Consider the following 57671-nt stretch of genomic DNA (forward strand, 5'->3'; position numbering starts at 1 on the left):
AGGTACAACTCGTCAAAAGCCACGCGGTCGTCGTGAACTTTCAAGCGGTCGAGTAGCGCTATGTCCGAAAGCTGTTTCAAAGAAGTATCGTGCTGGTATGCGGGCCCGTTGGGATACGCTAACTTAGAGAAGACTACGTGTATTTGCAAACAAAAGTGGCAACATCCCGAAAATATACGACATAATTCCTATGCTCATTTCGACAAAAACCTAATAAAAAACTGAAAAACAGCCGTTTTCCCGACTGTTTTTCGTTTTTAAAAAATGCAGAAAGTTGCAAAAACCGGCTATTTCTTGCTGGAAAGGTCCATGATCTCCACTTTGCGGAAATCGATGGGCTGTCCTTCGCTTTGAAGCGCGATAAAACCTTCTTTCAGGATCTTGCCGTCGATCTTCTGAGCGGGATCAAAGCGGTTGGCCACGCCTCCGCCGATCTGCGGCTTGGCGTATTCCAGTACCTTTTCTCCGTTGATGATGTGCGTCACGAGGGAGTCGCCCAGCACGATCAGCTCCGCCCGGACCCACTCATCCTTTCCATATGTTTTGGATTTGGAATCGATGCAATGGCGGGTATCCAGCTTGCCTTCGTATACGATGTTGGTACCCGGGGAGCACATATTGCCGGTGGGTCGGGGTTTCCCGTCGCCCAGACCGGCCAGGAACTGCATCTCCACCGAGATCGGCCAGTCCTGCTCCTTCGGCATTGTCCGCGGATCCTGGGAATGGAACATAAGGCCGCTGTTCAGAATCGTGTACGACGGAGCATCCTTCCGCCATTCCCCCGTAAACCGGTATTCGACTACCAGGTGATAGTGCGAAAACGGCGTTTTGTAATACAGGTGTCCATAGCGTTCGTTGAATTTATCATACTGATCGTAGCGTACTTTGATCATACCGTCTTCCACCCGGAAGGTCTGCCCGTAGTTGTCGTTTACGTCGTGGTGGTGAATTTTGACGATCCAGTCATTGATATCCTTTCCGTTGAAAAGCGATACCCATTTCCCCTTCGGGATTTGTGCGGAAACAGACTGAAAACCAAGGCAAAAGGCAAGCAAAACGCCAATCCGGCGAGAAGAGAGCGACATAGGAGTTAGCGAGGTTTGGAAACGAAAGCGGAAAGGTAAGACCTCGCTGCCAATTTTCCAGCCTTTCGCCGGCGCCCCTCCGAACGAAACGCTCATTTCCCGAAAGACTTGGCACAGATCGAACATTCCCTTTATTTTTGAGCAGAAACCACTGGTGGTTTCGCGTCACCGATATCAATCTGTCTCATGCAAAAGGTATATTTAAGTGATTCCGGTCCGAAGGTGTCGGAAGCGATTTACGGATTCTGGCGTTGGGAAGACAAGGGAACAGACACCCTGAAGACAATGGACCGCGTCGTCAGCCTTTGCCTTGAGCTGGGAGTCAACACGTTCGACCACGCCGACAGCTACGGCAATTTTACAATCGAAGAATCCTTCGGGAAAGTCATTCAGCAGAAATCCATCCGGCGGGAAGACCTTGTGCTGTTCAGCAAATGCGGCATCCGCCGGTCACCCTCCGGTGTGACCTATTTTGACAATTCCCGCGAGCATATCCTCCAAAGCGTCGAAAGCTCGCTGCGGAAGCTGAAGACCGATTACCTTGATATTTTCCTCCTCCATCACCTCGATATGCTGAGTAATCCGGAAGAAACCTCCCGGACGCTCTCCGAACTCGTCAGTTCCGGCAAAGTCAAGCACCTGGGGGTCTGTAACTTCTCGGTATTCCAGCACCAGCTGCTCGAATCGCACCTGCGCCGGCCGATCGTTACAAACCACATCGAACTCAGCCTCGACAATACCTCCGCGATTGAAGACGGCCGTCTGGATTTTATCAAGCAGCGTTTCAGCAAACCGCTGGTCTGGGCGCCGCTGGCCGGTGGAAAAATCCTCAACGGTACCGACCCGAAGTCGGCCATTCTCCGGGCCCGCCTCGAAGAAATCGGCCGGAAACACGACGCAAATGTTGAGCAGGTGGCCGTTGCCTGGCTCTTCCAGCTGGGAGCGCTGCCGCTGATCGGCTCACTTTCCGAAGACCGCATCCGCAACGCCGTCACCGCCGCCACGATCCGCCTCTCGCAGGAAGACTGGTATGAGTTGTATGAGTTGGCGCTTTTGAAGTAGCAGGGGGCAAGGGTTTTGGGGGCTATAAGCTTTATGCCGTAAGCTATAAGCTGTGTAATCCCGACCTTCTCTCGCGTTGCCTGAAGCTTAGAGCATATAGCCTAAAAATGCCCGCCTCGTAAGGAGGCGGGCATTTTTAGTATGGAACTACAGCGCCGGATGGTTTCGATGGGGTTCTACCACCGCTTGGGAGACGCTTGTTCATATGACGCGCTACCCCATGCCCCATGCCCCATGCCCCATGCTCACTCATACCCCTTCCCCACCAGCTCCACTTCTTCCCCGATGGTATCGAGGAAGGCGGTGTGGGTCATGGGCTGGCTGAACATCGGGAAGTCTTTCGCCAGGGCATTGTCGTGCTCTTCCTGGCTGAGCGTGGCGCAGCAGTCAGTCAGGGTGATGACGTTATAGCCTTTTTCGTAGGCCGTCCGCATCGTCGACTCCACGCAGCAGTTAGTCAGAAAGCCACCGAGCGCGATATTCTGAAAACCACGGCTCCGGAGTACAAAATCAAGGTTGGTACTGGCGAACCCGCACAAACCGCGCTTGCCCTCGATGATGAGGTCATCCGCATGCGGTTTGAGGTCGCTGACGATTTCCGCACCCCAGGTGTTTTTCTTGAAGGCGCCGTTGTCCTTCACTCCCTTGAGAATACCGTAGGGATTGGGCGTCAGTTCGTGGTAGTCCGACGTAAATGAGATCGGCACGTGGACGATCGTCACGCCCGCCTCCCGGGCTTTCCTGACCGTTTCCACGGTGTTGGCGAGCATGTTGGTCGCATCCATTACTCCCTTCACGCCGCCATGAAATACGCCGCCTTCGGTGGTGAAATCATTCTGGAATTCAATGAGGACGAGGGCCGTCCGTTCCGGTGCTAACTTCATTGTTGTTCAGGGTTAAAAATGGTCAGATAAAAGGCCCGGGATCCGTCGCTTACGCAAAGAGGAGCGCCGCGCCGAAGACTCCGGCACTGTCGCCCAGTACGTTGCGAACCACGAGAATATCGGGTTTGGGTGTAAAAACGTGTTTCTGTGCCCGCTCCAGTCCTTCTGTATACAGGAAATCGACATTGGAAACGCCCCCGCCGAGAACAATCAGGTCCGGATCGAGCAGGTTGGTGATAATGGAAATGGCTTTGCCGAACTGATCGAGGAGGCGCTCGATCGTGGCCGCGGCATGTGGGTCCGTATTCCGGCGTTCGATGATTTCGGCCAGTGACCGCTTCTCGCCCGACAGCTTTTCATACCAGGCCTGCAGGGCCGGGCCGGCGATGACTTTTTCAACGCAGCCGGTATTGCCGCAGTAGCAGGGTCCTCCGGTTTCATCCAGGAAGATATGTCCCCACTCGCCGCCAATCCCCTGGCGACCGCCCCATACTTTCCCGTTGATGACAACGCCTCCACCGACGCCCGTGCCGAGTATGACGCCGAATATCACCTGAGCATCCGGTGCTACGGCCGGTCCGGCGCCCATCAGCGCTTCTGCCAGAGCGAAGCAATTGGCATCGTTGGCCAGTTCGCAGCGAACGCCCAAACGCGCTTCGAGGTCCTTTTTCATCGGCTGGCCGTTCATCGCGACTGTGTTGCACCCGCGCATCGTCTGCGTGACGGGGTCGAGTGTGCCGGGCGTGGCGAAACCGATTTTTTCCGGTTTGTCGCCGAGTTCTTCGATTACCTGGCCGACGAGCTTTTCGATCTGACTGAGAATGTGTTCATAGCCCCGGTCGGCTTCGGTCGGGATCCGGCGGCGGATCAGTACTTTCTTGATATCAGCGGCATCCAGGACGGCGCATTCGATTTTCGTGCCGCCCAGGTCAATTCCCCAAAGAGTATTCACCCAATTACAGTTTAGTATTTCGGGGCGAATAAAGGAGCTAAATACCTTGCCAGCAAGTTTCTTTTCATTTTCCGGACGGGCACAAAAAAACCTCCGCGGAAACGGAGGTATATCGTATCGGTAAGGTATTTCCTGCTAGTGAATCTGGCTGAACGAAACAACCGTCAGCAGCAAACCGAGAATCAGTATAGCGACGATCAGGTAATCCGTAGCGGCAATAGATTGTGAGGGTGTACGAGTTTTCATGTTCACTTGGCTTCTAAAAGGTTGAAGTATATTCTGAAGGTTGATCAAATATAAAAACAAAATTGTTACGATATCCAAAGGGAAACGCCTTGCCAGGGCGAAGGGCTACCCTATATCAACGGCTGCCGGAACGTTTCGGTTTTGCCGGCGGCCCAAAATTAGTTGACAATTCGCAAAGATGGCAATCAAAAAACGCATAACTGCCCTCGAAACAACTACCAAATACCTATTAACCTGCTGGTTTTCAGTGGGTTTATTTTAAATATTTTATTAATGTTATTTTTTGTTAACGGTCAAAAAAAGTTAGCCGGCCTGCATTTTCCTGAATAAAAAAAGAAGTACAGCGCGGAATTCTGCCGGAATGAACTGACAGATTGACATCCGGGCGGGCAGAGGAATGGAGTTTTTCGGTAAACTCTCCAGACGATTCTTACTGCATCACCCATGGAAAGCACCACTTTCAACGAAAAAGGCAACATCTCGATTCACACCGAGAACATTTTCCCGATCATCAAGAAATTTCTCTATTCCGACCATGAGATTTTTCTCCGGGAGCTCGTTTCCAATGCCGTTGACGCCACCCAGAAAATCAAGCGCCTCGCCTCCATCGGCGAATACACCGGCGAACTCGGCGACCTGAAAATCAAGGTTTCGGTCGACAAAGACGCCAAAACCATTACCATCAGCGACCGGGGCCTGGGGCTCACCGCTGAGGAGATCAAAAAGTACATCAACCAGATCGCCTTCTCCGGCGCGCTGGAATTTGTCGAGAAATACAAGGACCAGGGCGTCGAACGCGGGGCCATCATCGGCCAGTTCGGGCTCGGGTTTTACTCGGCCTTTATGGTCGCCGAATCGGTCGAAATCATCTCCCGCTCCTACCAGGACGCGCCGGCAGCCCGCTGGGTATGCGACGGCTCGACCGAATTTGAAATCACCGGCGCGGAGAAAGAAGACCGCGGCACGGATATCATCCTGCACGTCGCTCCCGACTCCGAAGAATTCCTCGACTCCTTCCGTCTCAAAAGCATCCTCGAAAAATACGGACGCTTCCTGCCGGTAGAAGTGGAATTCGAAGGCGAAGTGATCAACGAAACCGAGCCGATCTGGACGAAAAACCCGACCGATCTCACCGACGAAGACTACCTCAGCTTCTACGAAAAGCTGTATCCCTTCTCGGAAAAGCCGCTTTTCTGGATTCACCTCAACGTCGACTACCCCTTCAACCTGACGGGTATTCTGTACTTCCCCAAAATCAAGAACGAACTGCAGCTCAGCCGGGAGAAGATTCAGCTCTACAGCCGTCAGGTATTTATTACGGACGAAGTAAAGGATGTCGTTCCCGACTTCCTCATGCTTCTGCACGGAGTGATCGATTCACCGGATATTCCGCTGAACGTGAGCCGCAGCTTCCTCCAGGCCGACGCCAACGTCAAGAAAATCAACGGGTACATCACCCGGAAAGTCGGCGATAAACTCGTCGAACTCTTCAAGGCAGATCGTGCCGCCTACGAAGAGAAATTCGGAGATATCGGCCTGTTTGTGAAATACGGGATGATTTCCGATGAGAAATTCTACGACAAAACCAAAGATATTGTCCTCCTGAAAAGTGCCGGAGACGCCCCCTACGCTACCCTGGACGAGTACCGGGAGAAAACCCAGGCGACGCAACTGGACAAGGATGACAACCTCGTCTGGCTGTATACCACCGATGCCGCCAAACAGGATGCCTATATTCAGTCGGCCGTTTCCCGCGGATACGACGTGCTGGTACTCGACACAATTATCGATCCGCACTTCATCGGTAAGCTGGAACAAAAACTCGAGAAGACTTCCTTCAAGCGCGTAGACGCCGACAGCCTCGACAAGCTGATCGACAAGGGCGTTACGGTAGAAAGTATCCTGACGGACGACGAGAAAAAAACGCTCAAAGAACTGTTCGAAAGTGTAGCCGGACAAGCCTATACGGTTGACGTACAGCCGCTCAGCGCAGATGAACTGCCCGTGGTACTGACCCAAAACGAATTCATGCGCCGGATGAACGACATGTCGAAAGCCGGCGGGCAACCGTCTTTCTTCGGTAACATGCCGATGTCTTACAACCTGATTGTCAACGCCAACCACCCCTCTATTCTCCGCGTGAAAAACGCCGGCGACCAGGGGCTGGCGAAACAACTGGTAGACCTCGCCCTCCTTTCGCAGGGACTGCTGTCAGGCGCAGGTCTGACGGAGTTTATCAAGCGGACGGTAGCGGGATTGTAAGTTTCAAGGGAATGAAAAGCCTCCGCTGACGAATCAGCGGAGGCTTTTTTTGTCAGGGCTTCGTTGCTTTTTTCGGTTCCGGTTTTCGTACTTCTTTGACGGTTACCTTCTCAACGGCCGGGCCGTCCTTCGGTTTCGCCTTGAATTCGATCACTTCGACTTTCGGCTGTTCCTTCACGATCACCTTTTCAACAACCGTCCCGTCTTTGGGTTTGGCCCTGAATTCTACCACGTCGACTTTGGGCCTTTCTTCTACGACTACCTTTTCGACAACTGTGGCCTTCCGGGGCTTCGCCTTAAAGTGGGAAATATCCACTTTGGGAGGATCGAGGGGCCCAGACTTATCCAACTCTGGTGGCGGAGGCGGCGGCTCCGACGGATCCCGAATGGAAGGCGGCGCTGGCGGAGGAGGCGGTGGCGGGAATTTTCCACGGACACACCAGACGTCCGGGTACCGGTTTTTCTCGACATCATCGTTGAGAAGCAGCCGGTAGACCATTCCGCTCTTCCGGTTGCGACGGTTTTTCCACCCGATGTAAGCATTGGATTGTTCAATACTTACAAACCTGACTGAAACTTCCGGCTTGTCCGCATACCGGGCAAAATAGGTGTCCCAGCCATCCGGAACGAGGGATTTCCAGTTTCCGCCCGATGCCTTGACAGACTTTACAAACTTATCGTACTCCCGGTAATTGACGGTATAAGGCATCCACTCGCCTGATTTGACCTCTTCGACCACCGGGGCCAGCGGCGCGGGTGGTGGTGGCGGAGGGACTTTCCCCGGAGGAGCCGGCGGTGGCGGGGGAGCTACCGGCGCCTGAGGAGGCGCGGGCGGAGCCGGTACCTGCTGCGCAAAGAGCATCACGGACGCTGCCGTAAGCGGCAGTACCAGCAAAAACAGCGCTTTTTTCATTGTTTGAGAGGGTTTAGTGAGCAAAAACTGAATCCGGCTTTTCAACGGTTCTTTCGCAAAGCGGTTCGACAGGGCCGGGCCGGCCGGAACGGCGAGTTTCAGCAGCAGGTGAGCGTACTCTCTGGTTTCGTATTCGGCAGACATCCGCTCGTCGACTTCGTATTCGTGCAGGTCGGTCAGCGACCGCCCCCACCAGTAGACCACCGGATTCGCCCAGCCAAACGCCTTGGCGCATTCAATCAGCAGGCGGTCGGCCGAATGCCTGAGGTGGTAATGCAATTGCTCATGGCGCAGTACCTGCTCCTGCTCCCGGGCCGAAAGCAAATGATCGTTCAGAAATACGCGGTTGAAAAAGGAAGCCGAGGGAACCGTTTCGCTCCGGAAGACCGTCAGGTCATTCCATTTCGTCCGCTCCCCTTTCCTCATCAGGCGGGATACCAGCGCCAGCCGGGTACCGATGCGGAGCAGGAGGATAATCGCCACTGCACCGTAGAGGCGTTCGCCCCATAGCATCCAGTCGATGGGTTCTTCGGTCACCGACGCAGCGGCGACCGTTACCACCTGAACCTCCTGGGGTTCCTGGTCAAAGGCAACGATCTCCTCCGTCCGCGGCAGTACCGGCAAAACGGGAATAACCAGACTCAGCGCCAGCGCAAGCAGCAGGTAGTACCGGTTCCAGGTATGAAAGGATAGCTTTCGCAGCAGCAGCCAGTAAACGGCGTAGAATCCGGCGAGAATCAGGGAAGATGTCAGCAGGTAGTGCATGGCGCGTCAGTTTCCGTCGATGAGCTTGCGGAGCGCATCGAGCTGTTCGGGAGAAATCTGTTCTTCCTTGGCCATGAACGACAGCAGGCTGACGGCCGAACTGTCGAAGTACCCGTCGAGCAGGCGTCGCAGCCCGTTTTTCCGGTACTCCTCCTTCGAAATGCTGGCGAAGTACTCGTACGTCCGGCCATACGCCTTATACCCCAGGAATCCCTTGTTTTCAAGAATACGTACCACCGACGACACAGTATTGTACGGCGGCTTTTCCGGCATGCGCTCCACCAGGTCTTTCACGAAAAAAGGCGCATCCAACTCCCAGACGGCCAGCATGATACGCTCTTCGGTTTTGGTTAGTTCTTCCATGTTTTCCGATTGATGAATCAAAGGAATAACGGATTTTTCAATTAAACAACTGAAAGTTCAGTTAATTAACTAAAAAATTAATTTTAAAGCTTTAAGCGGTAGGCTTTAGGCTATGGGCAACACAACCGGATCGGTTCGGCGTGCCTACGGCTTAAAGAAAAAACCCGACCGCCTCCGGACGGAGACGGTCGGGTTTTAAGAGACAGGTACGGCCCCGCTTACAGCCTATAGCTTAAAGCTTACAGCCTAAAGCTTACAACTCCCTAAGCTACTTCTCCTGCGCGCCCGGTTCCCAGGTATTGTCCTTGCGGTTGACGTCGGGAATCGTGATGCCGCTGAGGGTGATTTTTTTGATGGGCTTATCGAATTTTTTCTCGACATCGAAGCTCGTAGCGCCGGTTTTCCAGATACGGGCGGTTTCGTTGATTTCTTCGCTGGTATCGTCGTTGAAGAGGACAATCAGGCGGAGGGGTACCGGCAGGGAGCCTTTGCGGTCGACGCGGATTTTGGTTTTGCCTTTCTTCACTGATACTTCGCCGATACCCAGGTCCGGATAGCCCCGCTCAAAGAACCAGGGTTTCCAGTACCACGACAGGTCTTCCTTCAGGTAATCGTTGAAAGAGAAAAAGAAGTCGTACGGCATCGGGTGCTTGCCATTCCAGCGGGCCATGTACTCCTGGAGAGTAGCTTTGAACTTCTCCTGTCCGAGCATGTCGCGAAGGAACGTGTATGCCTGCGACGGGCGCATGTACGTAGCAATGGTATAAGCGTTTCCGGTAAGGAGGTTCGTCGGTACCATCATGGGCTGTTCCTGTTCCTTGCCGGCAAACATGTCGAAATACTGGGCGTTACCCTGTTGCGGGATAAACTTCTTGGCTGCTCCCGGGGTATCGAATTCCATCCAGTTGGGCAGCGTCTGTGCCCAGCCTTCGTCCATCCAGGCGTACTTCCGCTCGTTGATCCCCATGTAGAAGGGGAAGTAGGTATGCGCGATTTCGTGGGCAGTTACCTCTGCCGCGAAGGTATGCGGGTAAGAGCCATCGTTCACGAACATCGGGAATTCCATCCCGCCGGAGCCGTTGAATACCGTTTCGTTGGGATACGGGAAAGGTACTCCCGGCAGGTACGTCGAGAAATACTCCACACATTGCTTGGCATACCGCGCCACTTCCGGAAAATCCCGGCTGGTGGGGTGGTACACGGCGGCAACACCGGTACGGCGGCCGGTTTTCGCATCCGCCAGCGCACTGGCAGCGTCCCAGAGGTACGTATCCGAGGCAGCAAATACGAAATCGGGTACGTGCTCCGCTTTGAAAGAATAGGTATGCTTGCCGTCTTTGGCAACGGTAAGGCCGCCTTTTTCACGGTCCTGCTGAGTAACGATACGGATGACCTCGTCAGACGTCCGCGAACGCTTGTACCGGTCGAGGTACTCCGCTGCCAGGATTTTCTCCGGGTTCTGCCATTCGCCGGTAGCCCAGACGAGGTGCGTGGCAGGTACGGTGATCTCTACTTCGTAATTGTTGAAATCGTTGTAAAACTCCTTCTGACCGGTGTAATCGAGGCGGTCCCAGCCCTGGAGGTCGTCGAATACGGCGATCTGCGGATACCAATAGGCCACCATGAAGGACGACTTGAAGTAGGTACCTTCCCGGATGTGGGATTTAGCCGGAATGAGGTAGGTCCATTTGACATCGAGGGTAAGTTCGTTGCCGGTGGCCAGCCCGCCCTGAATCGGGACAAACATATTGGTGCCGTTCCGTTGGGCACGGGCCCTGGTTCCGTTGACGAGTACTTCAACGATCTCGACGCCGTCGTCGTTGATATCAGCGGGGTCGATTTCCCGGTCGTCCCGGTTGGCGTCTTTCTTGAAAATATCCGGATAAAGGCGGATAACCAGGTTTTGCAGGCGTTCGGGGCTGTTGTTGGTATAAACTACTTTCTCCGAACCGGTGATCCGCCGCGTAGCCGGATCCAGTTCTACCTGAATCTTATAGTTTGAATGATTCTGCCAGTATTTGGCTCCCGGTTTTCCGTCGGTACTGCGGGTACCGCTTGCATAGGCTTTCTGAATTTCCAGGGGCACCGGCAGGTTTTGCACATCCTGGCTGAAGGCAGGTCCGAAGATAAGTGCGGCCGCTGCCATCATTCCGGCTTTTCGAAACGAAAATGGCATGATGAAGTTACTGTTTGGGTGAAAAACGGACGTAATGTACGGAAGAAAGCGTGTTTGTCCCGATTCGTCGACGGAAATGCCCTTTTGCAAGCCTAAAAACAGATCAGCGGGACGCTTACGAAAATTCCAGTATTTCTTCCTTTTCAGCGGGAAGTTTGTCCCACCAGGTTTTCTTCAATATCAGGCTGCAGGCAAACAGTATTCCGCCCACGACGGCCAGGTGCCGGTACATACCCGTGATGGCGTACATCGGAAGGAGTGTCAGGCAGCATTGGGCCGCGACGCCGATCGCGACGTTTAATGTATCCCGCCAGGCGCCCCGGTTGGGCCGGAACCCCGGATCGTCGGCCTGTACCCGCTCACGAACCGGCTTCCAAAAGCCCCAGGGGCGTACGGTCCGGTAAAATTCGTTCAATGTCCGCTCGTCCGTCGGCGGTGTCAGGAGCGATCCGGCCACGCATCCGATCAGCGACAGCCCGAACAACACCGGAAAAAAATACAGCTCCAGCGTATCCGGAAATACCACCGGCAGAATCAGGGCGGGCACGATTCCGGCGAGCATTCCCCAGAAAAAGCCGCCTGCGTTGAAACGCCACCAGTGCCATTTCAGCACGTTGGCGGCAACATACCCGCCATATAGGGCTGAGACGATCCATTGCAGGATACTGTTGACATCACGGGCGTAGAAACCCATCCATATTCCGAGTCCCGCCACCAGTATGCCGGCTCCGTAATTCATCCAGGCAACCTGCCGGTTGCCGGCGTCCGGCTTCAGGTATTTCAGAAAAATATCGTTTACCAGGTATGCCTGGGCCGCATTGAGCGTCCCGGCGAAGGTTCCCATAAACGCTGCCAGCAATCCGGCCAGGAGCAGCCCCAGCAACCCCGCCGGTACAAACTGCAGTATGGCGGCAGGGAGTATCTTCTCAAAATCAATGCTGTCGCCGGTTTTCAGCCCCAGCTGATCAAAATACAGCAGAGCCAGCACGGCAAAACCCGTTACCATCGCATAGCGGACAGGCAGCAGCACCACCGACACGAAGCCGCTCATCTTCGCGGCGTCCCGCGGGGAGCGCGCGGAGAGTACCTTCTGCATGTCATAGTTTGGCGCCGGACCGGCCAGGCTCGCCAGAATGCCCTTGAACGTCATCAGGGCAAAAAATATCCCGAACAGTGAAAAGCCATCGGAGCTGATCTTTTCGTTGACTTCGTCGAAAATATCTGTCCAGTCGAGGTCGTGGAGCGTCCACCCGAAAAACGGATCAAACCAGCCATGCGGTACCGGCAGGTAGTGACCCTGCATGTGTACGATGGCAATTCCGGCGATTACAAACGCGGAAACCGTCATGATCGCATACTTCAGCACATCTCCGACCACGATACTGGTCATGCCCCCCAGAATCGCATAAAACACGGCTACCGCAGTGAATACGCTTCCGTAGAAGTGCGGAACGTAGGCTGGTTTAACGTCGAACGGCAGGTATTCCGCCACGCTATCATACGGCAGGAAAATCTCCACGAATTTCCCCAGTCCGACAAACCCGTACGCCAGAAATCCCAGGCAGCTCAGCAAGGCAAATACCACGACGATCGTATGCGAAGCCGTAACACCCGGACCGGTTCCGAACCGCGTTCCGATCCACTCCGCGCCGGTCGTAACATTCGAGCGCCGCAGCCAGACCGACAGGTACATCATCATGAAAACCTGGTTGAACACCGGCCACAGCCACGGTATCCACAGGCTTTTGAAGCCGTAGACAAACGCCAGGGATACCATCCACATTGTACCCGAGATGTCGAACATATCCGAAGCGTTCGACAGCCCGAGCAGGTACCAGGGCAGTTTCTTCCCACCCAGCAGGTAGGCTTCCTTGTCCTGCGAGGCACGTTTTTTCAGTACCAGACCCAGTACTATAACCGCCAGCAAGTAGGTAACGACGATACCAACGTCGAGGGCAGACAGCTTCATTTTTGCTTCGTTGATCCCGTTGACGGCCAGGGCCGTCCAACGAAACGCGAAGTTCCGCAAAAATTACGTGTCTATCCTACACTTATCGACATCAACGGTTATAAAGCCGGGCTGCGGCGGCCTTCTTTCCGAACCAGACGTCGGGACGTTGCGCAAATCGCCGGAAATCTTCCGCGCTGGTCTGACCGGGGTACGGTGCATAGAAATGCGTCGGATTGCCGTTCCGCCAGACCAGTACATAAGCCAGTCCGGCATCCTGAATTACCGGCGTCAATACTTCCGTCCACCAGTTGGCAACGGGCAGTTTTTCGAGGCCGGTTTCGGTAATCGCCCATATTTTCTTTTTCTCCTGCCCGATGGTCCGGAGGGTTTCGACCATCCGGCGGGTATCGGCGACGAACGTATCAGGCGTTTTCGGGCGGTGGTAGATATCAAATCCGACGATATCCACGTAATCGTCTCCCGGATAGCGCTCCAGGTAGTCTTCTTTTGACGTAAACCGGTCTGTCGAATAGGCGATCAGCAGGTTATGCAACCCTTTTTCTTTCCGGAGATAATCGACCGTATGCCGCCACAGCCGGATGTACTCTTCCGGCGTACAATGCCCCCTGCCCCACCAGAACCAGCTCCCGGTGTGTTCGTGAAACGGGCGGAAAATCAAGGGAATCGGCTCTCCTTTCGGGCCGGTCAGGGTCCGGAAATACACCGCGATTTTGTCCAGCCAGCTGTCGTACCGTTGCAGGGCAGCCGGATCGGCGAAGAGGTGACGGATGGTGGAGTCGGCCTTGTCCCAGCTCGTTTTTTCCGGGAAAAGCGGGTTGTTGAGGTGCCAGCTGAAGGTATTGATTCCGCCGCGGGCGTACACGTCTTTTACGTACTGCCGTTGTTTTTCAAAAGGGATTCCGTCGATTTCGTTCGGACTATCGGCTTCGATCCGACCCAGGTCCCACCCGAAAACGGCGGGGTATTCTCCCGTCACATCCCTGACGTCGGAGCGTCCCGGCACGTCGCGCCAGTCTACGCCATAGGCCAGGTCATCCTGATGGCCGAACAGCGTCGCTTTCGCAGCCGCCTTCCGCAAATTGCGCAGCAGGTTGCGGGTCTCGGGAGTGGCAGCGGGATCGACGGGCGACGTCTGAGCAAAGGCAGCCGATGCCAGCAGCGTCAGTATCCAGGCAATTTTTTTCATGTTGTGTTCGGAAATAGAAGAGCGACCAATTTCCGCCATTCCTTCCTTTTAAAAAAGCCGGGCTTTTACTCTTTCGAATAAAAGCCCGGTTATGGCGGCCGGATAACCGGCGTTTTCAACAGGAAAGAAAACCCTGCCGGCGTACCGGCAGGGAATGCGTTGGGTCAGTACCCGGGGTTTTGCTGCAGACCCCAGGACTGTACTTCGTTGACCGGAATCGGCAGCACCGGAATCGGGTTCACGACGTTTTGAGTGACGGCGTGCGTCATCGCTGCCGTGCGGATCGTGGCCGACAGGCTGCTGAAATAGGTACCGGTACGCACCTGATCCCAGAAATGCAGCGCTTCCATACCCAGCTCCACGCGGCGCTCGTGCCAGATGGCTTCGAGCAGGGCCTGGCCGGTGACGGTGGCAGCAATCGCGGGCAGGGCCGTTGCCGGGGTACCCGCAGCTTCATAGGTCAGGGTACCGAGCTTTGATCCCTTCGGGCGGGTAGCTTTGCGGGCGCGGTCGCGGATCAGGTTGAGGATGTCGCGGGCTTCCTGCTCCTTGCTGAGTTTGGCAGCCGATTCGGCTTTCATCAGAAGGACGTCGGCGTAGCGCATCTTGCGGATATTCTGAGGCGACTGCGACGGGGTTGTCGGTTTGACAATCGCCGCCTTGCGGTTCAGGTAGCCGGTCGCATTTTCTTCCGGGTACTTGATAATCTGTTCGATACCTACCGCGATATCGCCGTTGCCATATACGGTACACGCTTTGCGCGGATCGTTGGCTTCGAAGGCATTGACCAGGCTGGTCGTCGGGTTGTTGAAGCCCCAGCCCCAGGTACTGCGGTTGTTCTGGATGATGTTGTTTTCCGTTCCGACCCGCTGAATACCCCAGCTCACGTTTGATTCGGCAAACTGAACTTCGAAGAGTGATTCGGTATTGTTTTCGCCTTCCTCTTCGAAAATCTCCGCATAGTTGGCCGTCAGCCCGTACTGACCGGATTTCACAATCGCATCCGTCAGGTCATATACTTCCTGCCAGGTATGGCTCCGGGTATTATCGGTACCGATCTGGTACATAATGGCCCGGGCGAGGTATCCGCGGGCAGCGCCTTTCGTCGCCCGGCCCATATCTACTGCATCGTATCCGTTCTTTTCAGGAAGCAGTTCAATGGCTTTCTTGAAATCTTCTTCGATGAATGCGTAGGTCTCGCTGATCGTTGCACGCTTTGCATTGCTGTATTCCGACGGCTTCACGGGCGCAGAAAACAGCGGCAGGCCGCCGTACAGGCGCAGCATGTAGAAGTAGCAATACCCGCGAAGGAAGCGCGCCTCGCCGGTCAGGCGGTTTTTAATGGCTTCGTCGATGGGCGAGTTTTGAATATTCTGGAGAATCAGGTTCGTCCGGTACACGCCCTGGAACATGTTCTGCCATACCGCCCTGGCGATGTCATTGTTGGAATTGGCACGCCATTCCTTCAACTCGAGCATCGTCGGAAAATCACCCGGCATACTGCCTTTTTCTGCGTCTTCGGAGAGCATATCGCCGAAAATCCATTCGTAGTTGTGGGCGACGTAGTTGCCGAGGCCGTCGTTTCCTTCGTCCCACGAAATGACATCATAGGCAGCGTTGACAGCCAGAATGGCGTTGTTGGCGTCGGTGAAGTAGGTCACGTCCGTGTCCTTCCCGAGCGGATTTTTATCGAGGAAATCGCTGCAGCTCTGCAACAGGCTACCTGTCAGAACCAGCATGGCGACGTATTTCAGTTTCATAGACTTGTCTCGTTATGCTTTCGGCCGTGGAGTGCCGTCTTCCTTAAAAATTAACCGTCAGACCGGCACGCCAGGTGCGCGGTTGAGGGTAGGTACCTACGTCTACGCCGACTGCGAGCGGGTTGTAAGACCGGTTGTATCCGTATTCGCCGACTTCCGGATCAAGACCCTTGTACTTCGTGAAAGTCAGGAGGTTATCTACCGATACATAGGCCCGGAGGTTGGCCATTTTCCAGCTTTGCACGAGCGCCTTCGGCAGGGTATAGCCGAGGGTCACGTTGCGGAGGCGGAGGTAGCTGCCATCCTGTACATAGCGATCAGAGAAGCGGTAGTTCTGGTTGGCATCCTTCAGCGTCATCCGGAACTCGTTGGTATTGGTATTCGTCGGCGTCCAGCGGTTCATGCGGTCGGCTACGGAGTTCCACTGTCCCTGTGCGTTTTTCGTGAAGTAATCCAGCGCATTCACCAGCTCCACGCCCTGGGCTCCCTGGAAGAAGACCTTCAGATCGAAGTTCTTGTACCCGAGCGTCGTATTGAAGCCGTAGGTGAAGCCCGGCGTGGCGCTGCCGAGGTAGGTACGGTCCTTGTCGTCGATGACGCCGTCGCCGTTGAGGTCTACAAACTTGACGTCGCCAACCTGCGCGTTTGGCTGGATCGCCGCTCCGCTGCTGTTTTTATGTGCTTCGAGTTCGGCGGCGTTGTGGAAAATACCATCGGTTTTGAGGCCGTAGAAATAGGCGATCTCACGTCCGACCGACGTGCGGGTGATGTTTCCGACCCGGCTTACGTCTGCCGATTCGATCGGAGAACCGCCGCCAAGGCTGGTCACTTCGTTCTTGATCTTCGTGAAGTTTGCCCCGATTTCGTAGGTCAGTCCACCGACTTCGTTGCGGTACGTCGCCGCAAGCTCAATCCCGTTGTTTTTCATGCTGCCTGCGTTGACATACGGAGGTCCGACACCGGCAAATACCGGGATGGGCACGCGTACAATCATGTCGGTGGTCTTCTTGACGAAGTAGTCGGCGGTAAGCGTCAGGGCATTGTTGAAAAACGCCGCGTCGATACCGATGTTGGAACTGGTCGTCGTTTCCCATTTCAGCTCGGGGTTGCTGGCAGTAGTCGGTGCGAAACCTTCTACAATCTGCCCGCCGAGGATGTAACGGTTGCCACCCGAGAGCGTCGTCACATAGCCGTAGTTGGCGGCCGAGTTCTGGTTCCCCACCTGGCCCCAGCCGGCACGGAGTTTCAGGTTGCTAAGCTGGCGGATATTGGCCATGAAAGGCTCGTCCGTGATATTCCAGCCGGCGGCAAACGACGGGAAAGTACCCCAGCGGTTGTTTTTCATAAACCGGGAAGAGCCGTCCTGACGCAGCGTGGCGGTCAGCATGTACTTGTCGCGGTAGCTGTAGTTGGCCCGTCCGAAGAAGGAAAGAATCGATTCGTCTGACTGGCTGCTGGTTACGTTGTAGCTCGTCGCCCGGCTGGATGAAATGTAGCGCAGGTCGGCATCTGCCGGAACGTCATACGCAGTGACGCCAAAGTCGGCATACTGCACACGCTGGGCTTCCGTACCGGCCATGAAACCGATGTGGTGCTTGCCGAAGGTATTGTCATACGTGATGTAATTCGAAGCTACCCACTGGGTTTGCTCGCCGCGCAGCTCGGTCAGCTGGCTGTTGGCGCGCTGTTCCACCACGTCGATGAAGAACTTGGGCAGGTACTGCTTGTTGTGGAGGTTCTTGTAGTTCACCCCAAACTGCGACCGGAACTTGAAGTGCTTCAGGAACGACGCTTCCGCATAGGCGTTGGCATTGAGCAGGCTTTCATACCCCTTATTGCCGGCCATTTCACTCACGGCACGTGCCGGGTTGTTTTCATAGGAGATATCGGCGCGGCCCCAGTTGTTGGTCGCAGCATCCCAGGCCGGCGTGAGGGGATCTACGCGGAGGGCAGTTGTCAGTACACCGGCGTAGAGGTCGTTGTTGGTGTACGTTTTATTTGTCCGGGAGAAAGCGCCGGAAACGCCGCCCGTCAGCCATTTGGTGAGGGTATAGTCGTTATTGAACCGGATGAAATACTTCTTCATACCCGAGTTCTTCACGATACCATCCTGGCTGAAATAGGTACCGGTAATGCTGTAGCGGGAATTCTCCGAGCCGCCGAGAATATTCAGGCTATAGTTCTGAATAGCACCGGTTTGCATGACTTCTTTCTGCCAGTCGGTCCCTTTGGCGTTGCTCTGGATGGCGGCATTGAGGCGTTTGTACTGGCTGCCGGCCGGGTCGAGAACGGTGCCGTCGTTCTGGTAAGCCTCCAGGCGCAGAGTTGCGTATTCGGAGGCGGTCAGCATTTTCTGGGTTCTCCAGGCTTGCTGTACCCCGGCGTAGCCGTCAAACGAAATGCGCGCGGCTCCGGACTTCCCGCGTTTGGTGGTGATCAGGACGACCCCGTTGGCTCCTCGCGAACCATAAATAGCTGTGGCAGAGGCATCTTTCAGAATTTCCATCGAGGAGATATCTCCCGGTGCGAGGAAGCTGATGTCGGCCGTCTGAAATCCATCGACGACATAGAGCGGATCGGCGTTGTTGATCGTCCCGACGCCGCGGATGCGGATACGGCTGGCGCCGCCCGGCTCTCCGGAGTTGGACGTCACATCCACTCCGGCTACCCGGCCCTGAATGGCCTGGGTGACGTTGGGCGTGGCGATCTGTGTCAGCTGATCAGACTTGATGGAGGCGACGGAACCCGTCAGGTCACTTTTCTTGGAAGATCCGTACCCGATGACGACGACCTCGTCAAGCGATTTGGTGTCGGATTGAAGAACGATGTCGAGGGTCGACTGGCTGCCGAGCTCTATTTCTTTCGTTTGCATCCCGACAAACGAAACCACCAGGGTTTTGCCCCCGGCGGGAATGCGGAGGGTATACCGGCCCTCGGCGTTGGTGTTGGTACCGACCGTCGTGCCCTTGACGGAAATACTCACTCCGGGGAGAAGCTCCCCTTTCTCATCGGCGACCGATCCGCTGAGGGTCCGGTCCTGGGCAGACGCGATCCCGACACCCAGCAGGCTGGCGAAGAGGAAAAGATAAAGTTTTATGACGTTCATTTACAGACAATTTTTTCGGGACAAAATTATGTTTCAATCTTATCCAGCTTGTAATATTATTTTATCGTTTTTTTGAACTTATTACCTGTGTATTTTTACTATTTTACCATAAATTATTGTTATTTTCCTATTTTAACGAAATAATGCTGTCTTTTTCTTAGTTTTGTCAAACTTACGAAACGCTGATTTTCGCCCCTTAACTAATACTATGTTAGCAGCTTCGTTGGCATTCCTTTAAAACCTATTATACCTTTGCCGTATGAGTAATCTGTACAGGGAGATCACTCCGCTTACTCCGCATGACTGTTTTACGTTGTTTTCCCGTGTGAAATCGGAGTTTGACTTCCCCTTGCATTACCACGAAGAGTTCGAGCTGAACTTCATCGCCAATGCGCCGGGAACGAAACGCATTGTCGGCGATCATTCCGAAGCCATCGACGATCTGGAGCTGGTCCTGGTAGGCAGCAACCTGCCGCACGGCTGGTTCAATCACCACAATCAGAGCAAGGAAATCCGGGAGATCACGATTCAGTTTCACCGGGATTTATTCGACGAGAAGTTTCTCCGCCGGAATCAGCTGAGTTTCATCCGTACCTTACTGGAGCGCGCGTCGAAAGGTGTATTATTTTCGCGGGAGACGGTCGAACAGCTTCAGCCCCGGCTTGAAGCCCTCACCCGGAAGAGCGGATTTGACTCCGTGCTGGAATTGATGTCTATCCTGCATGACTTGTCGATTTCGCGCAACATGCGGACCTTGTCGAACGTGTCGTTTACCAATGACACGATTCATTATAACAGCCGCCGCATCGAAAAGGCTTTCGAACACATGCGGATGCATTACGATAAGAAGATTACGCTGGAAGAAGTAGCCAAAGTCGTCAACATGCCCGAAGTGTCGTTCAGTCGTTTCATTAAAAAACGAACGGGTAAGACCTTCATCGACAGCCTCAATGAGATCCGCCTAGGGCACGCGTCCCGGATGCTGATCGATACGACGCATACGATTGCTGAAATTTCCTATAAATGCGGGTTTAACAACCTGTCGTATTTCAACCGGACGTTTCTGAAGAAAAACGGCTGTACCCCCCGCGAGTTCCGAAACAACTATTCAGGTTCACGGGTCTTTGTCTAGCCCCGTTCACGCTTAACCAGACCGCATTTCCGTGCAAAGAAGAAAAGCCTTACAAAACATGGCAGCCGCCGTCGGCGGGCTGCTCGCCCTGCCCGCCTGGGCGAACGGCTGGACGCAGGAGTCGCTGAAAACCAGCGGATTCCTTACTGCGCCACAGGAAGAAATCCTCGCCGAAATCGTCGAAACCATCCTGCCGGCCACCACTACTCCCGGTGCGAAGGCCCTCGGCGTTCATACGTTCATTGAGAAAATCGTGGCCGACTGCCTCGACCCGAAAGCCCAGGAAACCTTCAAAAAAGGCCTCGCTGCAACCGACGCCTCCGCGAAACAGCTCCACGGAAAGGCCTTTACGGCCTGCGACGCGACACAACGGACGGACGTTATCAGTCGCCTGTCCGACAGCGACAAATCCTTCTTCAGCCAGATCAAGGGACTGACCGTCAGAGGATATACGTCGTCCGAATACTACATGACCAACATCGCGCACTACAAGCTGATTCCCGGACATTATTACGGTTGTGTCCCTCTCAACAAATAAGCACATGCATTACCTCGATACGAAGGCCAATACGTTCGACGCCATCGTCGTCGGTTCCGGGATCAGCGGAGGCTGGGCCGCCAAAGAACTGACCAAGCACGGGCTCCGCACCCTTGTGCTCGAACGCGGGCGGGACGTCAAACACGTCACCGACTACCCCACCACCAACATGAACCCGTGGGAGTTCGAACACCGCGGGCAGCTCCCCCGGGAAATCCGGGAGCAAAACCCCATCGTAAGCAAGTGCTATGCTTTTTACGAAGGATCGAGCCACTTTTTTGTGAAGGACGCCGAGCATCCCTACGTCCAGGAAAAGCCTTTCGACTGGATCCGCGGGTACCAGGTAGGCGGCAAATCCCTGCTTTGGGCGCGTCAGACGCAGCGGTGGAGCGACTTCGATTTTGATGGCCCGGCCCGGGACGGGTTTGCGGTCGACTGGCCCATCCGCTACGCCGATCTGGCTCCCTGGTATAGTTACGTGGAAAAATTCGCCGGTATCTCCGGAAACAAGGACGGCCTGCCGAACCTCCCCGACGGCGAGTTCCAGCCCCCGCACCAGATGAACTGCGTGGAAGATTTCTTCCAAAAACAGATAGCGGCAAAATACAAGGACCGCCACGTCATTCAGGGTCGCTGCGCGCACCTGACCGACCCCAAGCCGATTCACTTCCAGCAGGGCCGGGCACAATGCCAGCACCGGACGATCTGCGAACGCGGCTGTCCGTTCGGCGGCTACTTCAGCAGCAACGCATCGACGATTCCCTGGGCGGCCAAAACGGGAAAGATGACCCTACGCCCCGACTCCGTCGTGCATTCCATTATCTATGACGAGAAAAAAGGAAAGGCGAAGGGCGTACGTGTCATCGACGCACACACAAAGCAAATGACCGAGTATTATGCCCGGATCATCTTCGTCAATGCGGCAGCGCTGAATACCAACCTGATTCTGCTCAATTCGACGTCGTCCCGCTTTCAGAACGGCCTCGGCAACGACAATGGCCTGCTGGGCAAGTACATCGCGTTTCACAATTACCGGGCGACGGTCTCCGGTGAGTACGACGGCTTCCTCGATAAAACGACGGATGGTCGCCGCCCGAACTCGCCCTATATTCCCCGCTTCCGGAATGTTTACAAGCAGGAAACGGACTTCCTTCGCGGCTACGCAGCCGGTTTCAGCGCCGGACGCAGCTCTTATAACAAGCAAGACGGTATCGGTACCGAACTGAAAGACAACCTCTTCCGGACGGAATACGGCGGCTGGCACGTCGGTTCCCACATGATGGGCGAGACAATTCCGAAGCTGACCAATTTTGTGGCGCTGGATGCGAACCTGAAAGATCCGTTCGGTATTCCGCAGTTGCGCGTGTCTGTCGATTACGACGACAACGACGAAAAAATGACGAAGGACTACATGGAACAGCTGACGGAAATGTTCACGGCAGCCGGTTTCAAAAATGTACGTTCGTACGACAACAGTAAAAAAGCGCCGGGGCTGGACATCCACGAAATGGGCGGCGTCCGGATGGGTAAGGATCCGAAAACGTCGTTGCTCAATAAGTGGAATCAGTTCCATAACTGTAAAAACGTATTCGTGACGGACGGCGCGTCGATGACGTCTACGTCTACCCAAAACCCGTCGTTGACCTATATGGCGCTGACGGCGCGGGCGGTGGACTATGCGGTGAAGGAGATGAAGAAGCAGAATCTGTAAACACCCCTTTTTTCTGTGAAGTCTGTGTAGTCTGTGAGAAAAATAAAACCTCTCACAGACTACACAGACTTCACAGATTTTTTTCGCGGGAATGGTGGCAACCGGCTGATATTAAATTCCTACGCAATTGACTTTCCCCCATTTGTTTCCTCCGAAATTCTTCCAAACTTGGTGGTCCACAAGAAAACCACCAAGACCATGTCTACCGAATCAACCGAAAGCCAATTTGACAAACTGAAGAACCAGGCCGGCGAAAAAATCGACGCCCTTAAGAATGCTGCCTCCGAAAAAATCGACAGCCTCGCCAACGAAGGCATCGACAATCTGAAAGATCAGGCCGGAGAGAAACTGGACGCCCTCAAGGACGCGGCGGAAGAGAAATTCGATTCGCTCAAAGACGCAGCGGTAGAAAAGATTGAAAGCCTGACCGGGCAAAAGCTCGGCTCCATCGGAGACGCGGCTGAAGATAAAATCGACGAGCTGAAAGACGCCGCCGAAGAAAAATTCGAAGACCTCAAAGACGCCGCCGGCGACGCCATCGACAAGGCCAAAGGCTTCTTCTCGAATTTGTTTAGCGGAGATGAGGGTGAGGAAGAGAAGAAATAGGTATTCGTTTTCAGTTTACGGTTGCGGTCCGTTAACGGCTAACTGAAAACTGCAGACCGAAAACTGAAAACAGAAAGGGGGCTCAATAAGCCCCTTTTTCATTTTCGCCTCATCAAAAACACATTACTCACCGGTCTCTCGCCCAGGTGGTCCCAGAGTTTGTTGTCGGAGGGCATGTTGACGACGCCCTGGTCGGGCTGACCCTCGATATACATCGTCGTCGAGCCGCCTCCGTCGAGGTTCACCGCCCGGTCGCACCCGAACTGCCGCAGCAGGTAGGCCAGTTCGTGCAGGGAAAGCCCCTGTGCCTGGGCGTTCCGGCCGTCGGCAGTCACGAGCAGCAGGTGCTTGTCTTTCGTGACACAGGCGGCGGTACGCGGGTGGCGGTTATCGTTGAATGCATTCTTCTTCAGGGGAACCTCGTGGCCGTCCCAGATCAGGAGGGGTCCGGTAACCATGACATCCGGCGCGTTGAGGCGCTGATCCCAGCCGTAAGCTATATCCGGATTCTGCTCCGGGGCCCGTTCAATCCGTACCTTGCGGCCGCGGATGGTAATGGCAGCCTGTTTGTGTTCCTGGATGGGTTTCCCCGGAACATAAAGGGTGGTATCCAGCAGGCGACCACCGATCCGGACCAGGTCTTCCGAACCTCCGCCCTTTACGTGAAAGAAGGTACCGTTGACTGCAGCGAACGCGCCCGCCTTCCGGGCTATTTCCGACGTACGGACGAGGTGGCGGGTACTGTCCCCCGGCGTATCTGCCGAAGCAAATCCAAATCGTATCTTTCTGTTTTTCAGCTTGGTATCCAAAACATGAATGTTCTGATTGGAGCCAAACAGCTGACCGGCACTGCAATGCGCATGTTTCCACGTGACCCCCGGCGCGATGTCCTGAAAGGTCCATTTCGTTTTGAGCAGCGCCACGGAATCGGCGGGCGCCTGACCGAAGGCCGTACCGGCCAGCAACGTGAGGAAACAGGTAAGTCGGTTCATGAGCGTATGTTGGCGAAAATACAGGTACCCGGTCATTTCCCCGGTACCTGAACCGCAAAAAAACGATACCCGGCCCAGCGATACCATTTTAGCTCCCTTTTTTAAAAAAATAACACAGGATGAACTTTAATTAATGATATTTGAGTACCTCTTTACCCGTAATGGCCGTTTGAAACGTTGGAAACCACCGCAGCAAGGAAGAACCAGGTATTGCTTGAACTCTGGCATCGATCGCGTGCCGGAGACAAAGCGGCCTTTTGCCAGCTGACGGAGTCGCAGCGGCCTATACTGCTTAACTACGCCGGGAATTTCACCCGGGATCGCGAGCTGGCCAAGGACGTCGTCCAGGATCTTTTTCTCGGTATCTGGGAAAGCCGGCACTCCCTTGATTTACAGGTAGTCACCATCTATTTGCTCCGCGCGCTGCGCAACCGTCTGTTGGACCACCTCCGGATCGAGAGCCGCTTCACAGATGTAGGCGAAGAGGAAGGTATTCCCGATGATTTTCTGATCGAAAACCACCTGATTCTGACTGAAGATCAGTCGGATACGCGTACCCGTCTGCGGGAGGCCATTGCCCGCCTGCCCCGCCGGCAGCAGGAAGTACTGTTTCTGCGCTTTTACCAGGGGATGGACAATGACCGCATCGCTGAGGTAATGGAGATCAACCGGCAATCGGTCGCCAATCATCTTTACAAAGCATTGCAGGCGCTGAAGGCGGTATTTGTCCGCTATGCTTTTCTGTTGCTGCCGCTGCTCGGCACTTTTCTTCCCTTGCTGACTATCAGGCACTTTGCATTATTAAATTATTTTATTTAAATTTTTTCTCAGAAAAAGAGTATTTCTTTCTCTTCGCTTCGTCCTTGCTTCGGATTTATCCTAAACCCTTCATCCGAAACAAGATATGTTCCGAGACATATCCCCTGAGCAACTTGCCGCCGACGAGTCCTTCCGCCGGTGGGTATTGGAAAATAACCCGCAGGACGCGCTGTACTGGACCGGCTGGCTCAATCGCTATCCCGACCAGACGGATGCTCTTAACCAGGCACGTCGGCTCCTGCTGGCAATGCATGATACCTTTGAACAAACCACGCCGGAAGAACTGCGGGAAGAGGCCGACCGGTTTGCGGCGCTTCTGGACGTACATCCGCCGGTCCGCCGTATGCAGCCCTGGAAATGGGCGGCGGCCGCATCGGTCGTACTGCTGACAGGTCTGGGTGCATACTGGTATACCCGGCAGGAAGCAGCGCCCGCAGTGATATCCTACCGTCAGTTGCTCGAGCAAACACCTGATCCGATGGTGGAGAAAGCCAATACTACGCCTAAACCCTTACTGGTGATGCTTTCAGACGGAAGTTCGGTTATTCTCCAGCCGGAAAGCCGGATCAGCTATCCGCGGAAGTTCCGATCTGACAAGCGGGAGATTTTCCTCTCTGGTGAGGCCTTCTTCGAAATCGCGAAAGATCCCGCTCACCCCTTCTTCGTGTATGCCAATAACCTGGTGACGCGGGTCGTGGGAACGAGCTTTACGATCCGGGCTTTCGAGCAGGACAAGGATGTAAAAGTAATTGTGAAAACCGGACGCGTGTCCGTGTTTGCACGGGCGGAAGAAAAAGCCCGTGCGGTCAGTACTGCTCCCGGCGGCCTGATCCTAATTCCGAACCAGCAGGTGGTGTTTAACAAGGAAAACAGCCGGATGGTCCGCTCGCTGATCCAGCTGCCGGCTTTTGTGGAAATACCGCAGCAGGCTGATTTTCATTTCCGGCGGACGCCGGTCGCCGATGTGTTTACGACCCTGGAAAAAGCTTATGGAATCCGGATTGTTTATGACAGGGAAGTACTGCGCCGCTGTTTTCTGACGGCCAACCTGAGCGACGAACCGCTGCTGGAAAAGCTGAACCTGATCTGCCAGACCATCGATGCCCGATACGAACAACTGGACGGTGAAATCCTGATCACCGGGCCCGGATGTCAATAATCTTATTCTGCTTACCTCTGAATCTATTTCCGTTTCACTGCCATTCTCAGGAATGGCCTCACCCTAATGAATACTGCATGACCAAAGGCCCTACATCATTCTTCCATCCGGAAAAGTAAAGTCGATGGTGCCGCGAACACCATCGACTTGAAAATCATCCCCTTTTTCCTTTCGAGCGTGTCCGAAAAACGGATACAGGGAATCTTTTTGCCGAATCGAAAAACCGACAAAACACTCTAAACTATGAAAAAAAATGACGCAGTTTCACAAACTGTTTTAAAAATTATGAGGCTGAGCCTATATCAGGTCTTTTTGTCATGCACGCTGGCGGCAGTTGCACAGGCACACGGGCTGAAAGCTCAGGACGTCCTTTCCCGGAAAGTTTCCGTAGAGGTGACGAGCCTTCCGGCGGAGCAGGCCCTGGAGCGCCTGGAGAAGCTTTCCGACGTAAAGTTCCTGTACAACTATCAGATTTTCGACGATAACGTCAAGACGTCCCTTCACTTTACCAACGAGTCGCTCGCTACTATTCTCGACGCGCTCCTGAAGCCATATCAGGTGAAATACAAGGTGTCGGGAAAGAAGATCATCCTCAAGCGCGATAGCCCGAAGGCGCCGGAGCTGCTGACCGACGCCACGGGCGCGGTGACGCGTTCGGAAGTAGTGCGTCCGCTGTTTATCCTGACCGGGGAAATAGTCGATGAAAAGGGCGTCGGTCTCCCCGGCGTCAATATCCGGCTTAAAAACAGCCCGACAACCGGCACTACCTCCCAAAACGACGGACGTTTCCGCATCACCCTTCCCGATGAACCGGCCGTGCTGGTATTCTCTTCGGTCGGATACGTGACACAGGAACTGGCCGTGAATCCCTCACAGACGACGATCCGGGTTATGCTGTCGTCGGACGTGAAAGCGCTGGGAGAAGTAGTCGTAGTCGGATATGGTACCCAGAAACGCTCCGACCTGACCGGCGCGGTGTCGTCCGTCAGCGCGGATGCGGTGAAGAACCTGCCGGTACGAAGCGTAAACGAAGCATTGCAGGGCCGCGCGGCCGGGGTACAGGTAACCCGGAACGACGGTTCGCCGGGCGCCAGCTCGGATATTGTGATCCGGGGCGTCGGGTCGATCGGGGGTATGTCGCCGCTTTATATCGTCGACGGCATCCGGATGGGCACCGGCAATAACTTCAACCTTCAGGACGTCGAATCCATCGAAATCCTGAAAGACGCCAGCGCCGCCGCCATCTATGGCGCGCAGGCTGCCGGCGGGGTCGTCCTCGTGACTACCAAACGTGGAACCAACCTCGACAAGCTCTCGATCAATTTCAATTCGTACTATGGCGTCCGGCAGCCACGTAACCTGTACAAACTGCTCGACACGCCGAACTACATCAAAGCCAAGCAGGCCTCCGGCGTAAACACGGGCGGCTGGGGCGACCCGAATACCCTGCCCAATACCGACTGGGTGGATCAGGTATACACCAATGGCCGGGAACAGAGCTACTCCCTCTCCCTCTCCGGCGCTACCGCCAAAACGAACTACTACATTTCGGCCAACTACCAGCGCGAAGACGGAACGATCATCGACAACTGGTTTGACCGCATGGGCCTCCGCTCCAACGCCGACTACAAGATCAACAAGCGTCTGAAGATCGGGGAAACCCTCTACGCCTGGAAGACCGGCAATAACCCGGTGCAGACGAGTACCTTCCCCTTCCGGTCGGCCCCGCTGGTGCCGGTATACGATCCGAGCAACCCGTACGGCGGCTGGGCAAAAACGGGGACGTTTTTCGGCGGACCGAACCTCGTGGGCAACGAGTACGTCAACCACGCGAAAAACGAAACGTATGCCCTGGAAGGTAATGTCTATGCCGACTGGGAGATCATCAACGGCCTGAACTTCCGGACAACGTTCGGCGCTTCCGTCTTCAACGTCAAGAACTACAAGTTTACCGAAGCGTATGACTTCGGTACGGTGAAGAATACCATCGCCTTTCTCGGCCGGGATATCAACAACCAGCGGAACCTGACGGCCAACTTCGTACTGACGTACGGGAAGACCATCGGCAAGCATGACTTTAAGGTCATGGCGGGTTATGAAGCGTACCAATCGGACCTCAGCTCCCTCCACGGAGAAGCGCAGGGTTTTCAGGTTGTGACCTATAACCTTGCCATGACCACCAACCCGAGTACCTACAAGGCCAGCGGCGGTGAATTCCCGCAGACGCGCCTGCTCTCCCAGTTCGGGCGGATCAATTATACCTTTGATAACAAGTACCTGTTTACGGCCAACGTCCGCCGTGACGGTTCCGACCGCTTTGGCCCGACGAACAAATGGGGCGTGTTTCCGTCCTTCTCCGTCGGCTGGAAACTCAGCGAGGAAGCCTTCATCCGGGATAACCTGAGCTATGTTTCCAACCTGAAAATCCGCGCCAGCTACGGGAAACTCGGCAGTACGAGCAACATTCCGCAGTATACCTATCAGGCGTCCTACGGCGGTAACGGCGGTACCAATATCCTCGGTTTGCCGGATGGCTCCCGGTCGAAAGGCTATGCCCTCACTGCACAGCTGACCAACCAGAATATCAAGTGGGAGCAGGTCAATCAGGCCGATATCGGGCTTGATCTCGGGCTGTTCAACAACCGCCTGAACTTCACCGCCGACTGGTACAGCCGCCAGACGCAGGACATGATTTACCAGGTCCCGGTGCCGCTGTCGGCCGGGTTCTCAAACTCCAGCGTCTATACCAACATCGGGCAGATGAGTAACAAGGGGCTCGAACTGGCTATTGACTACCGGGGTAAAAAAGGCGACTTCACCTATTCCGTCAGCGCCAACGCCGCCTTCAACCGCAACCTCGTCAAGCAGCTCAGCGGCACCAATAACAACCCGATCAACGACGGCGCCGCCGGAGACTACCTCGAAAGTACCGTCGCCCGTACCCAGGCCGGCCTCCCGATGAGCCAGTTTTACGGATACATCGTGGATGGTCTCTTCAAAAACGACGCGGAAGTCGCCGCGCTGAACAAAACCGCGCAGGAAAAAGCCGGATCTTCTTCCGTCTTCTACCAGGCCGCGGGTACCGGCGCCGGGGATTTGCGCTTCCGGGATACGAACGGCGACGGCCGTATCACGATCGACGACAAAACGTTCATCGGTAATCCCTGGCCGAAGGTCACCTACGGCCTCACGCTGAACCTGGCCTGGAAAGGCATCGAGCTTTCGGCGCTGTTTCAGGGAATTGCCGGGGTGGATGTCTTCAACGGCAACAAATACTATACACAGTTTTTTGTCGGAGACTATAACACGACGAACGACATTTTCAAAACGTCCTTCTTCAATGGCGGCGGGCTGACGGACCGCCCGCGTGTGGGCTTTACCGATGCTTCGGGCAACTATGTCCGGGATCCGAACTCGAACTACACCCGGATTTCAAGCTTCGTCGTCGAAAACGGTTCCTTCCTCAAACTCCGGAACCTGCAGATCGGCTATAACCTGCCGGCCCACCTGATGAAGAGCTGGAAAATGTCCGGTCTCCGGGTATACGTCCAGGGACAAAACCTGATGACCCTCACCGGGTATTCCGGGCTTGATCCGGAAGTACTCGGCCGGAACGGTACCACCGGACGCGGCGTCGATACGATTTACTCGTACCCGCGTACCAGCCTGATTTCCATGGGACTCGACGTAAGCTTCTGATCCAAGAAACCGACATTTACTATGAAACTGATTATCCGACTTTCTCTGTTCCTTGCCCTTCTGACCGGACTGGGATCCTGCAAGGAAGATTTTGTTTCGGTCGACAACCCCGGAGCGCTGTCGCCCGCCAACTATCCCAATTCTGTTACCGACCTCGAACAATTGTTGACAGGTCTGTACGCCACGATGGACGCGCCCGGACTTTTCGGCCACGACATGCTTGGCAAAAACACCTACCTCTGGGATCATACCACCGACCTCAGCTGGCAGGGTACGCCGACGTGGATACAGCTCGCGCAGAATAACTCCCAGCCCAACGACAGCTTCCTCGCCGAAACCTGGCGGGATCTGTACCGGGGCGTGCAGCGCAGCAATACCCTCCTGACGGCGATTGAAGCCTACCGAAAAAAAGCGCCTCAGGATCAGGCAGCTATCGACCTTATCAAAGGGCAGGCGCTCTTTCTGCGGGCGTGGTACTATTTCTACCTCGTGAGCCTGTGGGGCGAAGGGTTTATCGTCAACGGGCAGGGCGGTGACAAGATGGGCGTCGCCCTCATCACCGAAACCTCCAACAGCCTGGATCAGACCCAGGTAGCCCGCGGAACCGTCCGCGAAGGCTGGGACCTGATCCTCAAAGACCTGAAAGGCGCCGAATCCCTCCTGGCGGGCAAAACGTGGACCGCCGCCACCGAAAAACACAAGGTGAGCATCTGGGCCGTGAAAGGCTTTCTCGGGAAAGTGTATGCGTTCACGCAGGACTGGACGAACGCCAAGACGTACCTCGGGGACGTTGTGACCAACAGCGGGAAATCCCTGGTTTCGTTCGACGTATTCAAGACGATGTTCAACGGGAAGAACGAATTCAATTCCGAATCCCTGTTTGAGCTCAACATGAACGTCGACCTGACCGCCCGCGGCAATACAGAGCAGTCCATGGGATCGAGCATCGGGATGGTCATTGCGCCGACGTACGTGGCGGACAACGGCGGGCAGGCGCCTTCTGCCTGGTCGAACGTATTCCCGCATACGAAGAATATTGCCCGTTTCGGGTTCAACGAGGGGCATTATTTCAAGGCCGGTACGACGTCGGCCAACGCCGCCAATGTCGACATGGCCTACGTCACCCGGTCTGTCGCCGCGAAAAAGAACAAGACCGTAGATCCCCGCCTGTGGGTAGGTTGCCTACAGCCGTATGTTGATTCGATGATTGTCAGCGGCCAGAAAAAAGCCATTTCCCACTACCTGGATATCAGCGAACTGGATATGGAAGCGTGGAGCTTCCGGAAGTACGTCAACCTTGACGGAACGGAAGGGGAAGTCAACATGGCCAACGGTTCCAATTTCCTCTGGCTCCGCCTCGCCGATGTATACCTGCTCTACGCCGAAACGCTGACGCATACCGGAGACAACGCCGGCGCGCTGGAGTATGTCAATAAAGTCAAGCGGCGTGCGTACGGGTATCCTGTCGGGACGGCCTCGCCGGTCGACTACAAGAGCCTGAGCGATGCCACGATGGCGACCGACGCCGTCCTCAAAAACGACCCGCTCAAATACGAACGATGGGCCGAGCTATTCGGGGAAGGACACTGGTGGTTTGATGTTTGCCGATGGAAAATCGGGGACAAGGAAGCCGCCTATTACCAGCGGATCCGCGGAGGTACCATTCAGTTTGACGCGACGGACTATGCGCAGCCCATTCCGATCAATGAGCTGACATCCAACGTAAAAATGAAACAAAACCCCGGCTACTAATTCCGCCTGACCGGAGCCGGGCACATACCCGGCTCCGGATTTTCCGACAACCGCTATGTGGAAATCGCTGGTCCTTTTCGGCGGAATGGCCGCCTCCTGCCTGAGCGCGTCGGCTCAGGATTCTTTTCCGGAAACCACACTCGACAACGGGCAGATCAAGGCCCGTTTCTACCTGCCCGATACAGAAAAAGGATACTACCGGGCGGCGCGCTTCGACTGGTCGGGCGTGATCGCTGAACTGACCTGCGGCGGGCATACCTATTTCGGGAAATGGTTTGAAAAGTATGATCCGCACCTGCACGACGCCATCAGCGGGCCGGTGGAAGAATTTACGCCGATTGGCTACGAGACTGCTCAGCCGGGGGAGGCTTTTCTGAAAATCGGAGTAGGTATGCTCCGGAAAAAAGACCAGTCGACCTACCGGTTTTTTGCTCCGTTTGAAAATACCAACGGCGGGACATGGACGACGAAAGTTTACCGGAACCGTATCGTCTTTGTCCACGAACTGTCAGATAGTCAGGGATATGGATACCGGTATGAGAAGACGGTCCGTCTCCGGAAAAACAAACTCATTCTCTCCCACCGGTTGAAAAACACCGGAACGAAGCCCCTGGAGACAACCGTTTACGATCACAATTTCCTGGTATTGGACGGACAAATTACCGGACCCGATACCCGTGTCACGTTTCCGTTCCGACTCGAACCGGAGGCCTCCACCACGCCCCGCGGCCTGGGTACGCTGGCGCAACTGGATGGTAATCAGTGGACCTATCTACGTCCGCTCGTAAAGGGAGAAAGTACCCATTCCTACCTGTCCGGGTTTGGAAAGTCGGCCGCCGACTACCAAATCCGGGCAGAAAACAGGCAGATCGGCGTGGAAATCCGGGGAAACAAGCCCCTGGTGCGCCTCGTTTACTGGTCTATTCCCACTGTATTTTCACCGGAACCCTATATCGCTGTCCGGGCCGACCCCGGCAAAACCGATACCTGGACCATTGAATACACGTTTTTCACCCGTTGAGTACCCGTTAACCTCTGAACCATGAAGTATATCTTTTTACTGGCCGGCGCCTGCGCGCTGAGCCTGATCCGTCCGTCGGGCGGTGCGCCGCCGGGTATGCCGCAGGATGGTGGCACAACCGACTGGCCGGCGTATGGCGGCAATAATGCGGGCAACCGCTACTCCCCCCTTGCAGAAATCCATACCGGTAATGTTTCCCAGCTGAAGCTCGCCTGGAAGTACTTCGCGGCAGAAGGAGAGCGCCCGCTGGAGATTCAGTGTCAGCCGATTATCCTCGACGGCATCCTCTACGGCACAACACCGATGCTGAAACTCTTCGCCGTCAGAGCCGATACCGGCGAGCCGCTCTGGAAGTTCGATCCGTTTGTGAGCAAGCCGCCGAGGTACCATGCCAACCGGGGGCTCATGTACTGGAAAGAAGGTAAACGTATATTTTACACGGCAGGGATGTGGCTGTACTGCATTGACCCGGCGACGGGGCTGCCGAATACCTCATTTGGCGACAACGGAGCGGTAGACCTGCGGATCGGGCTGGAAGACCTGCCGGGCCGGGAAATCAGCCGGCTCGCCGTAGACGCCACCAGTCCCGGCGTGATTTACCGGAATACCCTTGTCATCGGTTCACGCGTCGGGGAGTTTGGCGACGCGGCGCCGGGGTACATCCGCGGCATCGATACCCGCACCGGCAAGCTGAAGTGGGTGTTTCATACCATTCCCCACCCCGGCGAATTCGGCTACGAAACCTGGCCGAAGGACGCCTGGAAGTTCATCGGCGGGGCGAATAACTGGTCAGGAATGGTACTGGACGAGAAACGGGGTATGGTTTACTTCGGGACCGGGTCGCCATCGGTGGATTTTTACGGCGGCGCACGGGCCGGAATCAACCTGTTTTCAGATTGCATCATGGCGCTCGACGCCGAAACAGGAAAGCGAAAGTGGCATTACCAGACTGTACACCATGATTTGTGGGACCGGGACCTCCCCTGTCCGCCCAACCTTACTACGGTTACGCACAAAGGCAAAAAGGTCGATGTTGTCGTCCAGACCACGAAAGACGGCCTCGTTTACGTCCTCAACCGGGATACAGGCGTTTCTCTTTTTCCGGTGGAAGAGCGCGCGGTACCAACAGAGGGCCTTCCCGGAGAAAAACCCTGGCCGAAACAGCGCGTACCGCTGAAACCGGCTCCCTTTTCCCGGCAGGTATTCACCGAGGCGGATATCACCGACCTCTCGCCCGAGGCGCATACCTTTGTCAAAAACCGCTTTGATCAGACCCGGTCCGGCAACAAGTTTATGCCACCGAGCAAAGAAGGCACGCTCGTCCTCGGCCTGGGCGGAGGCGCCGAATGGGGCGGCAACGCCATCGATCCGTCGGGAATCCTGTACCAGAACGCCAACGAAATGGTCTGGGACCTGAAAATGAGTGACTTCAAAGGTCGCGGCGATCAGGCGTCTGCGGGTCGGTCGCTCTACATGAGCAATTGCGCCGTCTGCCACGGAGCCGACCGCAAAGGCAGCGGGCAGGAGTATCCTTCGCTGCTGGCGATCGGCGAAAAACGCACGCGGGACGAACTCCTCACCCTCCTCAAAAGCGGTAAGGGCCGGATGCCGGCTTTCGGTCATCTGACGGAAGACAACCGGAGAGCCATCGTCTCCTTCCTCCTCAACCTGGAGCAAAAACCAGCTGGCGACGCACAGCACTCGACCGCTTCCGCGCCGGCTGCCCCCGCAAAGGGACAGTTTCCCTACATTCCACCGTATATCAACAACGGCTGGACGCGTTTCCACGATCCGCAGGGCTATCCGGCGATCAAGCCGCCCTGGGGTACCCTCAACGCTATCGATCTAAATACCGGCGAATACCTCTGGAAAGTACCTCTCGGCGAGTTTCCGGAACTGACAAAAAAGGGCGTTCCGGTCACCGGAACCGAAAACTACGGCGGCCCGATTGTTACCGCCGGTAACCTGGTTTTCATCGCTGCAACAAAAGACGAACGCTTCCGGGCCTTCGACCGGCGGACGGGGAAAGTAGTCTGGGAATACCAGCTTCCTGCCGGAGGATTCGCCACTCCGGCAACCTACCAGGTCAACGGCAAACAGTACATCGTCCTGGCTGTCGGCGGCGCCAAAAACGGCCATAAGCCCGGCGGCTACTACATGGCCTTTTCCCTGTAAATCAGCTATCTTATCGCACTAAACCTCTGCATACCTATGTCTACTGCTCGTCGCGACACCCTCAAACTACTGGGCCTTGGCGCTGCTGCCGGCCTCCTCGGCAGCACCTCCGCCGAAGCCCGGGACCGTACCACTCCCACCTGGCAGAAAGGCCTGCCTTCCCTCAAAATCAAAAGCGTGAAAGCCATTGCCACGGCGCCGCAGGGGTCCAACCTCATTGTCGTGAAAGTGGAGACGACGGAGCCCGGCCTGTACGGACTGGGTTGTGCGACCTTCACGCAGCGGGCGGCGACGGTAGTGGTCGCCATCAATACTTACCTCAACGAACTGTGCGTCGGCCGGGATGTCGACAACATCGAAGACATGTGGCAGGCCGCCTATGTGAGTTCCTACTGGCGGAACGGCCCCGTTCTCAACAATGCATTGAGCGGGCTCGACCAGGCGCTCTGGGATATCAAGGGCAAACGGGCGAACATGCCTGTCTACCAACTACTTGGCGGAAAAGTACGGTTTGCGATTCCCTGCTATACCCACGCCGGGGCGAATACGCCGGAGGGTACTGCCGAGCACGTCCAGAAGATCATGGAACAGGGCTACAAGTACGTCCGGATTCAGCAGGGCGGGTATGGCGCAGTCGGCTCTACGGCCGATAAACCGGATTTCAAGGAAGCCGGTTTCGGGATGGATTCGGATAACTACATGAACGTCCGGACGTATCTGAAATCAGTACCCAATCTCTTCAATGTAGTCCGAAAGCGTTGCGGAGACGAAGTGGAACTCCTTCACGACATCCACGAGCGGGTGCAGCCGATGGAGGCCATCAACCTCATCAAATCGGTGGAAGAGTACCGGCCGTTCTTCATCGAAGATCCATTTTCTCCGGAAAACATGGGTTGGTTCAAGCAATTACGCGCCTCCACCTCGGTACCCATTGCAATGGGCGAGCTGTTCAACAACATCAACGAATTCCGGGAGCCGATGGCCAACCAGTGGTTTGATTTCATCCGGATTCACGTGTCGCAGATCGGCGGCATCACCCCCGCGATGAAAGTCGCCCGCCTCGGCGAGTTTTTCAATATCCGTACGGCGTGGCACGGACCGGGCGACGTCTCTCCCGTCGGCCACTCCGCCCATGCCCATATCGACCTGGCCGTGTGGAACTTCGGTATTCAGGAGGCGGTATCTTTCAACGAAAAAACACAGGCAGTATTCAGCGGCTGCCCGACCATGAAAAACGGGTATATGTCGGTCAACGAAGCCCCCGGCCTCGGTGTGGATATCGATGAAAAAGAAGCGGCGAAGTACCCGATTTCCACCAAATCAAACTGGCAGGTACGGAAAGTCGACGGTACGCTCATCCGTCCCTGACGCGCCGCCGGCCGGAGGGTGATCTGTATCTCTCCGGCCGGCGATACGGGAAATAGTGGTAGTATTGCCTCTAAAAACCTCTGCTTTTCATGTCATTTCCCACTTCCTCCCGCCGGGGATTTCTCAAAACGGCCGTCGCGACCGGCGTATCGTTTTCTCCGCTGTCGCTGCCGGACGAAACCGCCCACGTTTTCCTCGCCGGACCGTACCTTCAGCCGCCTGCCTCCAACGCCATGACCGTTCGGTGGATCACAGCAAAACCGACGTACTCCTGGGTTGAATTCGGCCCGACCGAAGCACTCGGCCAAAAGGCACAAAGCGTGAAGGCCGGTATCGTCGATGCCAACAACCGCGTGCATGCCATTACGCTTACGGGCCTGGAACCGGGCAAAAAGTACTTCTACCGTATTTTTTCGAAAGAAGTCGTCGAATTCAAACCATACAAAGTGACATATGGAGAAACGATCCAGAGCGATATCCTGTCGTTTATCGTTCGGGAAGCCGCCGGCAAGCAGGTTTCTGCCCTGATTTTCAATGACCTGCATGACCGCCCCGAGTCCATCAGGCATTTGTGCGGACTGGCGGGCGTAAACGACCGTGACTTCGTTTTTCTGAACGGAGACATCTTCGATCACCAGAACAATGAGCAGCAGCTCATCGATCATCTGTTGGCGCCGGCAACGAAGACGTTCGCGTCCCGTACGCCGTTTTTGTATGTCCGGGGAAACCATGAAACCCGGGGCGCCTTCCGTTCCGACTGGGCGGATTATTTCACCTTCCCGGATCAGCGGTTGTACTTTGATTTTACGTGGGGACCGGTACACTTCCTCGTGCTCGATACCGGTGAAGACAAGCCGGATGCCGAGCCGGTATATGCCGGACTCGTCGACTTTGACGCCTACCGTCAGGAGCAGGCCCGCTGGGCCGAGCAGGTAATGCAGAGCAAAGCCTTCAAAAAAGCGGCATTCCGGGTAGTACTGATGCATATTCCGCCGCAGTACTCGGGCGACTGGCACGGCGCTACCCATTGCAAGCAGTTGTTTTCTCCGCTGTTCGACAAATACAAAGTAGACCTCTGCGTCAGCGGACATACCCATAAGTATGGCGTTCACCCGCCGGTAGCCGGGCAGCATCATTACCCGGTCGTGATCGGCGGCGGACCGAAAGACGGCAACCGGACGGTCATCCGGCTTACCGCCGATACCCGAAACCTGCAGCTTTCCATGCTTCGTGACGACGGTTCCGAGGTAGGAAAGTATGCGATCTCCTCCCGCAGTTAACCTATGCAAAAAGTCCTCCCGCGGCGTCGCCTCCTGCTTTTCCGGCTGATTGCGTTGTCGCTCCCGTTTGTGGCGCTTCTGGTTTTGGAAGGAATACTCCGGCTTACCGGCTACGGACACGACCTGTCGCTCTTCATGCCGTCCGGAACCGACTACCTGGTCATGAATCCGCATGCGTCGGAGCGCTACTTCCGGAATCAGCAAAACGCTACCACCGGAAATCAGGAGCCTTTTCTCCGAAAGAAGCCCGAGGGGACTTTCCGGATTTTTGTATTGGGGGAATCGACGACGATCGGGTATCCCTACTTCCACAACGGATCGTTTCACCGGTGGTTGCAATACCGGCTGATGCGGAGCGCGCCGGATACGCCGTTTGAAGTCATCAACGTCTCCCTGACCGCCGTGAATTCGTATACCATGCTGGGTTTCGCACGGGAAGTAGCGGAGCAGGAGCCGGATGCCGTACTCGTTTACGGCGGTCACAATGAGTACTACGGCGCATCGGGCGTAGGTTCGGCTTTTTTCCAGAATCCGGCGCTCAACCGGTTCGTGCTGCGCCTGCGGGATTTTCGCGTGGTACAGTTGATCGAGAATACCGCTTCGCGGCTTACTTCCCGGCCGGCAGACCTCCGCGAAAACCTCATGAAACGCATGGCCGAAGGGCAGCAGATACCCTACGACTCGGAAGCGTATCACGACGGCATCCGTCAGTTTGAGGCGAATATGACCGCTATGTGCCGACTTTTCTCAGAGAAGAAAATTCCGGTTTTCCTGAGTACCCTCGTCAGCAACGAAAAGGACCTGAAGCCGTTTGTCAGCGACCCCGGTCCGGACGGCGCCGACGCCCATTTCGCCGCCGGTACCCGTGCCTGGCAGGCGGGGCATTTCGCCGTTGCCGCGAAGGAATTCCGCCTCGCGCGGGAGCGGGACAAGCTGCGGTTCCGGGCGCCGGAAGCGATGAACGGAATCGTCCGGCGCCTGGTCAGGGACATTCCGGGGGTGACGCTCGTCGATGCCGAAGCGCGTTTCCGGGAAGTATCTCCTCACGGCATCCTGGGCGAAGAAACGCTTCTGGAGCACGTTCACCCGAATTTGTATGGGTATGCGTTGCTGTCGGATGCGTTTTACGAAGGAATGAAACACCTCGTGCATCCAACGCGGACGTTGTCCTTCGCGGAACTCCGGCAGGCGATGCCGATCACTCCGGTGGATTCGCTCAAGGGCGCTTACGAAATCCTGATTCTGAAGGAAGGCTGGCCGTTCAATAGTCCGATGCCGCCGGAGGAAAAACGGCCGAAAACAATGGAAGAAGAGCTTGCCGGCGGCCTGGTGGTCCGGCAGATTACCTGGTCAGATGCCCTGAACCGCCTGGAAGCGGGCTACCTGAAAGCACAGAACCTGCGCGGCGCACGTCAGGTAGCCGAAGCGCTGGCGCTGGACAGTCCGCTGGAAACGACCTACGCTGTTCAGGCCGGCAAGCTCAGTCTGGCACTGGAGGATACGGAGACAGGGCTTTTCTACCTCCGTAAAGCCTTTCATCAGGAAAACAGCCTGGAAACGGCTCAACCTTTGTTCGTAACGCTTCTGAAACTGGACCGGCCTGAGGAAGCCCTGCCCTATCTTAACTATGCTGCGGCCGGTAACCCGACGCTGGCCGAATTGCAGAGCTATGTCACGCCGCTGATCAGTTTGAAAAAGCAGTTGGCCACCGACTCCCTGAATGTACACCTGCTCGACTCCATTGCTCAGCTTTACCTGCGCTTCGCGAATACTACTGCAGCGGAGAAGTATCAGGCAAAAGCGAGAAGGGTTCGTGGTAAATAATGGAATATCAGATAGTCCCTACCATTCTTAATTTTATTGTTTGAAGGCAGGCTCAGCCTACCAACTAAAACGTGCGTAGCAAATGCTACCGTAGTGGAGCTACGCACGGCAGGCAACCGGATTTGGCAGCAGCGCCAACGATACCTCATAACTCACTCACCCACAATACAATAGCTCATCACAAGCATACCTGCCCTTCCAACCGAAAACAAAAAACCGAAAACCGAAAACTGAAAACACGAAAGGGCTCCGCCAACCGACGAAGCCCTCCCACTCAAAACTCTAATCTCCTCTACCTCCCCATGTACCGCTCAAAAAACTCATAAATACGCAGCATACGGTCGATACGCTGGCGTACGTTGCCGGAGCGGCTGAGCTCGTGAGTACCGCCCGGCATGCGGACATATTCTACTTCTTTACCCATGATTTTCATGGACTTGTACATCATTTCCGATTGAATAACACCTGTCCGCAGGTCGTTTTCACCGTGCTTGATGAGCAGTGGTGTGCGGATTTTGTCGACGAACGTATACGGCGATTCGGATTCGAGTACCTTCTCGGTTTTGTCGAGCCAGGGATACTGAAAATACGCCGGAATCAGTCTCCAGGCGTTACCCTCGCCGAGGAAAGTCGTCAGATCATACACCCCGCGCTGGGCGAAAGCCGCCTTGAAGCGGTGATCATGCCCGACAATCCAGGCTGTCAGGTAACCGGCATAGCTGCCGCCGGTAATCACCTGCCGCGAGGTATCTACCCAGGCCTCTTTCGCAGCGTCCGAAGCGGCGGTCAGTACATCAGAAGCCGGACCGGTACCCCAATCCTTCACGTTTGCCCGCTGAAATTCAAGACCGTACCCACCCGACCCGCGCGGGTTGGCATACACGATTCCATACCCCTGCGCGCAGAAATACTGGAATTCATGCCACATACTCAGTTCCCCCGGACCCCACATGGCGGTCGGGCCGCCGTGCATATTCAGCAGCAACGGGTACTTTTTGCCGGCTTCGAGGCCGGTAGGTTTCATGATCCAGTACTCGATTGTCAGGCCTTTCTCGTTTTTGAACGTCCGTTTTTCGGGGTAGCTCAGGCGCTTGCCGGCAACCCATTCGTTGAGCGCGCCAACTTTGGCACCGGCTTTCCAGGCAGTTTGCCAGTCGGCCAGGGTAATTGTCTTCGCCTTTTTCGCAGGTTTGGGCTGAGTCACGACGAAGAGTTCGTTCGGATTTGCTACCTCGGTGCGAACGTACAGTAGCTTATCCGCCGATACATCAAAATCGAGTATGCCGCTTTCCACGTCCGAAATCTGCTCAACAGCCAGCGTGGCTGCGGAAAGCCGGTACAGCGGCTGCCCGCCGTTGGATGCCGCAGTGAAGTACACATAGGCGCCGTCTTTCGACCAGGCAAAATTCGATGGCGCCCGGTCGAACCGTACCACGGCAGGCGTACCTCCGTCCCGGATCAGCACCAGCGACGGGATCGAAACGCCTTCAGATGGGCTGGTTATCAGCAACAGGTACTTTCCGTCCGGCGAGGGTACCGGAGCGAATGCGCGTTCCTGCTCCTTCCGGTAGACGTCGGAGAAGGTACCATCCGGCGCCAGACGAACAATACGGGATACCTGCTCGCGGTCGGGATGCGTATCGGTATTCTGGCCCGTTGAAGCGAGAACTGCTTTGCTGTCGGCTGTCCAGGCAGCGCCGGAAAACGACTTAAAACCGGTTGTCAGTACCGTCGGTTTTGCACCCTCTTTCAGCTCAAGCAGGCACAGGTGGCTGACGGAAATTTCCGGCTGTGTCGTCGCTTCTCCCTGAAAATTCAGGCGATTGATGACCTTTGCTTTTTTATCGGTGACGTCCTGGTTCAGGAACGCGCGGATTTCCTCGAGCGAGCCATCCGGATTCGGTTTGACCTTCGTTCCTTCTTTCAGGAAAGTATTGTCTTTGAATCCGGGCTTTTCGAACGACCACGCCGGGAGTTCTTTTTTGGGATTAAAGAGGCTGTCTTTCAGCAGCTCCTGCAAGCCAAGGCTGACGGAAAAGACAATTTTGGAACCATCCGGTGAAAGCACAGGCGCAGAAATGCCGTATTTCCAGTCGGTCAGGGGTTGGGGTTCGCCGCCGTCGAGCGACAGGCGAAACAGCTGGGATTTTCCCTTGATAACCCGGGTAAAGAGCAGCGTACGGTCATCCTGCCAGATGCCGCGGCTGACGCTCTCCTCACCGCGGGTAAGCTGGCGGGGCGGGTTCTGGAAGTCGGTAAGCCAGAGGTGTGTCCGGTAGACATACTCCCATTTGTTGGCTTCGTCGGGTTCGACAGACTGGACAGCATAAACGGCCTTTTTTCCATCCGGAGAAAAAGTCGGATTCGACGCCGTCCGGATGCGCGTAAGGTCTGTCACAGACACTTTGCCGGTCTGCGCCAGGAGTACGCCGGGAAGAAAGAGAAGTAGAAACAGGAAGCGGTGTTGCATGCGGGAAAGAGGGATGAAGTGATAACCGGTCAAAAATACGCAGCGGCGCGTCTTGTGCCGGTTTTCCTCCGGGAAATCTTCCGCATGGAAACCCTTATAAACTAAAAAACAGCCCCGCAAGACAGAACTGTTTTTTCCCTTAACCAAAACTTTGTAAAATTCATCCCAAAATTAAACAAGGATTGCCTCCCGGAATATCCCACAAACAGGGGGATTTCTTCCAAAAACGGACGTGCTTATCTTTGTTTTTGTGGCATGGTTTCCCCCGCGGATGGTATTCAGATACGTTCTTCTTTTTTTCACCCTGATTTCGTGGAGTAGTCTCGCGCAATCCGGTTCGGTATTTCTGGATCAGTACACGGTCGACGACGGTCTTACCCAGAGCGAAGTGAGCTGCATCCTCAAAGACAGCCGGGGGTATGTCTGGATGGGCACGCAAAACGGCCTGAACCGCTTTGACGGACACCAGTTTACGCATTACCGCCACCAGCCGTTTCAGGCGCGCAGTCTCTCGCACGATTATATCCTTTCACTCTGCGAAGACCGGCAAAAACAACTCTGGGTCGGTACCCGCCAGGGCCTCAACCGGTTCGATCCGGCCACGGGTACTTTCATTCGCTATGGCGGCACAGACAAGTATAGCAAGCTGGTTGTCAACGCCATCTGCCAGGATAAACAGGGCTTTCTCTGGATCGGTACACACAACGGGCTGCTGCGTATTTCGCCCCAGATTACGCCCGACGCCGATTTTCAATATATTTTCCAGTCTGCCAACTACCAGTTGAAGGGCATCGTCGTGCATACCCTTCTTTCCGATCCGGCCGGAACTATCTGGGCCGGTACGAGCCGGGGATTGGTCCGGATTTCGACGCAGGCGCCGGGAAAAATCTCGCTGACGCCGTGGCCATCGGTACCCGGAAATGTCTACTGCCTTGTCCGCGATGCTGCCGGGCAGCTGTGGTTTGGTACTGAAAACGGCGTTTATCTCCTCGACACAGCCGGAAAGATCCGGTTTATGCTGACGACACCCTCGCCTGTTACCGCGCTTCTCGCCAGCCACCGGAAAACGCTGTGGGTATCGGTGCTCAACGAAGGCGTACACCGGTTCGACCTGTCTGCCCCCGGTGAGCTCTACCCTATTTCTTCGTGGACAGAAGAGGCCGACAGCCGCAAAGGCCTCAAGAGTGCCGTGGTTTCCTGTATTTACGAAGGTCCTTCTCCGGACGAAGACGTCGTCTGGATCGGCACCCGCGACGCGGGCGTGCAGGTATTCAGCTATGCCAAAAACAGCTTCAAACGCTGGGAAGGCGAACTCGCAGGTTCGGGGTCGTCGTCCTCCAGGCTGATTTTTTCCCTTTGTACCGACCGGAAAAATCACCTTTGGGTGGGAACCTACGAAGGGTTATTCTGCATTGACCGGCGGACCCGGAAGACCGATCATTTCAAGGAAAATACCGTGGGCGAGCGCGTCGTCGCCCTGCTCGAAGACCACCAGGGTACCCTTTGGGCCGGCAGCGAATCCGGCTTATTCCGGCGGGAAGGTACTGGTTTTCAGCGGGTATCGCTTGGAAGCAGTCACGGGTACATCAGCAAGCTGTATGAAGATCACCTTCATAACCTTTGGATTGGCACCGGCCACGCGTTGTTTCGCCGGGCAATGGACGGTACCCTTACCCGGTACGAATTTGCCTCGAAAGGCCCGGGTATGGCGATCGAAGCCATTGAGGAAGACAAGGACGGCAGTATCTGGGTCGGCACACTCGGAGGTCTCTATAATATTGACAATCAAGGACATATCACTTCTCTCTATACCCGCACCGACGATCCGACCAGTCTGCTGAGCAACGAAATCTACGACATTCACATCGACCGGCTGCGGCAGGTATGGATTGCGAGCAGCAAAGGCCTGAGCCTGCTGCATAAGGAAAACGGGAAGTACCGTTTCGAGCATTTTACGGAAGACCAGGGTCTGTCGAACAACGTTGTATACGGCATCCTGGAAGACAACCAGGGCCGGCTCTGGATGAGTACCAACATGGGTATTTCCCGGTTCGATACCCGCTCCCGTACCTTCCGGAATTACAGCAGCAGTGACGGGCTGTCCGGAAACGAATTCAACTCCGGCGCTTTTCACCGGAGCCGCGACGGGGAGTTTTTCTTCGGGGGGATCGGGACGCTCGTCAGCTTCAAGCCGTTTGAAATGGCGGAAAACCGGTACATGCCGCCGGTCGTTGTAACCTCTTTCCGGAAGTTTGAGCGGTCGTTTCCGATCGATAGTATCCTCACGGCTCAGGGGCGTATTGAGCTGCAGTACAACGAGAACTTCTTTTCCTTTGTCTTCAACGCTCTTGACTATACGAATCCCCAGAAAAACCAGTACGCATACCAGCTGGAAGGGTTTCAGGACGACTGGAACTTCAGCGGTACCCGGCGGTATGTCAGCTTTTCGAATCTGAGTCCGGGGGATTATGTCCTGAAAATCAAGACAGCCAACTCAGAAGGTATCTGGAACAACGACCATATCCTCGAAATTCCGATCCGCATCATTCCTCCGTTCTGGCAGCGCTGGTGGTTTTATGGACTCTGTCTACTGGCAGTCGGAATGATTGCCCGGCTGTTTTATACCTACCGGGTACGAAAACAGGTTGCTCACCTGCTCGAGCTCGAAAAAGTGAAGCTGGCAGAAAACGAACGGGTACGGAAACTCGCTGCACAGGACCTGCACGACGAATTCGGCAATACCATCACCCGGATTTCCATGCTTACGGAAATCATCAAAACCCGGCTGAACGGTAATCCGGAGGATATTCTGCCGCTGCTCACGAAAATCAGCGACAACGCCAACCGGATGTACCAGGGCACGAAAGACTTTATCTGGGCGATCAACCCGGAGCACGATAACCTCTACGAAATCGCAATCCGGCTCAAGGATTTCGGGGACGATGTACTCGACAAAACAGGTATCCGCTTCGAGGTAGTCGGCCTCGATGCCTCGCTCCGCTCGTTTGTACTGCCGATGGGCGCGAGCCGCCACCTCATCTTCCTCTTCAAGGAGGCCATCAGCAATACCCTCAAACATGCCCTGGCTACGACGACGCGGCTGGAGTTTACGGTCGACGGAGACACGGCCCGCGTCAGCTGGACAGACGACGGCAAGGGCTTCGCCAACGGACGCCGGTTTGCCGGAAACGGTCTGCTCAACATGGAAAACCGCGCCCGCAAAATCAACGGAACGGTACAGGTCGACAGTCAGGAAACGAAAGGTACTTCTGTCGTGTTGGACATGAAGATTGCCTCCAAATAGCCGGATATCCGCCGTTTATCTATCTATTTTTCAGTATATCCGACTATTCGTGCAACGTCAGGGGCCGGAATGTTATCTTTAGGTTACTTTTTGCAAAAGCCATGAGCCTTACTCTATCACCTCCTCAATCTATTAAAGTGTGCGTCGTGGAAGACGACTCGGTCATACGCGATGGATTTGCCCTTTTGATCAACGGTACGCACGGCTTCCGGGTCATGAATACCTACCACTGCTGCGAAGACGCGCTCAAAAACCTGGAGCATGACGATCCGGACGTAGTCCTGATGGATATTGAGCTGCCGGGTATGAACGGTATCGAAGGCATCGGCAAAATCAAGAAGCTGAAACCGAAGACCAATATCATCGTCATCACGGTGTATGAAAACGACGACCTCGTTTTCAAGGCTTTGTGTGCGGGCGCCGGCGGGTACCTGACCAAAAACATGCCTCCGCTGCGGCTACTGGAAGCCATTCAGGAAATCCAGGGCGGCGGCGCTCCGATGAGTACCAATGTGGCGAGAATGGTGGTGCAGTCGTTCCAGAAAAACCGGAATTCACCCCTGACCTCCCGGGAAACGGAAGTCCTCGAACTCCTGTCCAAAGGCAAGAGCTATTCCACCATCGCCGATGAGCTGTTTGTGGACAAGGAAACCATCCGTACGCATATCAAGAATATTTACTGGAAACTCGAAGTCCACTCCAAAGCAGAAGCGATTGAGAAGGCTACGAAGGAACGGTTGATCTGAGCAAAGGGCAGAGGGTCGATTTACCCCATGCTCTCTGCCCCATGCCCCCAGCATTTTCGCTGAAAGCTTCTTCCGAAGGGAGGGAGCTTTTGTATTTTTTAGGGTTGACAATTCCCTCTTATGTATATACGTTAAGTCGACTATTCCCGGGTTAACTTTCCAAAAAGGAGGCGCCACTCCCCCATTCTGTCCGCAAAGAGGGAGACAGCGTCCCCCATTCCATTTGCCTTCTATCATTATTCAAACAACTGACAGACAGGATGCTACAAATTATAAGCCTAAAACATAGGCAGAAAATGCCATTTTAAAATCCCCCATACCGAGTTATTCAGGCAGCGCGTTTCACGGAGAATTTTGTGAATTATCACTTTTCCAAGTAAAACACTCTGTCATGAAAAAATCTGTACACGTGATCAGTTGGACGTTCGCGTTCTGGATCGCATTGGGGCAGTGGGTCCTGGCTCAGGACCGCGTCCTGACGGGATCGGTCCGGTCCACGACTGACCAAATGCCCGTTCCCGGAGCCAACGTTGCCGTCAAAGGCAAGAACCGCGGAACCGTTACCGACTCGGACGGCAAGTTCAGCCTTCCTCTTCCCTCCGGCGATATTGTCCTGGTGGTCAGTTCCGTCGGATTCAAACGCCTGGAAATTCCGGTAGGCTCAAAAAGCTCGATCGAGATCCTCCTGGAAGGAGACCAGTCTCTGCTCAGCGAGGTAGTCGTCACCGCCTCGGCCATTGAGCGGGAGAAAAAGACGCTTGGCTATGCTGTCACCAACCTGAAAAACGCCGATTTTACCAAGGCCAGCGAATCGAACATGCTTCGCTCGCTGCAGGGACGGATCGCCGGGGTGCAAATCTCGGGCGCATCCGGTGCAGCCGGCGGCGCGACACGCGTGGTGATCCGGGGTGCGCAGTCGTTCAATGGAAACAACCAGCCGATTTATGTGGTCGACGGGGTGATCATCTCGAACAACAACACCACGACTTCAGCCGGTACCGGTGGCGACCTCAACAACGGCGTCGACATTGCCAACCGTGCAACGGACATCGACCCGAACAACGTCGAGTCGATTTCAGTCCTGAAAGGCCCGGCCGCAGCAGCCCTTTACGGTTCGCAGGCAGCTTCCGGAGCCATCATCATCACGACGAAAAACAACTCGAAAAACGGTCCCCGCTCGCAGATCAGCCTGAACGCTGCCTGGACGTTTGACACGCCGTTGCGCCTGCCGGACTTTCAGAATACCTTCGGAAACGGTTTTGACGGGAAATACGAACCCCAGAACAACGTCAGCTGGGGTCCGAAGATGGATGGCCGTATGGTATCCAACTGGCGGACCGAAGGGCTGGTGGCCAACGGGCTGCAGGCTGAGCAGGATTCAGTCGCCTTCGTTCCTTACAAAAACAACGTCCGGGATTTCTTCCAGACAGGCGTAACGCGGAACCTGTCCCTCTCGATGATGGGCCACAGCGCGACGTCAAACTATTCCATGACGATCTCGAACGTAAACCAGACGTCGATGATTCCGCATACCTCGTATCAGCGGACCTCGCTGAACCTCGGCGCAGGTACCAGCCTGTTTGACAACAAGGTACGTGCGAGCTTCTCTGCCATTTATACCAATTCAGGCGGTGATCGCGGCGTTCAGGGACAAGGCCGTTCGAACATCCTGCAAACGATCTACAATACCCCGCGTAACGTGAGTCTGGTTGACCAGAAAAACTACAACGATCCTTCGGTATGATCTGGACAACTACTACCTGGCCGGTTTCCGGAACAACCCGTACTGGCTGCTGGACAATAACCTGCTGACGGATAATGTCAACCGTATCCTGGGTAATGCGCAGATCACCTATACCCCGCTCTCCTGGCTTACCTTTACCTATCGCGCGGGTGCCGATATCTTCTCCGATTACCGGAAGCAGAAATTTGCCAAGGGTACCATCAGCCTGGTGGACGGTCGCTACGTGGAAGACAATACCTTGTCGAAAAATTTCCTCTCCGACTTCATCGTCACGATCAACCGGGATATTACGCCGGATCTCAACGCGCGCCTTATCCTCGGTCACAACCTGCAGGATAACAATACGTCGCGTTCGGTGGCAGACGGACAGCCCCTCATTGTTCCCAACTTTTATGACCTGAGCAACGTCACGACGACGGTCAATACCCGCGCCGACGCCCATACCCGCCTGTTCGGGGTATACGGGGACCTTCAGTTGTCCTTCCGGGATTACCTCTTCCTGAGCTTTACGGGTCGTAACGACTGGTCTTCCACCCTGCCGACGAAAAACCGTTCCTTCTTCTATCCCGGAACGAGCCTTGGTTTTGTCTTCACCGACGCATTCAAGGGTCTGAAAGACAAGAGCTGGCTGAACTACGGTAAACTGCGTGCGAACATTGCTTCTGTAGGTAAGACTGCTGCGCCGTACTCGCTGCTGCCGGTTTTTACCCGCTCCAGCATCACAGATGGTTTCAATGGCCTGTATCAGTTCCCGCTTAACAGCATACCGGGCTTCGCAGTTGGAAACGTGCGCGGCAATGCAAATCTGCGTCCGGAAATCACAACATCCTGGGAAATCGGAACAGACCTGCAATTCTTCCAGAATCGCCTTGGTCTTGATTTCACCTACTACCACTCTGTCAGCAAAGACCAGATCGTAAACGTCCCGATTTCCAGTACCTCCGGCTTCAATTCCCAAACGCTGAACGCGGGAACGATGCAAAACCAGGGGATCGAAGTCGTGCTGAGCGGAACGCCGCTGAAAACGAAGGGTGGATTCAAATGGGATATCGCCGTGAACTTCACCCGCAACCGGAATAAGGTCACGGAATTGTATAATCCCCTGGCGCCGGTTAACCTCGGCGGTCTCGGAGCGACAGGCCTTCAGGCACGTCTGAACGAGCCCTATGGTACCTTCTTTGGCTCGAAGATGCTGCGTGACCCGAACGGAAACGTGGTAGTAGATCCGTCAACCGGTCGCCCGATGGTCGATCCCGTACAGGCTCCGCTGGGTAATATCCAGCCGGACTTTACCGCTGGTCTTGTCAACAACTTCAGCTACAAGGGCTTCAACCTGAACGTCCTGTTTGACACCCGTCAGGGAGGCAAGTTCTACTCGCAGACGCGCGTAGCAGGCCGTTTCTCCGGTATTCTGGAAGAAACGACCTACAACGATCGCCAGCCGTTTCTCTATCCGAACTCGGTGCTGAAGCAGGCGGACGGCAGCTTTATCCCGAATACCACGGTGAAGACGGACGGCGGATTCAACTACTGGTCGACGATCTCGAATATCTCCGAAAACTCCCTCTTTGATGCGTCTTACATCAAGCTCCGGGAAATCAGCCTTTCCTATTCCCTTCCGCGCACGTGGATCAGCAAGGCACGCCTGACCAATGTACAGCTTTCGCTCATCGGCCGGAACCTGGCATTGTGGACGCCCAAGTCCCAGCAAACGGTGGATCCGGAAGTCAGCTCCTTCGGTACCGGCAACGCCCAGGGATATGAATTCCTGGCTTATCCGTCGCCTCGCAGCTACGGTTTCAGCGTGAAAGTAATTCTGTAAACAGGCATTTTCGGCGGGCTCCGGCCCGCGTCCATGATATCATTCCTATGAAATCTTTTGTGAAATCCATCTTCCTGGTCTCGGTGCTGCTGTCTGCGACGACAGCCTGCAACGACTACCTGGACATCAATACGGATCCGAACAACCCGACAACTGCGGATATCAACCTGGTCCTTCCTTCAGGTCAGGCATTCGTCAGCTTTGTCGTCGGAGGCCAGTTCAACATCCTCGGCGGTACGCTGGGGCAATACTGGACACCACCCAAAGGCGGTAACCAGTACCGTCAATGGGACCAGTACAACATCAACTCGTCGACCCTCGACGGAAACGGCGGGCAGTTTGTTGCCCTCTATTCCGGCGCCATGCAGGATTTCCAGAACGTCATCACGAACGGAACCGCACAAAACGAGTGGAGAATGGTCGGTATCGCCAAAATCATGAAGGCGTATACCTTCCACGTCCTGACGGATCTGTACGGAGATATTCCGTTTACGGAAGCACTCGACGCTGACAAGACCGTCACGCCGAAGTATGACAAGCAAAAGGATATCTACGCCGGAATTCAGGCCTTGCTCGACGAGGGTAAAGCGGATATTGCGAAGAAGCAGGGACGTTTCCCCGGTCAGGCGGATCTGATCTATAAGGCATCGTCCGATGCCGACATGGAGAAATGGACGCGCGTGGCGAATACCATCAAACTGCGCTCCTACATCCGTTTGAGTCAGGTAGATGCTGCCGCCGCCAAAACCGGGGTTCAGGCGCTGTACTCCGGACAGAACGAGTTTATCCGGTCTTCCGAAAGCTTCACGTTTGCCAATTCAGCCAACACGAATGCAGAAAACCCGTTCTGGCAGGCTGTCTTCCGGCTTCCGAATAACCTGACGGCCTCCAAAACCATCGGCGACCTCATGACGCCGGTGAGCGATCCGCGTATGCCGGTCTTTTTCCTGGACGCCGATCTGTCGACGCCGGCGATGGACTATGTCTTTGTCCCCAACGGAACGCTGGCAAGCAATACACCTGACAAGACCTCCTATCCCGGCAAATGGTTTATCGGCCAGCAGTTTACGAACGGCGCCATCCGCGGAACGGATGTTGCTTCCGGCGTGTCTACTACCGACAACAACAACGCCCGTGCCCGTGCGACGATTTTCCTGAGCTACGAAGAAAGCCTCTTCCTCCGCGCCGAAGCGGCAGAACGCGGCTGGGCTCCCGCACAGGAAGTAGCGAAAGCGCTCTACGAAGATGCGATTAAGGCATCGATGAGCCGGTACGGTGTAGCCATCGGCGACTTCCTCTCGAAAGTCGACTACACCAAGGCGACCAACAAAATTCAGGCTATCATCAGCCAGAAATATGTGGCGCTGTTTGGAACGGGCGGTCTGGAGGCCTATGCCGAATTCCGTCGGACCGGCTTCCCGGCGATGCCCCTACCGGTGACAAACATCACAGGCGGCAAGTACATGAAACGTCTGCCGTATGTCGACTCAGAGCTTCAGCGGAACCCGAATGTCAGCCAAACCGGCATCGCCCCCGGCGATATCCTGACGCCGGTCTGGTGGGACGTGGATTAGGCAGGCTGGAATTCCCGCTCGTGTTCATAGTTTTCAGTTTGCGGTTTTCAGTTTTGAGAGATTAGCGACGCTGTAGAATCTTGCAGCTGACCCAACTGAAAACAGAAAACCGCGTAACAAGAAAGGCAACCCGTCACCGGGTTGCCTTTCTTGTTACGCGCAGAATGTGGTATGGGATTAAGCCGGATGGAGCGGATTTTCATTGGTAAAACCGCGCTGCCACCATCTTTTCAACCGCTATTCTGTGGTTTTTCACACTTATCAGGAAAGGAAACCACTCATCCCAATCACTCAGCCTGGGGGAAAGAGCCTAACCGACTGATTCTGACCTTTGATTGTCGTTAAAATCAATCGATCGTCGCCATGAAAACCTCCCTTGTTACCCTTCTGCTCGCCGGTGCCGGACTACTCTCGGTACAGGCCGTTTCGGCTCAGGAAACGCAGTCGCTGACCGAAGCGGAAGAAACGGTATCCGCCAACCGGACCCGGACCTTTGCCGTGAACGTCTTTCCGACAACGGAGAAGACCAAGATGAATGTTATGATCGAAAAGTACTTCAATGTGCCGTTGGATATCAAAGTACTCGATGCCAAAGGCAACATCCTTTCAGGCGACGTCATGCCTAAGCGGAAGAAAGGGTACTGGCGGAAGTTCGATCTGAACCAGTTGCCCGACGGGGTATACAAATTTCAGATTTCGAACGGTGTAGAGACCATCACCAAAGAAGTAGTCCTAATCACGGAACCACCGAAATCACATATGATGGGCCGCGTTGTCAGCATCCGCTGAAATACCTGTCTCCCCCGGCCCGCCGCCGGGGTTTTTTATGTTCCGAGGCGCCGCTGGATCAGCCGGCGGACGACTTCATACAATACGTTCGGCTTCAGGGTACGCCAGTTGGGAATTTCTTCGAGCGTACCGCCGTAATTGATGTAGTAATCGAGGTGGTACTTCGTGAATTCTGCTTCGACAAAATCACGGAAATTGAGCGCCACAATCCACCCGTCTTCCACTTCTTCAAACCATTCGGCATAGTAGTCGTCCTCCGTCGTCCCGTGAAAATTCAGCACATTCTCCCCGATGAGAATGAACTGGTTAATACCTTCTCCCACAAGCGGATCGACGACATTCCGCTTGAAAAACATAATGTCATTGTGGAGGGTATCATTCCATTCGCCGAGTAGTTCGATGATGGTATAGTGCTGATCGTAGTCGGTGAACAGAATCTTACAATACAGCGTCTCAGACCCGATTTCATCCCAGTTGGGGTGAATGTAGTAGCCGTAGATCGCGTTTTCGTATTCCTGGAAGTTGTATTCGCGGCCGTAAAAGGGCGAGCGGCTGTCGTCCGCCGCCGTATACTGTTTTTCCCAGCCGTAAAAAGGTTCTATGTCCTGCATGGCTTAATAATGCTTACTGTTATCGGTAATGAGAGTTGAACGCGTGCGGCAAAACGGGGCATTTCGCCCCGGTAGCCTGTGTTGCCGATCCGAACGTTGTCTTTCCGGCATACGCCTCCCGATTGCATCGTCCCCGAAGGTAGCGGACGATCTCATTCACTTCGACGGATTCCGGGTAAATTAATGTCATTCCTGATTATGCAGCAAAAAAACCGCTGCCCCGTAAGAATCGGCTATCCGGGCAGGTAGAGGTCATATTCCCGCGTACCATCTTGTTTTAACCTATTTCAAGCAGTTCATATAAGTATTTTTATCTGTCTTTTCCCAACTGGAAAAAGTATTCAATTATGTATCAGCAGAACGCATGTAAACAAAATCAAAAACAAATGATTTCATCATTAACAAAATAATATTTTGGAAGAAATGCCAATTACATTTATCTTAACGGCCACTATGTAACCCATTCATCTTATGAAAATTGCGTTGGTTGTCCTGCTTCAACTTTTCGCTTCTGTTGCAGCATCAGGGCAGGCCGTTTCGGTCAAAATCCGTCCTGATCGACGGTACATGAAACAACCGTGGGAAAATTACTATTCGCAAATTCCGGTCAGCGGAGAGACGCGGGTTGGGCTGATGGCTTTTGAAACCGCTGACAAAGTAGTTCCTACCTCCTTTTTTGTCCGAATACCTGAACACAAATCTCCCATCCTGTCTGTTGAGGTCAGTTCCCGCGACGGTCGTTACCAGGCAAATCTGTTTTACGACATTTCGTCCATCAAACCTCAGGTAATCGAACTTGAATTACCAACACGATATATAAGTGAACTCCACAGCTACACTGTCCGGGACATAACCATACTGAGCAAAATCGTGCCGGCAAAAGACAGGGATCCGGAATGCTATGTTCTTTCTTGCTGGAATCGTCCTGCTTTCAAAAACAATCTGGCGTATGTGTATTTGAATTCAGAACATCCGACAGATCTTATTCTCGAGGATTCGCACGCCACTGAACGCATCATCGAATGCAACCGGATCACGGAAGGTAATTCCGTTTCCTACAATTGCTCCTGCGTTATTTCCGGCTATAATCTGGAAGAATACAGGGGTAGCAGAATTCGTCAGATTATTTCAAAACGCCTGCCCAGAAAAGACCATGTTTTCCTCGATTTCCCGGTTCGCTTTTAACGTATTGAAACTCCCGGCCGGAACCTGGATTCTCGGCATTATGGGTGTATTTGTCTGTCTCTTCACTGGTTTGGCACTATTGGACCCGGTCTCCACTTCTTTTTCCGTTACCGCTCAGACGGAACGTATTTCTGTGAATATACTGGATGATAACGGCAGCAGAATTAATCTGTATGAAGCTACTATTTACGATAAGGGAACAGAACCTATTTATCAGGGATTCAACGGGTCTTTGAAGCTTCAGCGAGGGACGTCTGTCCAGATCGAACGAATTGCCTACGGTCCGGCGATTCTCACGTTTACTACAGCCTCGGGAACAACAACCGGCACGCTGTTTAACGAGTCGGGGAAATTTGTCAGACATACAGGCCGTTACCTCCAGGTATTTCTGGAGAACCTCAGGGCGAAGGCGGATAGCGGCTTTACAACTGTTGTACCGATAGATGGAGAAGTAAGCATCGGCCGCTCGATTGACTTCGAAACATTCCGCGAAAGTACCGCGCTTTTCCGAAGTGGTCAGATTAGTCTGGTAGGCTCTTCGCGTTTCGCAGACAGCTTTGACGCAGGGACCATACAGCTTTTTCTGGGAGACCAGATTGTCTTCGAAAAGCAGCAAAATAACGCATTTGGATTCGTCACTATTAACGAAGAACCTGGCATGCAGGCCTCCTACCGGGTTGCTGCTAACCAGGCGACTGTCCTAAAATCAGGCCCGCAAATAGAAGGAAGCGGATATGCCATACGGGCGACAAAACTGGATAGGTTGCTTAAATCCCCGACCTATCAGTTTGCGTCTCTCTTTTTCGGATCCCTGGTAATTATTACGACGTTGATCACCTTTTTAGTCGACATTATCCCGAACAAAAATCTACTGAGATTATTGCGGAAATGAGAAACATCTACTTAATACTGGCGTATGCAATATGCCTGTCTTCCAACACATTCGGACAACAACCCGTTCATATCCGGGCCCGCGAAACCGGTCAGGGAATATTGAAATCGAGGAACGGCGAGTGTTTTGTAATCGCTCCCCTTCACGTAGTAGAAAAAGAATCGAAACCGGTGGAGATAAGGGGCCGGCAAAATACCCTTTCAAAAGCCTTGTTTATCGGGACGTACCAATTAGATCTCGGCTTGCTCCGTATTACGGAAGGAGAAAAACAAAATTGCGAAAACTGGGATATCGCGTCCGACTTTGATAAATCCTTGAACGAAACATACGAGGGTATTCTCGAGACCATTCAGGAAAACGGAAGCAGCAAAGCAATCAAGGTTTTCCTGAACGAAAAGGACGAAACTTACATAACAATCCGGCCGAGCTTCCCTAACGACAAAATTATCAAGGGAATGAGCGGCTCTTCTCTCTTCATTCTGGCGAACGGTAAGCGGGTTTATCTGGGAATGCTCATGGAAGTCGATACGGAAAATAAAGGCATTGTTCTACGGGCAGACATCATCGACAAAACGCTTAGTTCTTTTTTTTCGTCAGGTAAGGTTGAGCACAATGCTTCAAGCCCTCCTCTTCCTTCTTATAAATCCATCACTGAAAGAGGATTCCGATTTGATTTCGCCGAATGCAAAAAGAACGGCTCTTCCATTACGTGTAAGTTATTTGTAACAAGCGAAATAAAAGACAGTAAAATCTTGATCATCGCTAACTATTATGAAAATTCTGCACGGATATACGATCAGAACGGCATGGAGTTCCGACCTGAATATGTTCGACTGGGAAACCAGACCGAGACAGGACAGGTCGGATGGGACTATACATTGGTGAAAGGTGTAAAAGCTCCGCTTGAATTCAAATTCAACGAAATACCCGATGATACCAAAGGAATTAGTTTGTTTCGATTCGTCATCGAAATACCCGACCAGGGCATCAGCGAGATTAAATTCCGAAATCTGCAATTCGCAGGACTATCCGACAAATTTTTAAACCCTCTCAAAAAAGGAATACAGTCCCGGGAAGATATGGGGCTGGATATTCAATTGATGGAATGCATCAGGAATGGCTCTTCTGCGGTATGCCGTCTGCTCGTAAAAAGTAACGTAAAAGATCAAAAAGTAAGGTTTATTGCCCAATACTATGAAAACAGTGCGAGGTTGTATGACCAGCAGGGGCAAGAGTATTTTTCGCACACTATCTCACTGGGAAACAGCCATTCGGACGGTATTGTAGGACAGGACTACACACTAGTTCAGAACATTCAAACGCCGCTCGAAATCAAATTTGACGAGGTACAGGAAACCGCGAAAGGCGCATCACTTCTGCGGCTGATTATTGAATCAGAAAACAATCGAAGTGAGGTCAAATTCTATGCTATTCCATTCTCGGACGAAAAAGCTTACGTACCGGCTCCGCCAGTCAAAGGAATTAAATCGTCAAATATAAACGGGCTGGATTTTCAACTACTGGAATGCAAACGCAACGGAGACAATCTTGTATGCCGGTTGGTTGTAAAAAGTCCCGAAAAAGACCGGATCGCCTCCTTTGTCGTGAACTATTATCAATTTACAGCAAGGGTTATTGGAGACAATGGCGTCGACTACAAACCAACACTCGGACGCATCGGTACAAAAACAGGTGAAGGAACAATCGGTCAGAATTACTACCTGGTTCGGAATGTACAGACCGAACTTGAATTCACTTTTGGTAATTTTCCCGAATCGGTCAAATCAGTTGCATTGCTCAGGTTCTTTTTCTCCTTCGATAACTCGCAAAGTCTCCCGGTCGAGTTTTCAAAGATTCCTGTCATATAAGTAAGATACCCCTTTCAACTTGGGCCGGCTGACGGATCGTCGTTCATCCGATGAACTGACACTGATTTAGTGAGTCTTAGTCATGGATTCCGGCACGGTCAATACAAAATCAGCCAGGCCGGGCTTCGCTTCTACCGGCGCGGCAATATCTCTTTCCTCGGTCGTTGCGATGGTAACAATCCGAAGGGCAGGGTTTGCCTTCCGAAGGTACCAGCTGATACCTTCAAAATGATCGCTGTGATAGCTTCCGTTGAAATGCAGGAAAACAGCATTGTCTTTTTTGTTTCGAAGGATGAAATAAGCCATCGTCGCATCCTTGATTGCCTGGGCGCGGGCCATGTTTTCACCACTCGTCGCCGAGCCATGGGGTCCGCCCATTTTAAGCATGGCAGCATAGCCCGGCAGTTGCAGGTCTACTTCCACCGGAAGGGGCGCGATGGACTTCCGGGCTTCGGGTGAAAGAGTCTCCAGTTCGCCGGGGCCTTTTTTTGCGACAAGACTGGCATACCGTCTCGGAATATTCGTCGCGACGAAAGCCAGGTGATTCTCGCGGGCCAGGTCTACCAGCGGTTTATAATCTGTTTTGAAGTTCGGCCATACCTTGGCTTCGGCTTCGAGCTGCTGGGCGGTAATGGTTCCGTTGACGTACTCGTCCAGTACCAGCTGGTTATCCGCCTCAAACATCTCCGCGCCCAGAACAACTTTCTTGCCGCCGGCCAGCAGATCGGCCGCCAGCTCGTGCTGCAGCCAGTGACAAACAGGATTATTGTGCAACTCGCCAAAGAGGACCACATCGGCCTGACCGGCCTGCCGGAGCAGGGCTTCATAGTTCGAGGTCTTCAGTTGGCGGTCGTAGACGAGGTAGGCCGGCTTGTCGGCCAGCAACGTCATCAAAAGGGAAGCAAGCCAGAAACTTTTCATGCATTATTGGCGGTCAAAATAATAGCATACCTCACTTTTTTTCATTCCGATTTTCGGGTAGTACTCCACCGCTTTCGGTGCGGCGAGCAGAATGAGCATGGCATTGGGGCCGCCGGCCAGCCGTGTTTTGTCGACCAGCTGCCGACCGATTCCCTGATGCTGGTACGCTTCGTCGACGGCAAGGTCAGACAGGTACGTACAGAAACTGAAATCGCTCAGCGCCCGCGAAACCCCCACGAGCAGGTCGCCATCCCATGCCGTTACAAGGATAGAGGCATGATCAAGCATCTGCTGGATGCGGGGTATGTCGTCGACCGGCCGTCGCTCCCCAAGTGTTGATCGGTTGAGTAAATCAATGTAATCAGTTGCTGACAACAGGCGTTCGGTAGAGTAGACGAGCATGGGAGGCTGGCTTGGGTTTTCTGTTTACAGTTTTCTGTTTACGGAGAGATTGGGTTTGGAGTAGTGTAAAATGTTGTTCCTGCTACGGGGCAAACCATTTTCTTATAATGTCTGTTCCCAAAAACGTGGGCCTCACTAAACTCTCAACGCGAAACCCCAAACTAAAAACCGAAAACCCAACAACCCGATTCCCCATGCTTGACACTTTCCAGCTTACGCGTGAACAGATTGATTCCGCTTATTCTTACGAATCCTACCGCAGTCTGATTGACACCCTTCTCGCAAAGGGGCAAACCACAGGCCCGAAGCAAAGCGAGGCACTCACCAAATATACACAGCTCAATGTCCAGCGCATGCACCGTCTGGATAAAACGACCGTTCTGATGCCGGAGCTGGCGGAGGCTGCCCGGCAACTGGATCGCTCCTATTTCTGGCTCGTTCTGACAGAAGGATGGTGCGGAGACGCCGCACAGATCATCCCCGTTTTCGAGCATATCGCCACCGCCTCAAATGGCCGGATTCAGACCCGCTATTT

41 protein-coding genes (2 of these 41 cut by a window edge) are annotated in these 57671 nt (G+C 54.4%); 25 read left to right on the plus strand and 16 right to left on the minus strand.

What is annotated here, in order from left to right:
• Together BLR09_RS23190 and BLR09_RS23195 are read right to left on the minus strand one after the other, a co-directional pair.
• A protein-coding gene (locus tag BLR09_RS23190) for an RNA polymerase sigma factor (protein ID WP_176785649.1) crosses the window boundary here: on the minus strand, nt 1-80 show its 5' end (the start). The gene continues 502 nt to the left of window position 1, outside the view; the window shows 80 of its 582 coding nt (coding positions 1-80); its start codon is at nt 78-80; its stop codon lies off the left edge, out of view.
• A 207-nt stretch (nt 81-287) separates the two neighbouring features.
• The gene (locus tag BLR09_RS23195) at nt 288-1085 is read right to left on the minus strand and encodes a 3-keto-disaccharide hydrolase (protein ID WP_093208308.1); all 798 of its coding nucleotides are present in this window, start codon (nt 1083-1085) and stop codon (nt 288-290) included.
• 186 nt (nt 1086-1271) lie between these two features.
• Between BLR09_RS23195 and BLR09_RS23200 the strand changes: the two genes are divergently transcribed.
• The gene (locus BLR09_RS23200) at nt 1272-2147 is read left to right on the plus strand and encodes an aldo/keto reductase (protein WP_093208311.1); all 876 of its coding nucleotides are present in this window, start codon (nt 1272-1274) and stop codon (nt 2145-2147) included.
• A 245-nt stretch (nt 2148-2392) separates the two neighbouring features.
• Here BLR09_RS23200 and BLR09_RS23205 read toward each other — a convergent pair whose 3' ends face one another.
• A complete protein-coding gene (locus tag BLR09_RS23205; protein WP_093208313.1) occupies nt 2393-3031 on the minus strand; it encodes a cysteine hydrolase family protein in 639 nt (212 codons plus the stop codon).
• Nucleotides 3032-3080: 49 nt separating this feature from the next.
• Nucleotides 3081-3983, minus strand: a complete 903-nt coding sequence (locus BLR09_RS23210) for an ROK family protein (RefSeq protein ID WP_093208316.1) — start codon at nt 3981-3983, stop codon at nt 3081-3083.
• A gap of 690 nt (nt 3984-4673) precedes the next feature.
• On the opposite strand from BLR09_RS23210, the gene htpG reads away from it, so the two are divergent.
• The gene (gene htpG, locus BLR09_RS23215) at nt 4674-6491 is read left to right on the plus strand and encodes a molecular chaperone HtpG (protein WP_093208318.1); all 1818 of its coding nucleotides are present in this window, start codon (nt 4674-4676) and stop codon (nt 6489-6491) included.
• A 52-nt stretch (nt 6492-6543) separates the two neighbouring features.
• Here htpG and BLR09_RS25380 read toward each other — a convergent pair whose 3' ends face one another.
• The 7 genes from BLR09_RS25380 to BLR09_RS23255 form a co-directional block, all read right to left on the minus strand.
• Nucleotides 6544-8169: a M48 family metalloprotease gene (locus BLR09_RS25380; RefSeq protein ID WP_143011200.1), complete on the minus strand. Its 1626-nt coding sequence runs from the start codon at nt 8167-8169 to the stop codon at nt 6544-6546.
• A 6-nt stretch (nt 8170-8175) separates the two neighbouring features.
• Entirely contained in the window at nt 8176-8532 is a 357-nt protein-coding gene (locus tag BLR09_RS23230) for a BlaI/MecI/CopY family transcriptional regulator (RefSeq protein ID WP_093208328.1), read from the minus strand.
• A 268-nt stretch (nt 8533-8800) separates the two neighbouring features.
• The gene (locus BLR09_RS23235; RefSeq protein ID WP_143011201.1) at nt 8801-10708 is read right to left on the minus strand and encodes a M1 family metallopeptidase; all 1908 of its coding nucleotides are present in this window, start codon (nt 10706-10708) and stop codon (nt 8801-8803) included.
• 115 nt (nt 10709-10823) lie between these two features.
• Nucleotides 10824-12677: a sodium:solute symporter family protein gene (locus BLR09_RS23240; protein WP_093208650.1), complete on the minus strand. Its 1854-nt coding sequence runs from the start codon at nt 12675-12677 to the stop codon at nt 10824-10826.
• 91 nt (nt 12678-12768) lie between these two features.
• On the minus strand, nt 12769-13866 hold the full coding sequence (locus BLR09_RS23245; RefSeq protein ID WP_093208654.1) for a glycoside hydrolase family 26 protein: 1098 nt from the start codon (nt 13864-13866) through the stop codon (nt 12769-12771).
• A gap of 164 nt (nt 13867-14030) precedes the next feature.
• Nucleotides 14031-15626, minus strand: coding sequence for a RagB/SusD family nutrient uptake outer membrane protein (locus BLR09_RS23250; RefSeq protein WP_093208333.1), 1596 nt, complete (start codon nt 15624-15626; stop codon nt 14031-14033).
• A 43-nt stretch (nt 15627-15669) separates the two neighbouring features.
• Entirely contained in the window at nt 15670-18732 is a 3063-nt protein-coding gene (locus tag BLR09_RS23255; RefSeq protein ID WP_093208337.1) for a SusC/RagA family TonB-linked outer membrane protein, read from the minus strand.
• A gap of 259 nt (nt 18733-18991) precedes the next feature.
• Here BLR09_RS23255 and BLR09_RS23260 point away from each other — a divergent pair, with 259 nt between their 5' ends.
• From BLR09_RS23260 to BLR09_RS23275, 4 genes are all read left to right on the plus strand, one after another.
• A complete protein-coding gene (locus BLR09_RS23260; protein ID WP_093208339.1) occupies nt 18992-19864 on the plus strand; it encodes an AraC family transcriptional regulator in 873 nt (290 codons plus the stop codon).
• A 58-nt stretch (nt 19865-19922) separates the two neighbouring features.
• Nucleotides 19923-20402, plus strand: a complete 480-nt coding sequence (locus BLR09_RS23265) for a gluconate 2-dehydrogenase subunit 3 family protein (protein ID WP_093208342.1) — start codon at nt 19923-19925, stop codon at nt 20400-20402.
• 4 nt (nt 20403-20406) lie between these two features.
• Nucleotides 20407-22113 (plus strand): GMC oxidoreductase, encoded by a 1707-nt coding sequence (locus BLR09_RS23270; RefSeq protein ID WP_093208344.1) that lies wholly within the window; start codon nt 20407-20409, stop codon nt 22111-22113.
• A gap of 198 nt (nt 22114-22311) precedes the next feature.
• A complete protein-coding gene (locus BLR09_RS23275) occupies nt 22312-22719 on the plus strand; it encodes a hypothetical protein (RefSeq protein ID WP_143011202.1) in 408 nt (135 codons plus the stop codon).
• A 98-nt stretch (nt 22720-22817) separates the two neighbouring features.
• Here the strand turns inward: BLR09_RS23275 and BLR09_RS23280 are convergent, their stop codons facing one another.
• Nucleotides 22818-23711, minus strand: a complete 894-nt coding sequence (locus tag BLR09_RS23280; RefSeq protein WP_176785650.1) for a phosphodiester glycosidase family protein — start codon at nt 23709-23711, stop codon at nt 22818-22820.
• Nucleotides 23712-23888: 177 nt separating this feature from the next.
• Between BLR09_RS23280 and BLR09_RS23285 the strand changes: the two genes are divergently transcribed.
• From BLR09_RS23285 to BLR09_RS23325, 9 genes are all read left to right on the plus strand, one after another.
• The gene (locus BLR09_RS23285) at nt 23889-24530 is read left to right on the plus strand and encodes an RNA polymerase sigma factor (RefSeq protein WP_093208352.1); all 642 of its coding nucleotides are present in this window, start codon (nt 23889-23891) and stop codon (nt 24528-24530) included.
• 85 nt (nt 24531-24615) lie between these two features.
• On the plus strand, nt 24616-25689 hold the full coding sequence (locus tag BLR09_RS23290; RefSeq protein WP_093208354.1) for a FecR family protein: 1074 nt from the start codon (nt 24616-24618) through the stop codon (nt 25687-25689).
• Nucleotides 25690-25974: 285 nt separating this feature from the next.
• Complete coding sequence (locus tag BLR09_RS23295) at nt 25975-29388, plus strand: TonB-dependent receptor (protein ID WP_245690006.1); 3414 nt, start codon at nt 25975-25977, stop codon at nt 29386-29388.
• 21 nt (nt 29389-29409) lie between these two features.
• Nucleotides 29410-31140 carry a RagB/SusD family nutrient uptake outer membrane protein gene (locus tag BLR09_RS23300; protein WP_093208359.1) on the plus strand — a complete coding sequence of 577 codons (1731 nt, stop codon included), beginning with the start codon at nt 29410-29412 and terminating at the stop codon, nt 31138-31140.
• A gap of 55 nt (nt 31141-31195) precedes the next feature.
• Nucleotides 31196-32161 carry a hypothetical protein gene (locus BLR09_RS23305; RefSeq protein ID WP_093208362.1) on the plus strand — a complete coding sequence of 322 codons (966 nt, stop codon included), beginning with the start codon at nt 31196-31198 and terminating at the stop codon, nt 32159-32161.
• 21 nt (nt 32162-32182) lie between these two features.
• Entirely contained in the window at nt 32183-34336 is a 2154-nt protein-coding gene (locus tag BLR09_RS23310) for a c-type cytochrome (protein WP_093208364.1), read from the plus strand.
• Nucleotides 34337-34372: 36 nt separating this feature from the next.
• Entirely contained in the window at nt 34373-35704 is a 1332-nt protein-coding gene (locus BLR09_RS23315) for an enolase C-terminal domain-like protein (protein WP_093208367.1), read from the plus strand.
• Nucleotides 35705-35793: 89 nt separating this feature from the next.
• A complete protein-coding gene (locus BLR09_RS23320; RefSeq protein ID WP_093208369.1) occupies nt 35794-36984 on the plus strand; it encodes a purple acid phosphatase family protein in 1191 nt (396 codons plus the stop codon).
• 3 nt (nt 36985-36987) lie between these two features.
• Nucleotides 36988-38808, plus strand: coding sequence for an SGNH/GDSL hydrolase family protein (locus BLR09_RS23325; RefSeq protein WP_093208371.1), 1821 nt, complete (start codon nt 36988-36990; stop codon nt 38806-38808).
• Between the two features lie 292 nt (nt 38809-39100).
• Here the strand turns inward: BLR09_RS23325 and BLR09_RS23330 are convergent, their stop codons facing one another.
• Nucleotides 39101-41278 (minus strand): S9 family peptidase, encoded by a 2178-nt coding sequence (locus BLR09_RS23330; protein WP_093208657.1) that lies wholly within the window; start codon nt 41276-41278, stop codon nt 39101-39103.
• A 271-nt stretch (nt 41279-41549) separates the two neighbouring features.
• Here BLR09_RS23330 and BLR09_RS23335 point away from each other — a divergent pair, with 271 nt between their 5' ends.
• The 6 genes from BLR09_RS23335 (at nt 41550) to BLR09_RS23360 (ending at nt 51257) form a co-directional block, all read left to right on the plus strand.
• Nucleotides 41550-44582 (plus strand): sensor histidine kinase, encoded by a 3033-nt coding sequence (locus BLR09_RS23335; protein WP_093208374.1) that lies wholly within the window; start codon nt 41550-41552, stop codon nt 44580-44582.
• A gap of 101 nt (nt 44583-44683) precedes the next feature.
• Nucleotides 44684-45328: a response regulator gene (locus BLR09_RS23340; RefSeq protein ID WP_093208376.1), complete on the plus strand. Its 645-nt coding sequence runs from the start codon at nt 44684-44686 to the stop codon at nt 45326-45328.
• Nucleotides 45329-45719: 391 nt separating this feature from the next.
• Nucleotides 45720-47072 carry a carboxypeptidase-like regulatory domain-containing protein gene (locus BLR09_RS23345; RefSeq protein WP_093208379.1) on the plus strand — a complete coding sequence of 451 codons (1353 nt, stop codon included), beginning with the start codon at nt 45720-45722 and terminating at the stop codon, nt 47070-47072.
• On the plus strand, nt 47038-48894 hold the full coding sequence (locus BLR09_RS23350) for a TonB-dependent receptor domain-containing protein (RefSeq protein WP_093208382.1): 1857 nt from the start codon (nt 47038-47040) through the stop codon (nt 48892-48894). Before BLR09_RS23345 ends, BLR09_RS23350 begins: the two co-directional genes overlap by 35 nt.
• A 47-nt stretch (nt 48895-48941) precedes the next feature.
• Nucleotides 48942-50468 (plus strand): SusD/RagB family nutrient-binding outer membrane lipoprotein, encoded by a 1527-nt coding sequence (locus tag BLR09_RS23355; protein WP_093208385.1) that lies wholly within the window; start codon nt 48942-48944, stop codon nt 50466-50468.
• A gap of 363 nt (nt 50469-50831) precedes the next feature.
• Nucleotides 50832-51257 carry a hypothetical protein gene (locus BLR09_RS23360; protein ID WP_093208388.1) on the plus strand — a complete coding sequence of 142 codons (426 nt, stop codon included), beginning with the start codon at nt 50832-50834 and terminating at the stop codon, nt 51255-51257.
• Nucleotides 51258-51292: 35 nt separating this feature from the next.
• Here the strand turns inward: BLR09_RS23360 and BLR09_RS23365 are convergent, their stop codons facing one another.
• Nucleotides 51293-51868, minus strand: a complete 576-nt coding sequence (locus BLR09_RS23365) for a hypothetical protein (protein ID WP_093208391.1) — start codon at nt 51866-51868, stop codon at nt 51293-51295.
• A gap of 471 nt (nt 51869-52339) precedes the next feature.
• Here BLR09_RS23365 and BLR09_RS23370 point away from each other — a divergent pair, with 471 nt between their 5' ends.
• The 3 genes from BLR09_RS23370 to BLR09_RS23380 are packed head-to-tail and all read left to right on the plus strand — an operon-like array spanning nt 52340 to nt 55813.
• Nucleotides 52340-53053 (plus strand): hypothetical protein, encoded by a 714-nt coding sequence (locus tag BLR09_RS23370; RefSeq protein ID WP_093208394.1) that lies wholly within the window; start codon nt 52340-52342, stop codon nt 53051-53053.
• 40 nt (nt 53054-53093) lie between these two features.
• Nucleotides 53094-53945, plus strand: coding sequence for a hypothetical protein (locus BLR09_RS23375; protein ID WP_143011203.1), 852 nt, complete (start codon nt 53094-53096; stop codon nt 53943-53945).
• Nucleotides 53942-55813 carry a hypothetical protein gene (locus tag BLR09_RS23380; protein WP_093208401.1) on the plus strand — a complete coding sequence of 624 codons (1872 nt, stop codon included), beginning with the start codon at nt 53942-53944 and terminating at the stop codon, nt 55811-55813. The genes BLR09_RS23375 and BLR09_RS23380 overlap by 4 nt, the downstream gene beginning before the upstream one ends.
• A 66-nt stretch (nt 55814-55879) precedes the next feature.
• On the opposite strand, the gene BLR09_RS23385 is transcribed toward BLR09_RS23380, so the two are convergent.
• On the minus strand, nt 55880-56734 hold the full coding sequence (locus tag BLR09_RS23385; RefSeq protein ID WP_093208404.1) for a ChaN family lipoprotein: 855 nt from the start codon (nt 56732-56734) through the stop codon (nt 55880-55882).
• Between the two features lie 3 nt (nt 56735-56737).
• Complete coding sequence (locus tag BLR09_RS23390) at nt 56738-57136, minus strand: GNAT family N-acetyltransferase (RefSeq protein WP_093208406.1); 399 nt, start codon at nt 57134-57136, stop codon at nt 56738-56740.
• Nucleotides 57137-57330: 194 nt separating this feature from the next.
• Here BLR09_RS23390 and BLR09_RS23395 point away from each other — a divergent pair, with 194 nt between their 5' ends.
• Nucleotides 57331-57671, plus strand: partial view of a thioredoxin family protein gene (locus BLR09_RS23395; protein ID WP_093208408.1) — the 5' portion only. 271 nt of this gene lie beyond the right edge of the window; only the first 341 of its 612 coding nucleotides appear in the window; it begins with the start codon at nt 57331-57333; its stop codon lies off the right edge, out of view.

Origin of the sequence: Siphonobacter aquaeclarae, from assembly GCF_900103285.1 — a bacterium.
Lineage (GTDB): Bacteria > Bacteroidota > Bacteroidia > Cytophagales > Spirosomataceae > Siphonobacter > Siphonobacter aquaeclarae.

Bases quoted from the DNA above. Each gene is read 5' to 3' on its own strand.
- BLR09_RS23195 (WP_093208308.1), bottom strand. From the start codon at position 1,085: ATGTCGCTCTCTTCTCGCCGGATTGGCGTTTTGCTTGCCTTTTGCCTT.
- BLR09_RS23200 (WP_093208311.1), top strand. From the start codon at position 1,272: ATGCAAAAGGTATATTTAAGTGATTCCGGTCCGAAGGTGTCGGAAGCG.
- BLR09_RS23205 (WP_093208313.1), bottom strand. From the start codon at position 3,031: ATGAAGTTAGCACCGGAACGGACGGCCCTCGTCCTCATTGAATTCCAG.
- htpG (WP_093208318.1), top strand. From the start codon at position 4,674: ATGGAAAGCACCACTTTCAACGAAAAAGGCAACATCTCGATTCACACC.
- BLR09_RS25380 (WP_143011200.1), bottom strand. From the start codon at position 8,169: ATGCACTACCTGCTGACATCTTCCCTGATTCTCGCCGGATTCTACGCC.
- BLR09_RS23230 (WP_093208328.1), bottom strand. From the start codon at position 8,532: ATGGAAGAACTAACCAAAACCGAAGAGCGTATCATGCTGGCCGTCTGG.
- BLR09_RS23235 (WP_143011201.1), bottom strand. From the start codon at position 10,708: ATGCCATTTTCGTTTCGAAAAGCCGGAATGATGGCAGCGGCCGCACTT.
- BLR09_RS23240 (WP_093208650.1), bottom strand. From the start codon at position 12,677: ATGAAGCTGTCTGCCCTCGACGTTGGTATCGTCGTTACCTACTTGCTG.
- BLR09_RS23245 (WP_093208654.1), bottom strand. From the start codon at position 13,866: ATGAAAAAAATTGCCTGGATACTGACGCTGCTGGCATCGGCTGCCTTT.
- BLR09_RS23250 (WP_093208333.1), bottom strand. From the start codon at position 15,626: ATGAAACTGAAATACGTCGCCATGCTGGTTCTGACAGGTAGCCTGTTG.
- BLR09_RS23255 (WP_093208337.1), bottom strand. From the start codon at position 18,732: ATGAACGTCATAAAACTTTATCTTTTCCTCTTCGCCAGCCTGCTGGGT.
- BLR09_RS23260 (WP_093208339.1), top strand. From the start codon at position 18,992: ATGAGTAATCTGTACAGGGAGATCACTCCGCTTACTCCGCATGACTGT.
- BLR09_RS23265 (WP_093208342.1), top strand. From the start codon at position 19,923: ATGGCAGCCGCCGTCGGCGGGCTGCTCGCCCTGCCCGCCTGGGCGAAC.
- BLR09_RS23270 (WP_093208344.1), top strand. From the start codon at position 20,407: ATGCATTACCTCGATACGAAGGCCAATACGTTCGACGCCATCGTCGTC.
- BLR09_RS23275 (WP_143011202.1), top strand. From the start codon at position 22,312: ATGTCTACCGAATCAACCGAAAGCCAATTTGACAAACTGAAGAACCAG.
- BLR09_RS23280 (WP_176785650.1), bottom strand. From the start codon at position 23,711: ATGAACCGACTTACCTGTTTCCTCACGTTGCTGGCCGGTACGGCCTTC.
- BLR09_RS23290 (WP_093208354.1), top strand. From the start codon at position 24,616: ATGTTCCGAGACATATCCCCTGAGCAACTTGCCGCCGACGAGTCCTTC.
- BLR09_RS23295 (WP_245690006.1), top strand. From the start codon at position 25,975: ATGAGGCTGAGCCTATATCAGGTCTTTTTGTCATGCACGCTGGCGGCA.
- BLR09_RS23300 (WP_093208359.1), top strand. From the start codon at position 29,410: ATGAAACTGATTATCCGACTTTCTCTGTTCCTTGCCCTTCTGACCGGA.
- BLR09_RS23305 (WP_093208362.1), top strand. From the start codon at position 31,196: ATGTGGAAATCGCTGGTCCTTTTCGGCGGAATGGCCGCCTCCTGCCTG.
- BLR09_RS23310 (WP_093208364.1), top strand. From the start codon at position 32,183: ATGAAGTATATCTTTTTACTGGCCGGCGCCTGCGCGCTGAGCCTGATC.
- BLR09_RS23315 (WP_093208367.1), top strand. From the start codon at position 34,373: ATGTCTACTGCTCGTCGCGACACCCTCAAACTACTGGGCCTTGGCGCT.
- BLR09_RS23320 (WP_093208369.1), top strand. From the start codon at position 35,794: ATGTCATTTCCCACTTCCTCCCGCCGGGGATTTCTCAAAACGGCCGTC.
- BLR09_RS23325 (WP_093208371.1), top strand. From the start codon at position 36,988: ATGCAAAAAGTCCTCCCGCGGCGTCGCCTCCTGCTTTTCCGGCTGATT.
- BLR09_RS23330 (WP_093208657.1), bottom strand. From the start codon at position 41,278: ATGCAACACCGCTTCCTGTTTCTACTTCTCTTTCTTCCCGGCGTACTC.
- BLR09_RS23335 (WP_093208374.1), top strand. From the start codon at position 41,550: ATGGTATTCAGATACGTTCTTCTTTTTTTCACCCTGATTTCGTGGAGT.
- BLR09_RS23340 (WP_093208376.1), top strand. From the start codon at position 44,684: ATGAGCCTTACTCTATCACCTCCTCAATCTATTAAAGTGTGCGTCGTG.
- BLR09_RS23345 (WP_093208379.1), top strand. From the start codon at position 45,720: ATGAAAAAATCTGTACACGTGATCAGTTGGACGTTCGCGTTCTGGATC.
- BLR09_RS23355 (WP_093208385.1), top strand. From the start codon at position 48,942: ATGAAATCTTTTGTGAAATCCATCTTCCTGGTCTCGGTGCTGCTGTCT.
- BLR09_RS23360 (WP_093208388.1), top strand. From the start codon at position 50,832: ATGAAAACCTCCCTTGTTACCCTTCTGCTCGCCGGTGCCGGACTACTC.
- BLR09_RS23365 (WP_093208391.1), bottom strand. From the start codon at position 51,868: ATGCAGGACATAGAACCTTTTTACGGCTGGGAAAAACAGTATACGGCG.
- BLR09_RS23370 (WP_093208394.1), top strand. From the start codon at position 52,340: ATGAAAATTGCGTTGGTTGTCCTGCTTCAACTTTTCGCTTCTGTTGCA.
- BLR09_RS23375 (WP_143011203.1), top strand. From the start codon at position 53,094: ATGGGTGTATTTGTCTGTCTCTTCACTGGTTTGGCACTATTGGACCCG.
- BLR09_RS23380 (WP_093208401.1), top strand. From the start codon at position 53,942: ATGAGAAACATCTACTTAATACTGGCGTATGCAATATGCCTGTCTTCC.
- BLR09_RS23385 (WP_093208404.1), bottom strand. From the start codon at position 56,734: ATGAAAAGTTTCTGGCTTGCTTCCCTTTTGATGACGTTGCTGGCCGAC.
- BLR09_RS23390 (WP_093208406.1), bottom strand. From the start codon at position 57,136: ATGCTCGTCTACTCTACCGAACGCCTGTTGTCAGCAACTGATTACATT.